Below are 57,671 nucleotides of genomic sequence, written 5' to 3'. Positions count from 1 at the left end.
CTACGTTTTGGAATACCCTCGCCCCTGAGGAGTATGGATTTGAGGCCAATGTGGATCCTAGGGTGCCCCACCCCCGCTGGTCACAGGAGCAGGAAGTCTTGATCGGTTTCGGATCCCGTTCCCAGTGGCAAATCGTTCCCACCTTGCCCTACAACGGGTACGGAGAGTATGTTGCCCACTTATATGGGTAAACTACCCGACCCTGACTGCTTCGCAGTACAGGGCGGGCTTTCGGTAGCCCTGCAGTTGGCAAGCCAACCACGGACCTCTAGGCTGGTTTACAGCAGCCCCCAAAAGCGCAATCACCTTCGCACCGTTAAAATCCGCATCCCCTTCCCAGCCGCAGTGCCCGCATTTGAACTGCTTACCCTTGCGATAGGATTGAGCGGAGTCGGGATGAATATGCAGGCACTTGTGGCAGATCTGCGAGGTATAGGCCGCAGGGACAGCTACCACTTTGACACCCGCCCTCACAGCCTTGTATTCGATAAACCGCCGCAGCTGGTAGAACGCCCAGCTATTGCTACGCCGCCGCTCCTCACGACTGCGGGGGTGTTGATTGGTGCGTTCTCGAATGCCGCTTAAGTCCTCAATGGCAATGCAGGCAGAAAGAGATTGAGCTGCTTTAACGATGCGCTTAGCGATACTGTGGTTCACCCAAGCTTGAAAGCGTCTCTCTTTGCCAGACAGCCGTTGCAACAGTTCTCTGCATCTGCGCCGCGAACTGCGTGTGCCCTTACTGGCTTTGCGTTGGAGTACCGCCCTCAATCGGGAGTAGTGGTCTCGGACTCGGTTCAACTGCTGTCCATTCCAGTTGTCCCCCTCTGACGTATGAGCAATATCCGTCCTTCCCAAGTCCACCCCGATCACCTTGTCGGTATCTTGTTGCTTGGGTGTTTTTTCCTCTACGCAAATCTGGATGTAGTAGGAGCCATCTTTGCGCTTGACCAGCGTGGCAGCTTTTGGGTTGGAACCAGCCAGCATTCCCCTCTGGTAGTTGCCAATGGCTAGCTCAAAGCGTTCTCTTCCATCAACCGTGGCAAGCGACACCGTCCAGTCTTTCTCGCGAAACGAGAAGATACGTGCATCGTAGGTAACGAACCTACGCTTGAACTCTTTAACTGGACGGCTGCGCTGTCTCGCCACTTTGCGAGCGCCTGCCACCCGTCTGCAGACCTGCTGGGCCAAGTTACTGGATAAGCCGAACCGGGCACGGATTTCGCGGTAGCACAGAGACTGGAGCTTAACGGCGTTGGCGACTTTCTCGGGTGTGTTTTGGTTGACCCAGTTCAAGGCTTGGCCAAAAGCCTCCAAAGTCGCGTCCAATTTGGCGGCCTGCGACTGGGACACCTTGAGCTTGCAGGAGACGGTCAGGACTTGGGTCATGGTTCTATCATAACTTCCGCATTCCTCCCGACACTGACCCTACGGGTACAGTGCGGGGCTCCTGCGATTTCTAGCTGAACTTATATGCCTGAAGACGCCCACGAAAGGATTCGAACCTCCGACACCTGGGACCGGAACCCAGTGCTCTAGTCCACTGAGCTACGTGGGCAATGCAACTGCATTAACCATCATATCTGCTGACTTTCAGTTCTGCCAAGGGGGCAAAGCTGCGGCGGTGCTGCGGGGTGGGCCCCAAGTTCTGCAACGCCAGTCGGTGCTCCCGCGTGCCATAGCCAACGTTGGTGCGCCAGCCGTAGCCGGGGTACTGCCGATCCCAGCTCTGCATCAAGGCATCTCGCCAGACTTTGGCCACAACTGAAGCAGCGGCAATGGAGAGGCTGATGTGATCCCCCTTGACCAGGGCCGTTTGCCGGGATCCCAGCTCGGCCAGCGGCAATCCATCCAGCAAAATGTGTTCGATTGGATCCAACTTGGCCAAAGCCCGCTGCATGGCTAGCACCGTGGCCTGGCGAATGTTGAGCCGGTCGATCTCAGCAGCAGAGGCACTGCCAACGCCCACAGCCAAAGCCACCTGCCGAATCCGTTCCGCCCATTGAGCGCGTTGCTGCGGACGCAGTTGTTTGGAATCCCTCACTCCCTCCAGTTCTTTGGGATCCATCTGGGCCGGCAAAATTACCGCCGCCGCCACTACCGGCCCGGCCAGGGCCCCCCGCCCCACCTCATCCACCCCCGCCACCCGCAGGATCCCCTGCTGCCAAAGGGATCCCTCCCAGATCAAACTCGGCCTTGCCCGCTCCACCATACTCCCATGCCTGCCCCTGGGCTTGAGAGCAGCGCCTAACTGCTGCGGGAGCGCCGTCGCCTGGAGGCTGCTGGAGATTGCTGGGCAGGGCTGATCCCCAGTTCCGCGGCTGGCTCGGCCAAGCTGCTCTGCACGGCTGACGGGAACGATTCAGCAGAGGAGATTTCGGGTTCCGAGGGTTCGGGTGGAGAAACGGTATCCAGCGGCTCCTTCTCCTGCAAGGCATCCGGTTCGGGCGCCAATTCCTCCGCCTGAGAAGTTGCCTCAGTCTCCACCTCTGGGCTACTTTCCACCTCGACAGTTCCCGGCAGAACCACCCTAACCGCCGTGTCTCGGCCCCAAGGCGGCGGCTGGTCAAGCAGCAACAGCGGCGACAGCCCCAGCTCCGAGTAGACCCGTTGTTGTAACGGGGTCATCTCCACGGTGACGGTTTGCCGTACCGGAGCCGGACGGCCTTCTGAGGACTCCGTCCCGCTGGCGCGAACGGTGCGGGCTGGGGAAGTGTGATCTTTGCGTGCGGTGGATTCTGCCTCTTCCCCAGGGCCAGAACGGCGGGGTTCTTGACGCTTTAGGTCTGCTCCGCCCCCTGGCAGTTGCATCGGCTCTGGGGCTTCCTCTTCTACAGGAGTATCCAGGCTCCGGGCAACGAGGCGCTGGCCAGTGCGGGGATCCCCCCAGTCTTCGCGGGGACGCTTGCGTCCCGTTTCAACCCGTGGCTCTTCCTCCAGATCGTCTGAAGTCGTAAAGGGATCCGGGCTGGGGCGTCGTTGTCCGGGGGCAGATCGCGACCGCCGCAGCAGCGCACGGCTATCGCCTCGAGACAGCCCATCGCTTCCCACTCGCAGGCGCGCCCGTTGGGAGTTGCCATCGCGGGGCAGGATCGGGCCGGCGTCTTCCTCATCCCCTTCTTCCACCTCGGTGGGCAGCGTTACCGTCAGGCCGCTTTCTATCGTCAAGAGATGTCCCGGCTCGGCCCCCGGCAAGCGGGCCAGGATCCCCAGCCCCTCACAGGTGGGGCAAGAATAGCCGAAGATCTCGTAAAGGCTTTGCCCCTGCCGTTTGCGGGTGAGCTCCACCAGCCCCAATTCCGACAGTTGGACCACCTGTGGGCGAGCTTTGTCGCTGGAGAGGGCCTTGTTAAAATGCTCCAAAACCAGCAACTGGTCGCGGCGGGAATCCATATCGATGAAGTCCACCACAATCACACCGGCAATGTTGCGCAGCCTCAATTGGCGGGCGATCTCGGTAGCCGCCTCACAGTTTGTCCACAGCACTGTCTCCCGAGAAGTGGCCGATTGGGTGAAGGAGCCCGAGTTAACATCAATTACCGTCAGGGCCTCGGTGGGCTCGATGATGATGTAGCCGCCAGAGGGCAAATCCACCCGTGGCCGCAGCGCCTGCCGAATAACCGCGTTGACCCGAAAATACTCCAGAATGGGGGTGGGCTCGCGGTGGGCATCGACAACGACACCAGGGGGCATTTGGCCCTTGTTCCAGCCCTGCAGATAGCTACGGACTCGCTTCGCTCCTGCCGCAGAGTCGGTCACAATACGGTTCACATCGTCGGAGTAAACATCCCGCAGCACCCGCTGAATAAAGTCGTCATCCCGGTTGAGTAGCCCCGGCCCCCGTGCCGCCTGATACTGCTGTTGAATATCTTCCCAGAGTTTCTTCAATTGCTCCAGGTCGTCGATCATCGCTTCTTCGGACACACCTTCCGCTTCGGTGCGCACCAACAGGCCCATCTGCGGGGGTTTAATCAAAATGGCCAGCGACTTCAAACGGTTGCGTTCTTCTCGATCCTCGATGCGGCGGGACAGATGAACGCCTTTTCCGTAGGGTCGCAACACCAAATACCGCCCTGGAAAGGCCAAATCTCCGGTAAGCCTTGGCCCTTTGTTGCCGGTAGGCTCTTTCATCACCTGTACCAGCACCTTTTGCTGCGGCAAGACCAGCTCAGAAATCGAGGCATGACTTCGCTTGAGGCGCAGCGGGCCCAGGTCGCTGACGTGGATAAACCCATTGCGCTCTGCAGGGCCGATGTTGACGAAAGCGGCATCGATGCTGGGCAGAACGTTCTCGATGATTCCGACGTAAACGTCTCCCACTTGGTGAGCGCCGCTGGCGACGATCAGCTCCTGCACTTGATCTTCGGCGAAGACGGCTGCCACTCGATGTTGCTCGGCAATGACAATCTGCCTGGGCATTAACTTCCCTCCCCGCCCCAAGGGCACGCGGTTACGGGTTGAACCCTCATTCTGGCGAGGTGTTGTCCTTTTGCCGGGATCCGCTTAAGTTTCTTTGACCAGGATTGACTCATCATGGGGGTGTCCATTACCCTCAGCTCTGCTTTGACGCTTGGCTTTGTTTGCTCTCCAATGGGTGAGGCGAGTTATGTAAACTGCCCAATGCTGGCCTTGGTGGGTACAGCGGGGGGCTTCTGCTGATTGGAAGGAAAACTCATCGGATGGGATGAATGGATTCGGTGAGGTTTGCATGGAGATTCATGGATGGGCTCAATCGATAGGCTCAGGGAGCAAGACGGCTCCGCCTCGGGAGATCGAACGCTGGCCCATTGCAGAACCCCAGTTGTGCGGCCCAGCCTGTTCGCGAAAGCGTCGCGTAGCGATAGTCCACAACAAGACAGGGTTTGCGCGCGGAAAGAAGCACCTTCTCAGGGTAAAATTTTCTGGTCAGATCTGGGCTAGGTCGAAGAGGCACACTTTTCTGTTGCACCTATCGACTCGACCCCATCACGCCTGTTACCTGCCCTGGGTACTGAGTTAAGAGTGTCTCCATTCCAGAATCCGGCCCAGCTTTTGCCTGCTGCTCACCCCGCCCTTGGTCAAGTTGATGCTTGGCGAGCCCCACAGCGGCAGGAGCCAGCAATAGCAGCATTATAGCGCTTGTGGGATCCCTCAGCCCAGACAGACCCTTAGCCCTTGGGTTGCTCCCAGAGGAAGTGCTCAATCTGGATCGGCTAGGGGGTTCTCCCACAACAGGCGCAGCCGCTTTGCCGTCTGTAGTGTCCAGTGGGGCAACCCCAATGACTCGGCCATTTGAACCAGATGGGTGGGCCGCAGGTAGGCACCGTCGTTGCGGCAACTGCCCCGGTAAAGGAGGCAAGCGCTGCCCTCGGGGGTCAGGCCCTGAAACTCTAGGTAGTAAAGCAGGGCGCGGGCATTGAAGGGAGAGGACTTGCCAGACTTGGAGGTTTTTTCAATCCAGATTTCCTGCGCGTCTAGGATCTGGGTGACCCAGGCAGGCCAAGAGGACTCCGTCCCGCTGCCGTGAACGGCTTTGGGCAACTCGCAGCTCACCGTGAGCTGATATTCGGCGGCGTAAACGGCTGCGGTGGCCGAGGGATCCCGAAGGCTAATTTCTTGGACGGCTTGGATGGGGATCTCCGGGGGCAGCTGTTCGCTCAGAAGGGCGCGCAGTTTCTCAGGCGTCAGAGGACCTTCAGGCCGATCCAGCAGCTCCAGATCCAGGATTTCGCCATAGCCTTCCTGGCCAATGGGCAGAGCGTTGGCGTTGGCCAGGCGGGGCATGGGGTGGTAGCCGCCGCTGAAGGCCAGAGGTAACCCCGCTCGCCGACAGGCCCGTTCCCACAGGCGCATGAGATCCAGGTGGCCCAGCCAGCGCAGATCCCCGGTTTTGCCGTAGGTGATGCGGAAACGCTGGGCAGGTGGCTCCGGCTCCAGGGGATCCGGGGTGGGGGTGGGTTTGCTCTGCAGGGGCGGGACGGGCGGAGGGGGAATGACGATGTTGTGGCCGAAGCCGGGGCCGCAGATGCCGCAGGCGGAGCAGCCCTCGAAGGAGCAGTCTTCCACGGTGAGGGCTTCCAGGGCGCGGCGGTAGTCTTTTTGCAGCCATTTTTTGTCGATGCCGGTATCGATGTGATCCCAGGGCAAGGGATCCTCCAGGCCCAATTCCCGGATGGGGAGATGGGCGCAGAGGGCGACCGGATCGGCGGCAGGATCCACCTCTTCGCCGCAGTAGGCCCTCACCCAGGCAGCGTAGGCGGCGTCGATGTTTTCCCACCAGGCGTCCATGCCGGCCCCAGCCCGCCAGGCCCGCTCGATCATCTGTCCCAGGGAGCGATCCCCTTTGCCAATAAAGTCTTCCAGGATGCTGAAGCGGATATCGGTGAAGTGGGCCTTGACTCCCCGTAGCCGGCGCAGCTCCTTCTGCAGCAGGGCCTGCTTCCGCTGCACGTCGGCATAGTCCACCCGGTGCCACTGGAAGGGGGTGTGGGGCTTGGGGGTGAAGTTGGAGAGGGTGAGGGTAAACTCCACCCGCTTGCGACCCAGGGCTGCACATTCTCGCTGCAGCATCTCGACGGTGCGGGCGATCCCAATCACGTCGGCGTCGGTCTCGCCGGGCAGGCCAATCATGAAATAGAGCTTGATTTTGTCCCAGCCCTCTTGGACGGCGGTGCGAATGCCGCGAATCAAGTCGGCATCGGTGAGGCCCTTGTTGATGATGTCCCGCAGCCTTTGGGTGCCAGCTTCGGGGGCAAAGGTGAGGCCGGAGCGGCGGGATCCCTTCATGATGGCGGCAATTTGCTCATCAAAGCGATCCACCCGCTGGCTGGGCAGGGAGAGGGCGACGTGCTCCCCGAGCAGACGGTTGTGCAGCTCCGCTCCCACCGCCGGCAGGGAAAGGTAGTCGGAGCAACTGAGAGAAGAGAGGGAAAATTCGTTGTAGCCGGTCTTGCGCAAGCCCTGCACCACAGCCTCCACCACTGCTTCCGGATCCACATCCCGCGCTGGGCGGGTAAGCATTCCCGGCTGGCAAAATCGGCAGCCCCGTGTGCAGCCCCGCCGCACTTCCATCACCAGGCGGTCGTGGACGGTTTCCACCAAAGGCACCAGGCCGACGGAGTATTGGGGTTGAGGCAGGGCCACCCGACGGCGGACGCGCTCCGGCACCCCAGGCACAATGGGTCGAGGCGGGATCCCCTCGTAAAACTGGGGCACGTACACCCCCGGCACCTGGGCCAGCTCCAGCAAGACCTCTCGGCGGGGCTTGGACAGGGATCCGGCCAGCACTTGGCCAATTTCCGGCAGCACCTCTTCCCCATCTCCGAAGACGAAGAAATCGAAAAAGTCGGCAAAAGGCTCTGGGTTGGAGGTGGCGGTTGGCCCGCCGGCAAAGATCAGAGGGCACTCTTCCGGGGTGAAGGGCTGCCGCTCCCACCACTTGAGCGGGATCCCGGCCAGATCCAGCATCTCCAGAATGTTGGTGCCCCCCAGCTCGTAAGCCAGGCTGAAGCCAATGATGTGAAAGGCGCGCAGAGGGCGGCGGGATTCCACGGCAAACAGCGGGATCCCCAACTGCCGCAGGCGGGCCGCCAGATCCGGGCCTGGCAAGTAGGTGCGGTCACACAGTTGATCCGGCTGGGCGTTGAGGATGTTGTAAAGGATGAGGTGGCCTAGGTTGGAAGCTCCCACCTCGTACAGCTCTGGATAGCTCAGCACCCAACGCACCCGCGCCGAATCCCAAGGACGGTGGACGGCACCGAACTCTTTGCCCAAGTAGCGGGCTGGCCGCTGAATCTCAGGGGTAAGCAGGCGATCCAGATCGATGGGACTCAGATGCGGTTCAGTTGCAGCCAGAGAGAGCATGGGGATCCGCCGAGACGTTGACACAGTCACTGATCTGACTCTAGCCGAACTTTTCCAGCAACCCAAACGAAGGGAGAAGCACTTTGCCCCTCTGAGCCCCTAGGTTACAGCCACATCCATTTTGAATGAGCCCGAGGAATGCTCCTCAACCCCTATTCTCGCAGCCAACGGGTGGTGCCATCTTTTTGATCGATGAGGGTGATGCCGAAGGCTTTCAACTGATCCCGAATGCGATCGGCTTCGGCAAAGTTTTTGGCCTTGCGGGCTGCCGAGCGCTGCGCGATCAGCTCCTCGATTTTTTTAAAGTTAAGTTCCCCATTTGTAGCTGCTTCTTTGGATCCCTCGAATTCAGAGAATGAGGGCCAACAGAATCCCAAAGTAGCCAAAATCTCCAGCAAGGCAGCGCTTTTTTGTTTGAGGGCCTGGGGCTCCAGATGGGTTTGGCCTTGATGGGTGAACAGGTTGTGTTCGCGGGTGAGTTCTTTGGCCAATTCAAAAGCGATAGCCAGCGCTTCAGGGGTGCCAAAATCATCGTCCATAGCAGCTTGAAAGGCTTGCATGGCCTCAGCATCAGGGGATCCCTTTTCTTCTTTGCAGAAGTGCTGGGCACAGTGGATCCCTTTCTGGAGGGTTTCCCAGCCACGGCTAGCCGCCTGCATGGCTGCCTCGGTGAGATCTATGGGGCTACGGTAGTGGGTCTGCAACAGAAACAGCCGCAAGGCCATGGGGTGATAGACGGCGAGGGCCTGTCGCAGGGTGGTGAAGTTGCCCAAAGATTTGGACATTTTCTCGCCGTTGATGTTGAGAAAACCGTTGTGCATCCAGTACTTGGCCATCGGCTTGCCGGTGATTGGCTCCGATTGGGCCAGCTCATTTTCGTGGTGGGGGAAAATCAAATCTGCCCCGCCGGCGTGAATGTCGATGTGATCTCCCAGGGTCTCCCGCACCATGGCGGAACATTCGATGTGCCAGCCCGGTCGCCCCCAACCCCAAGGGGAGGCAAACCCCGGCTCAGAAGGGGGGGCCGCTTTCCAAAGGGCAAAGTCGAAGGGATCCTGTTTGTCGGCTCCTTCTTCTCCTACCCGGCCACTGGCTCCCGCCTCCATCTCCTCCAGTTTTCGACCGGATAGCTGGCCGTAATCCGGGAACTTGCGGACAGAGTAGTAAACAGAGTACTGAACAGAGGCGGTGGTCTCTGGCTGGTGTCCCGCTTGCAAGAGGGAAGACGGGTCGGTCTGGTGTCGAATCGGATCCCGTACCCGGTAGGCAAAGCCTTTGAGTTCCAGAGATTGGATCAACTGGAACATGGCTTGCAGCGATTGCGTTGCCCTCGGGTAGAGATCGGCCCGCTTGATGTTCAGGCGATCCATGTCCTGGAAATATTCGGCGATGAAGCGCTCCGCCACCGCTTGCATGGATTCGCCACGTTCCAACGCCCGCTTGAGGATCTTGTCGTCCACATCGGTAAAATTCTGCACATACTTCACTCGGTAGCCGCGCCACTCCAAGTAGCGACGCACCGTGTCCCAAACCACGTAGGTACGCGCATGGCCGAGGTGGCAGAGGTCGTAAACCGTTACACCACAGACATACATCCGCACCAGGGGCTTCTCCTCCGCAACTGGAGCTGCAGATCCCTGGGAATTGCCGACGGAAACGGATTGAGATCCACCTGCTGCCAGCGGCTGAAACACTTCCTTGCGGCGAGTCAATGTGTTATAGACAACCAAATCCATGGGTATCCCTAGTTTGTAGTTTCAGCTACAGCAAAACAGGCTTTGTCTTCCAAAAAAAGACGATGGCGCACTTTGTCTTGAATCGGATGAGGCTCGACAAAATCTCAACGAGCCAAGGGCTGGAACCATTGTGAGGCAAGCATTGTGGCTGAAATTACCTGCCAAGACTTGTCTAGATTTGTTAACTACGGTACTCTAACCTGAGTGCGAGCCAGCCTGTTCATTAGCGAGCTCCACCCCGGCTTGAGTCACCCCTGGGGTGCTCGGTGCCAAGGGGCTTATGCCCCTCATTTTGACATCTTCTTCTCTTGCACTCTAGTGTCAGCCTGTTGGTGTGAGGATGCCTTTAAAACCCACTTTCCCCAATCCCCAAAACGGGGAGCTGGATTTCCGCGGTGCTGCCGTGAGCACCCTTTCCCCCCCACCCCCAAAGGGCTCGGCAGGGATCCCTTCAGAACAGTCCTGGACTTCTGCGGATTCATCTGCCGAGGAAGCCTATCTTCTGGAGTGGGCTCCAGCCCCTCTCTCTGGGCGGTCGAAGCCAAGATGGGTTGGTTTGGCCCTCTCTCTCAGCTTAACGGGCCTGGTATGGCTTCTGAAGCTGGAGGCGGATCCCTGCGCAGAAGCTGGGGAAGAGCAGCTGCCGGCCACCCCCAGGTGCCCAACCGAGCCTGAGACAGCCCATCCAGAGCCGGGGGATTCTGCTCCTGCGCGTCGGGGATATCCGGCTTGGGCCACTGGTCTTTTGCTGATGCTGGGCTTGGCCGGAGTCGCTACCCTACAGCAGCGACAGTTGAATCGCCCCCTGTCTCCGGCGGTAGAGCCGATCCCACCCTCTGTGCATACGCTATCTGGCGCTCTGCAGCAAAACTACGAGCGGAAAAAGGAGCAGCTGCGCCAAGCCTTCGCAGAAGGGCGAATCCCGACAGGAGAAGGGCCCAGAGGCATTCTGGAGCATGAAATTCAGCCGGGGGAAACCCTCTGGCAACTGACCCAGATGTATCAGCTCGACGCGGCTGCCATCACCGTCTCCAATGGTATTCAGGCCAGTACTGAGCTGAAGCCGGGGCAAGTTCTCCTCATCCCCAGCCAGCCGGGATTGATCTACACCGTCAAGCAGGGAGACACACTGGAGGACATTGCCAACCGCTACCGAGTTCCCCAGCAGCGGATTATCGAAGCGACTCCTCTGGATCGCCCGGAATATCTGCGCATTGGCCAACGCCTGCTCATCCCCGGCGATGTGGGCGAGTTGATCCAGCGTCAGAAGGAGATGATCGCTGCCCAGAAAGCTCGCGAAGAGGAAGAGCGCCGCCAGCAAGAGGAGGAAGCCCAACGCCAAGCCGAAGCCCAAGCTCGATTACAGGCGGAGCAGCAACGCCGGGCCCAGCAAATGGAACAAGAACGGCAGGCCCTCTTGGCCGGTGGATCCCTGACCCACACAGTTGGAGCCGGTGACACCATCGAACGGATCGCCGCCCGCTATGGGGTAACTCAGCGATCCATTATTCAAGCCAACAACTTGCGCAATCCCCACTGGCTGCGCATTGGCCAACGCCTTACGATTCCGGCGCCGGGTACGCAGCCCACCCCAGCTCCTGCCCGACGAGCTCAGAGCCAGCCACAAGCTCGGCCAGCGCCGCCAGCGCCCCCTCCAGCTCCTCCTCAGGCCCGCAGCAGTGGGTTTATCTGGCCGGTCTCCGGGCAAATCACCTCTGGCTTTGGCTACCGTCGCGGTCGCCTTCATGCAGGGGTAGATATTCCTGGCCCCGTGGGATCCCCCATTGTAGCCGTTCAGGAGGGAGTGGTGATCTTCGCGGGGAATGGCGGGGATGGCTACGGCAATCGGGTGGATATCCGCCATCCCAACGGAATTGTTACTCGCTATGCCCACGGCCATCAGATTTACGTTTCCACAGGCCAGTACGTGCAGCAGGGGCAGACAATCATGAGCCGCGGCAGCACTGGCTGGAGCACAGGGCCGCATCTGCACTTTGAAGTCCGCCCCGGCGGGGGCGCGCCTGTGGATCCCCGGCCCTATCTGCCCTGATCCTGTCCCAAAGCGAGACTACACAGAACAGCCAGCCTGGCCATAAATTGCTAGCCTAAAAACAGCAAACTCCAGACCGTAGGAACACGCCGATGCAGTGGGTGAACGCGCTCTCCCAGCTCCCTTCCCTAGAAGCGGCTCTGCGGCAGGTGGTGGAGGAAGCCAAGGCCAAGCTTCAGGCGGCCCAGCTGAAAAGTGCCTTGAGTCGGCAGGTGCAGACGGTGGGATCCGGCAGCTTGCCGGGGCTGCTGACAGGGTATGTTCCCTCTCAGCCTCTGCGGCCCAACCTGGGGGTTTTGTTTGTGTCGGCGGCCTTTGCCAGCGAATACATCCGGGTGTTGCCATTGCTGTCGGGGCTGCTGGAGGTGGACGTTTTGATCGGCTGCTCCGGGGGTGGCATTGTGGGTGGCGGGCATGAAATTGAGGATGGCCCGGCTCTCTCCTTGTCTTTGGCGGTCATGCCGGAGGTGGTGCTGCATCCTTTTCATCTGCGGGGGAACCAATTGCCAGACTTGGATGCGGCTCCTTCTGCCTGGGTCGATTGTGTTGGGGTTTCGCCGCAGAGCAAGCCTCATTTTCTGCTCTTGGCCGATGGATTTTCCTCTGGCATCTCAGAGTTGCTGCAGGGGTTGGATTTCGCCTATCCGGGATCCGTCAAAGTGGGGGGATTGGCCAGTGGGGGCCGCGGCCCTCGGGGCAATGCTCTGTTTTTGCTGGATGCGCGTACCTCCACACCTCGGCGGGAGCTGTATCGAGAGGGCACAGTGGGGCTAGCGCTCTACGGCAATGTGGTGCTGGATGCAGTGGTGGCCCAGGGGTGTCGCCCCATTGGGGATCCCTTGCGGGTGACGGAAGCAGAGGGGAATGTGATTCTTGGCTTGGAGGGTCGCCCTCCTCTAGCGGTTTTGCAGGACTTGGCAGAGCGGCTCAGTCCCGTGGATCAGCGATTGGCCCGCCACTCTCTCTTCATCGGCCTGCTGATGGATGAGTTCAAGTCGGAGCCGACGCCGGGAGATTTCCTCATTCGCGTAATCTTGGGCGTTGATCCGCGCGTGGGGGCGCTGGCCATCGGGGATCAGGTGCGCCCTGGCCAGACGGTGCAATTTCATCTGCGGGATGCCCAGACTTCGGCAGAAGATCTGCGTTGGGCCCTCAGCCGCTATTGTGCCGAGCGCAACTTGAGGCAAAGCCCCTCTCAACCGAGGCCGGAGCCTTGTGGGGCGTTGATGTTCTCCTGTTTGGGGCGAGGCAAGGGCCTGTACGGCACTCCCGATTTTGACTCGCAACGGTTTCGGGAATTGCTTGGAGAGCTGCCCTTGGGGGGGTTCTTTTGCAATGGTGAGATCGGCCCCGTTGGGGGATCCACCTTTTTACACGGCTACACTTCCTGCTTCGGGATCTTCCGGCCCGCCCACTAGAGGGGGGATCCCTTGCCCTAAGAGCCGGCAAAATTAGATAAACTGAGGATCTGCTGTCAACAGCTTGGTCAAGGATTTCTCATGCAGCTTCATCTTAGCGAGCCGCCACTCACTCAAGGGGAATGTGCCCTGGTCTATTGCTTTGCCGCTTCCGGCGGGAATGGCCGCTTTCCTCTGCCCCCTGAGATCGCCTCTTGGGATGAAAAGGCGTGGTCAGGGCTGGTGGCGGAAACCGTTCAGGAGCAGGGGTTTCAGGGGAAGCCGAATAGCAGTGTTGCCCTGCGCCTGACAGGAGAGATCCGCAAACTGGTGTTGGTGGGGCTAGGGGATCCCGCGGCCCTAACGCTAGAAGCCCTACGACGGGCCACAGCCAACGGCCTGCGCCAGGCTCACAGCTTAAAAGCCAAGCAGGTGATGCTGTCTTTGCCGGAGACGGGGTTGGATCGGGTGCGTGGGGTTCAGGCGGTGGCCGAAGCCTGCCTACTGGTGGCGCACCGGGACAATCGGTTTAAATCTTCAGCCAAAGGGGAAGAGGAAAACAGCTTTTCTGTGCAGGAAGTAACTCTCTTGGTGCCGGGGTTGGCCCAGGCTCGCCCCGATTACGAAGTCGCGCTGCAGCGGGCCATTGAGATGGCGGCAGGAACCATCTTGGCTCGGGAATTGGTGGCTGCCCCCGCCAACATTGTGACTCCTCTTGCCCTGGCCGATACCGCCCGCCAACTGGCCCAGGAATATGGTCTAGAGGTGGAGATTCTGGGACAGGAAGAATGCGAAGCTCTGGGGATGGGGGCTTTTTTGGGTGTGGCCAAAGCCTCTGATCTGCCGCCCCAGTTCATTCACCTCACCTACAAGCCGCCACAAGGGGATCCCGTTACCAAATTGGCCCTGGTGGGCAAGGGGCTGACCTTCGATTCCGGTGGGTTGAACATCAAAACCGACTCCCGCAGCATCGCCATGATGAAAACCGACATGGGGGGAGCAGCGGCAGTTTTGGGAGCTGCACGGGCCCTAGCCGCCCTCAAGCCGCAAGTGGAGCTGCACTTCATCGTTGCTGCCACGGAAAACATGATCAGCGGCCATGCCATCCACCCAGGGGATATCCTCACCGCTTCTAACCAGAAGACCATTGAGGTCAACAACACCGATGCAGAAGGCCGCCTCACCTTGGCAGATGCCCTGGTGTTTGCGGAAAAGCTGGGCGTTGATGCCATCCTCGATCTGGCTACCCTGACCGGTGCTTGTGTGATTGCTCTGGGGGAAGAAATTGCCGGCTTGTTCACCCCAGATGAGACGCTGGCCCAGGAGCTACAGCAGGCTGCCAATCTTTCCGGCGAAAAAATCTGGCGCCTGCCGCTGGAAGAAGGCTACTTCGAGGGTCTCAGCTCCATTGTGGCCGACATGAAAAACACCGGCCCCCGCTCAGGGGGATCCATCACCGCTGCCCTGTTCCTGAAGCAGTTTGTGGAGAAAACCCCTTGGGCCCACCTGGATATAGCAGGCCCCGTTTGGACAGAGAAGGATGCAGGCTACAACAACAAAGGGGCCACCGGTTATGGGGTGCGCACCCTGGTGGAGTGGGTCTTGGCGCGGCAAGCCGCAGCAGCTTGCTCATAACCCCGCCTTTCTGGACGTTGGGCCTTGAAAAAGCATCTACTGAGGGAGGAGCCAAGGGCTGCTTGGCTGGAGCTGTCCGATCCCTAAAATAGGCTTAAAAAAGAGTCTAGGTATTGAGTAGCACTTTGCAAGGCTTCCCCTCTGAGAATAGGATCCCTGCATTAAAGTAGCCGGCACAAGGCCCCCTGCGCGGGATCCTCCCATGAAAGACCTTTACCGCGAGCTGGAATTACAGCCCAATGCAACTTTAGAAGAAATTAAAGAGAGCTATAGGCGGCTTGCCAAAGAATACCATCCCGATAAACTTCACCCAGATACGCCTGTTAAAGCGCGGCAGTACATTGAGGAAAAGTTTAAGTCTATTCAGGAGGCGTACTCGATACTGAGCGATCCTGTGAAGCGAAAAGCCTATGACTCCCAAAGACTTTCCCAGACTTCGTCCACGAAAGGGAGCGGGCATGGCCAAGACTTGAAAGCGGAACGCAGCTACAGCACCCAAGACGGCAACCCTTGGCCCTTTGACTTCGACAAGATAAAGGAAGCTGCAGAAGAGATAGAACGTCGCAAGAAAAATATCGAGGCTAACTATAACCAGAAAATAGAGCAAGTTAAGTCTGAACTCAAGAAGAACTTAATCGCTATTGGAGTAAGGGAGGAAGATGCCAGAATTGACTACAGATTTATTACGAAGGACGACAACATACAATCTTGTTTAACCTTTCTCTTGCTCGGTGTTTTGGCTCTCTCGATTGGCTGGGAGCTTGTTGGTGTCATACTTATTCTCTTTTCATTTCTTGCTGGCTGGTCAGCAGTCCTTGACTCCAAATACAGTAAGGATCAAGTAGAAAGGGCTAAAAAGCTCCAAGGAGAGGCAACATCAGCAATAGCCCAGATGGAGAAAGACAGAGACTCGGAGCTTTCCCAGCTTGAGCTTCACTGTAGAAGTAGGATCGATCGTTTTAAAGCTGTCCCTATCGAATCTATATCCCCATTTTATAAGTGGGCTGAGTGGGGAGGATCAGCTATTTTTGCTAACTGCAATGAAGGAAAAGGCAGATGCTAAAAGCCTAGAAGAAAACTTGAAGATAGCGGCTGGAGTTGCTGTGGGTATTGGCATACTAGCCGCCTTATTTGGGCTGGGAGGTGGATTTCACCCATTCTGAATCTCAAGAAGAGGCAAAACACTGCTTCATCTCCTGCAGCACCTGGGCATCTTGAGAGGCCGTTCTCGCGCCCGCTTGAGCAGCCCAGCACTTAAGACTCTCGATTTGGTCGCGGGCAATCGAGGCCAAAGGCACGGTTTCGCGGATGGCCTGCAGGATATCTTCTTGGGTAAAGTCCCGCCGGGCGCCGCTGCCACTGCCCCCAAAGGCGTTGTACATGGCATCTACAATGGCTTGCTCGATCTCGGCACCACTGAAATCCTGAGCTGCGGCTGCCAAAGCTTCCAGGTCAAATTCTCGCAGGCGGCTGGGGCGCAACCGCTGCAAATGCACCCGGAAGATCTCTTTGCGCTCAGCGTGGGTGGGCAGGTTCAAGAAGAAAATCTCGTCAAAGCGGCCCTTGCGCAACAGCTCTGGCGGCAGCAGCGGCACGTTGTTGGCAGTGGCCACAATGAAAACGGGGCTGGTCTTCTCCTGCATCCAGGTAATCAGGCTGCCAAACACCCGGCGGCTGGTACCAGAATCTCCATCGGCACTGCTGGTGATGTTGCCAAAGGCTTTGTCGATCTCGTCGATCCAAAGCACGCAGGGGGCCATCGCCTCCGCCAGTTGGATCATCTGCCGCACCCGGCTTTCCGACTCGCCAACGATGCCGGCAAACAGCCGCCCAGCATCCAACCTCAGCAGGGGCAGCCGCCACTCATTGGCGATGGTCTTGGCGGAGAGGGATTTGCCGGTGCCCTGGATCCCGACCAGCAGCACGCCTTTGGGGTTGGGCAGGCCATAGCGCCGCGCCTCTTCGGTAAAGGCTTCCTGGCGCACCCGCACCCAGGCCTTGAGATTATCTAGGCCCCCCACGCTTTTGAGGGTCTCGCGGGCGGTGAAAAACTCCAGGATGCCGGTTTGGCGGATGGCCTGCTTTTTTTCCTCTAGCACCAGGTCGATATCGGCTTCATTGACCTCCTGCTTGGCGGCCAAAGCGCGGGCCAAAACGCGGCGAATACGTTCTCGGCTCAGCCCTTGACAGGCTTTGACCAGTTGCTCGCGGGCTAGAGGGGTAAGCTTGAGCTTATCTGGAGCCACATAGAGCTGGATGAGGCGGCTGATCTCTTCGCTGTTGGGCAGGGGAATATCGACGACGGTGATCTCCTCCGTCAGGTCGCTGGGCACTTCCAGGGTGTGGCTGAGCAGGATCAGCATCTTGCGGGTGCGCTTGAGCTCGCGGCTGAGGTTTTTCAGCTCCCGGATGATGGGAGCGTTTTTGTCGCTGCTGGCGTTGCGCAACACAAAGTGCAGATCCCGCAGCACAAACAGGGTGTCCTCGTTGGGGGCAGAGCGCCACACCCGCCCCAGAGCTGCCATGATGGAGCCCCGATCCTCGCCTGTATCTTGCCAGCCCCGCACCAAGTCCCAGAACAACAATTGCCGCGGTGGGTCTGTCCGTCTGGCTACTTGGGTTAGCACGGCATCGGCAGGCTCTTCTTCTGGAGAGACCAAGTAAACCAGGGGGTAGCGGGCCCGGATCATCAAATCCAGCTCTGTCACCAGCCCTGCTTGCAGCTCCGCCGGGATCTCGACCAGGGCAGGATCCCTGCTGTCTGGATTTGTTTTTCTTGCGGCTTCTGTCATCGCCTCTGGAGTTTAGAACATCCTTACTTCATCTTCCTCTCACTTGTTCAGAAACCATTTGGATTGGAACAGCCAATAAGCAGCAAAATGCTCACGGTTGAGCTTCACGGTTGATCTTTAGGATAGGGCAGGGATCCCTTGCAGTTCGGCCAGCATGGTGCGGGCTGTCTGGGTGGGATCGGCAGCTTCCATCAAAGCCCGCACCACAGCTACACGGGTGGCCCCAGCTCGACGCACCTCGGGTAGGTTGTGGGGATCGATGCCGCCGATGGCAAACCAGGGCAGGTAGGCTTTCTCGGCAGCCAGGCGCACGTACTCCAGGCCGGCAGGGGGTTTCTCCGCTTTGGTGGGGGTGGGGTAAACGGGGCCGACGCCGATGTAGTCCACGTCGCTGTTCAGGGCTTGGGCCAACTCCTCGGCATTGGTGGTGGACAGGCCAATGAGCCGCTGGGATCCCAGGAGGTGCCGAGCTTGGGCGACCGGCAGATCCGTCTGGCCCAGGTGTACCCCATCAGCCTGGCTGACCAGAGCCAAGTCCACCCGGTCGTTGACGATCATCAGCGCCTGGTAGCGGTCGCACAGCTGCCGCAGCTGTTTGAGATCCCGCAGCATCTCGCCGTCGGGGAGGTTTTTGCGGCGATATTGCACCAGGGTCACCCCGCCCCGCAGGGATTTTTCCACCACCTCTAGCCAGTGGGGCACAGGGCTGGTCACCAAATAAAGATGGGCTGCCAGGAGACGCTGCCGCAGGGATCCGCCCAGCAGTTCACTTTCCAGGACGTAGAGCCGATAGCGCATGTCTTTGGCCAGCTTGGCCAGGCCAGGGGCCACCCAGTGGTGGGATTCGGCCAACTTGCCGTATTCTTCTAACACCCGCAGGGCTTCTTGCACACGGCTGCAATTGGCTTGCAAGAGGTGGCGGAGATCCCGCCGTTGCTCCTCTTGGGGGTGGGAGATCTGGGTGCCTGGATCGGCGGGGGTATCGCGGGCCAAACGCAGGGGATCGCTGTGCCAGCGGGCTAGGGCTTGGCGCATGGCCTTGCATTCGGCAGAGAGCTCTCCCTCTTCCAGGCCGAAACGAAACCATTCTTCCAATACCCGTAGTCCTTCACGAGCTCGATCGAGGTTGGCATCCAGAATACGGGCGACGGCCTGGGGTTTCATGTTCCCTATACGTGGGAAGAGAGTTGCTTAATTTTTACCAAAAAAATGCGCCTAAAGCCCCGTCCTACCCTTAGCCGGAAGCAAGTCAGTAGGGTGGAGAGTAGTCAATTCACTGTAAATCGGAATGGTTTCCCTGAGGCTGTCCTTGGCCCTGAGGAGAAAGAGGGTGATGCCATAAGGCGTTAAGAAAGGCTTGCTGCGGCGTGTGTCCCCAGGCGAAGGCCCGTGGGCCGGCCCCTTCCGGCAAGTAGGCCCAAGCATAGCGCTCGCAGGCGGGAAAGTAGCGGATCTCCCACCAAGTTCCCCCTACAGGCACATCTTTCACTGCCCGCAAGAAAGGGCCGCGATGGCGGGCGAGGCGCTCTTCTATAAAGTAGGGGCCTTCCAGCTGAAGGGCTTCTACCGCTGCAATAAGCTCGGCTCGTTGTCGCTCATTTCGGATCATCTCCCGGGTTCCCCTCTTGGATTGGCTCTATTCTATGAGGAGATTTCTGGTGAGCTGGGGGATCCCTCTTGATTCAGCCCAGATTGCGCCTACGGCAAGCTATGGGAACCCAATGGAATCCGACAAACCCACCGCAGGTGCTGTGTCTGAGCAATGGACACGGGGAAGATGAGGTGGGCAGTCGCCTTGCTGTTGCCCTAGTCCAACTGGGGATCCCGGTGCAAGCCTTGCCGATTGTGGGAGAAGGGACAGCCTACCAACGCCAAGGGATCCCCCTGCTGCCCATTGCCCAGGTGATGCCGTCGGGGGGGTTTATTTATCAGGATTGGCGGCAGTTGTGGCGGGATTTGCGGGCCGGTTTGCTGGGGCTGACGGGGCGGCAATTGGCGTTGGTTCGGCGGGCAGCAGCCCAGAGGAACCTGGTGCTGGCCGTGGGGGATATTGTGCCCTTGCTGATGGCATGGTGGAGCGGGATCCCCTACGTCTTTGTGGGCACGGCCAAGTCGGACTATTACTGGCGGGATGAAGGGGGTCCCTACCGACGCCCCTGGATCCCTTTTGGGCAGCCGATTTCCGATTACCTGCCCTGGGAGCGCTGGCTGATGGCCCACCGACGCTGCCTGGGTTCTTTTTTGCGGGATGAGCTGACGGCTACAGCTTTGCAAAAACGGGGCCTGAGGGCCTTCTACCTGGGCAACCCGATGATGGATGGCCTAGAGCCACGCGGGGCATTGCCTTTGGATCCCCACCGGCCGGCCTTGCTGCTCTTGCCCGGATCCCGTCCGCCGGAAGCCTATCGCAACTGGGCCCTGATGATGCAGGTGGTGGAGCGGCTCCCAACGGAGCTGCAAGTCTATGCTGCCCTCAGCCCCAACCTGGAGCGAGACCCGCTTCAGGCTTGGATCCCATCTCAGCGCAGCGATGTACTTCTGGTTTGGGGGGACTTCGGGGCCTGTGCCCAACGAGCAACAGTGGTGCTGGCCATGGCGGGAACGGCTACCGAGCAATGTGTAGGCTTGGGAAAACCGGTGGTGACCCTGCCGGGAGAGGGACCGCAGTTTACCCCGCGCTTTGCCGAAGCACAGACTCGTCTTTTGGGATCCGCCGTCCACCTGACCTCAGTGGAGCAGGCTCCCGCCGTGGTTGGCCGGATTCTGGAACGCCTGGCCGCCGATCCCAACTACGCGGCTGAGTTGCGGGCCCATGGACGCCGCCGCATGGGATCCCCAGGGGCCGCCCGGCGCATTGCCGCTCAACTTCGAGATTGGCTCAAGCCATCCGGCCCGGTTTTGGAACCGTTCGAGCCAGACACATTGTGAAATATATTGTGAAATGGGGAGCAGGTCGTTAACAGGCCCGACTTATTGCTGTTAAGTTTAGTTTTCCGTTTTTAAGTATTTGATGGCCTTGAACCTTCTTTTGGGGTTGGAGAGCAGTTGGTGGATCCCTTGCTATGGGTGGGCGGGAACAGCTTTGGCCATTCCCTGGGCAACGGGGTGGGTCAAGCGCAGTGGCCCGCGCCCGGCAGCTTACCTCAACATCCTTCTGACTTTTGCCGCCTTTGCCCATGGCCTTTGGCTGTTGCGGCAGGTTTGGGGTCGGGATCCCCAGATCCTGAACTACCTCTGGTTTCGGGTGGCCGATCTGGATTTGACCCTGTCTTTGGAGATCTCGCCCCTGACAATGGGGGCCGTCGTCTGGATCAGCGGTTTGAGCTTGCTGGCCCAGATCTATGCGCTGGGGTATTTGGATAGGGACTGGGGCCTGGGTCGCTTTGCCGCTCTGATGGGCTTTTTCGAGGGGGGAATGACAGGGATCGCCCTCAGTGACTCGCTGTTTTTCAGCTATGCCCTGCTGGAGATGCTCACCCTTTCCACCTATTTGCTGGTGGGCTTTTGGTACGCCCAGCCTCTGGTGGTGACGGCGGCGCGGGATGCGTTTTTAACCAAGCGGGTAGGGGATCTGTTGCTGCTGATGGGGGTGGTGGCGGTTTCCAACTTTTCCGGGGCCTTGACGTTTTCCGACCTGCGGGACTGGGCGGCTACGACTAGCTTGGATCCGGCTTGGGCGGCTTTGATGGGGTTGGCTTTGATTGCAGGGCCTTTGGGGAAATGCGCCCAGTTTCCGCTGCACCTGTGGCTGGACGAGGCGATGGAAGCGCCTAACCCGGCCTCGATCCTGCGCAATTCGGCGGTGGTGGCCTGCGGGGCTTTTGTGCTGATTAAGCTGCAACCGCTACTGGCCCTATCGCCGATTACAAATGGGGTCTTGGTGGCCATCGGCACGATCACAGCCCTGGGCGGATCCCTGGTGGCCTTGGCGCAAATTGACCTCAAGCGCACCTTTTCCTATTCCACCAGCGCCTACTTGGGGTTGGTGTTTATGGCAGTGGGGATGCAGCAGCCGGATTTGGCCCTGGAGTTGCTGCTCATGCACGGCTTGGCTAAGGCGCTGCTGTTTATGGGGGTGGGATCCCTCATCTACACCACTGCTACCCAAAACCTGACGGAATTGGGAGGGTTGCGCAGCCGCATGCCGGCCACAGTTGCCGCCTTTGCGGTGGGATCCCTGGGGATGGTGGCTCTGCTGCCGCTGGGGTGCTTTTGGACGCTGACCCGCCTGGCGCTGGTCTACAGCGGGGTGCAGCCGGCCCTGGTGGGGGTGCTGCTGCTGGTGAATGGGCTGACGGCTCTCAACCTGGCGCGGGTGTTTGGCCTGGTCTTTTTGGGATCCCCTCAACCCAAAACCCGCCGGGCCCCTGAGGTGGGCTGGCTGATGGCTCTGCCCATGGGCATCCTGACGGTGCAAACCTTGCTCATGCCCTGGCTGTTGGGGCGCTGGGGGCTCTATCCCGACTGGAACCCGCAGCTGAGGTGGATGGCGGCTCTGCTGACGGCTGCTGGGCTGGTGGGGGCAGCCATTGGCGGCTGGCTGTACTGGGGGGACCAACGGAGGGTATATCTGCCCTGGCCGGAGTTGCAGGATCTGCTGGCCCACGACTTTTACACGGGGCACCTCTACCAAGCCCTGGTGGTGCAACCGGTCAGCGCCCTCTCCCGCGGATTGGAGTGGCTGGATCGCAACGGAGTGGACGGCTTGGTGAACGGGGTGAGCCTGGCCTTTTTCTTCAGCGGCGAAGCCCTCAAGTACACCCTGTCGGGGCGGATGCAACTCTATGTGCTGGTGATTGTCATCGGGATGGTGTTGGTTACAGCTTGGCTACTGCGTTCGCCCCATTTGGGGTTGGCCTATTGATGGGAGAGAGCCATGTTGAGCCTTTTGATTGGGATCCCGTTGTTGGGGAGCATCTTGATTGGGTTGATTCCCGAGCAGGCGGGGAAGGGCTTGCACCGGGCTTTGGCCTTGGGGTTTGGGTGGGTTTTGTTTGGCCTGAGCGCGGGGCTGTTGCTGATCTTTGACCCCCACCTTGGATCCCTGCAATTGGCGGAAAGGATGGCCTGGATCCCCCAGTTGGGCTTGGTTTATGAGGTGGGAGTGGATGGGATCTCTCTGCCTTTGGTGGTGATGACCGGGCTACTGGTGTTGATGGCTATTTGGGCCAGCGGCCAGGTGGAGCGGCCCCGCCTCTACTACAGCTTGGTGCTCATGCTGGCGGCAGCGGTGGCCGGAGCTTTTTTGGCTCGGAATTTGCTGCTGTTTTTCCTGTTCTATGAAGTGGAGCTGATCCCCCTGTATTTGCTCATCGCCATCTGGGGAGGGCCGCGCCGCACCTATGCCGCCACCAAGTTTTTGGTTTACACCGCTCTGTCGGGGATCCTCCTCTTGATTGGCTTTTTCGGCCTCAGTTGGCTGAGCGATGCCCACAGCTTTACCTATACCGTCCTGCAGGCTCACCCCTTGCCCCTGGTGCAACAAACCCTGTTGCTTATTCCCATTCTGCTGGGGCTGGCCATCAAGATCCCCTTGGTTCCCTTCCACACTTGGCTGCCAGATGCGCATGTGGAGGCTTCCACTCCCATTTCCGTGTTGCTGGCGGGTCTGCTTTTGAAGTTGGGCACCTACGGCCTGGTGCGCTTTGGCCTGCAGCTCTTGCCGGATGCCTGGGATCAAGCCGGGCCTTGGCTGGCCGGTTGGGCGGTGGTTAACGTGCTCTATGGATCCCTGAACGCCTTGGTGCAGCAGGATATGAAAAAGCTGGTGGCCTACAGCTCCATTGCCCACATGGGCTACATCCTCTTGGCTGTAGCAGCAGCCACTCCCCTCTCCCTGGTGGGATCCATCTTTCAGATGGTCAGCCATGGCCTCATCTCCTCGCTGCTGTTTCTTCTGGTGGGAGCCGTCTATGCCAACACCGGCACACGGGATCTCAAGCTGCTGCGGGGATTGCTCAACCCGGAGCGGGGCTTACCGCTTATTGGCAGCTTGATGGTGCTAGGGGTGATGGCCAGTGGCGGCACACCGGGCATGGTGGGCTTTATAGCTGAGTTCACCCTCTTTCGGGGCAGCTTTGCCGTCTTTCCCCTGCAAACGCTCCTGTGCATGGTGGGGACGGGATTGACGGCGGCCTATTTTCTGCTGATGGTGAACCGTGTCTTTTTTGGGCGCCTCTCGCAAGTGGCCATAGCCATGCAACGCCACGCCACTGAAGAGCGCCTGCCTGCTGTTGTTTTGGCAACGCTGGTGGTGTTACTGGGCCTGCAGCCTAGCTGGGCAACCCGCTGGGTGGAGTCCACCACCTTGGCCTTGGCCAAGGCTAACCTAGCTGGTGTTGCAGGACTGGTCACTGCCTTTCAGCTAGAAATCGCAGGAGCCCCGCACTGTACCCGTAGGGTCAGTGTCGGGAGGAATGCGGAAGTTATGATAGAACCATGACCCAAGTCCTGACCGTCTCCTGCAAGCTCAAGGTGTCCCAGTCCCAGGCCGCCAAATTGGACGCGACAATGGATGCCTTTGTGCAGGCGTTGAACTGGGTCAACCAAAACACACCAGAAAAAGTAGTCAACGCAGTCAAACTCCAATCCCTTTGCTATTACCAGATTCGCGCTCGGTTTGGCTTGTCCAGTAATCTGGCCCAGCAGGTCTGCAGACGGGTGGCAGGCGCTCGCAAAGCGGCGAGACAGCGCAACCGTCCAGTTAAAGAGTTCAAGCGTAGGTTCGTTACCTACGATGCACGTATCTTCTCGTTTCGCGAGAAAGACTGGACAGTGTCGCTTGCCACGGTTGATGGAAGAGAACGCTTTGAGCTAGCCATTGGCAACTACCAGAGGGGAATGCTGGCTGGCTCTAACCCCAAATCGGCCACCCTAGTCCAGCGGAAGGACGGCTCCTACTCCATCCAGATTTGTGTCGAGGCAGAGCCCCCCAAGCAACAGAACACCGACAAGGTGATTGGTGTTGACCTGGGACGGCGAGACATTGCACATACCTCTGAAGGAGACAACTGGAATGGACAGCAGCTGAACAAAGTCCGAGATCACTACTGTCGGTTAAGAGCGTCTCTTCAGGGCAAGGCCAGTAAGGGCACCCGCAGTTGCAGGCGGCGATGCCGTCAACTGCTGCAACGGCTGTCTGGCAAAGAGAGACGCTTTCAAGCTTGGGTGAACCACAGTATCGCTAAGCGCATCGTTAAAGCAGCTCAATCTCTTTCTGCCTGCATTGGGATTGAGGACTTGAGCGGCATTCGAGAACGCACCAATCAACACCCCCGCAGTCGTGAGGAGCGGCGGCGTAGCAATAGCTGGGCGTTCTACCAGCTGCGGCGGTTTATCGAATACAAGGCTGTGAGGGCGGGTGTCAAAGTGGTAGCTGTCCCTGCGGCCTATACCTCGCAGATCTGCCACAAGTGCCTGCATATTCATCCCGACTCCGCTCAATCCTATCGCAAGGGTAAGCAGTTCAAATGCGGGCACTGCGGTTGGGAAGGGGATGCGGATTTTAACGGTGCGAAGGTGATTGCGCTTTTGGGGGCTGCCGTAAACCAGCCTAGAGGTTCGGGCCTGTTTTGTTCTCTGGTAGAGCAGAGCAGGCTCAGGGCTACTGAAAGCCTGCTCCGTACCGCTTAGCGGTCGGAGCCGGGTAGTTTACAGATCAGAGCTTTGCGGGATACTGCCATTCTGTTTGGCAACGAGCAGGATGCAATCGCTGCAGCCCTGGGCAACAGTGTATGGCTTCGCCATGCAAGCCATAGCCATTCCAAACTGGATTGGGACACTCCCCAAGCGTTCCGCGCTGCTTCCGCGACCACTCCCAGGGGAAGAGGGAAGTTAGGAAGCGATGCAACTTAAAGCTGTTCGTCAGCTGCTGCTGGAGAGGCTGCTGGGGCCGGCCATAATGGGAAAACGCCATCCTGGCTGTGGCGGAATCCTTTGCGAGAGCTTGCCTGCATCCATGCTGGAACACGACATTGTCATCATTGGGGGAGGGCTGGCCGGTTGCCGAGCGGCTTTGGAGGTTATGCGACGGGATCCCAGCCTCGACCTGGCCTTGGTGTCCAAAACCCATCCCATTCGCAGCCACTCGGTAGCAGCCCAAGGGGGCATTGCCGCCGCCTTACAAAATGTCGATCCGCAAGATTCCTGGGAGGCTCATGCCTTCGATACCGTCAAGGGATCCGACTACCTAGCGGATCAAGATGCGGTGGAGATTCTGGCCCGGGAAGCCCCTGAGGTGATCATTGACCTGGAACACCTGGGGGTCTTGTTCTCCCGCCTGCCGGATGGCCGCATTGCCCAGCGGGCCTTTGGGGGACACAGCCACCCGCGCACCTGCTATGCCGCCGACAAAACTGGGCAGGCCATTCTACACGAGTTGGTGAGCAACCTCAAGCGCTTTGGGGTCAAACTCTACAGCGAATGGTATGTGCTGGATCTGATCCTGGCAGAAAACCAAGCCCAGGGCGTGGTGATGTTGGAGCAGGCCAGCGGGCGGCTGGAAGTGCTGCGGGCCAAGGCGGTTATGTTGGCTACAGGCGGCTATGGGCGCATCTACAACTCCACTTCCAACGACTTTGCTTCCACCGGCGATGGCATGGCAATGGTGGCGCGGGCCGGCCTGCCTCTGCAGGATATGGAGTTTGTGCAGTTTCATCCCACGGGCCTGTATCCGGTGGGGGTGTTGATCTCAGAGGCAGTGCGCGGAGAGGGGGCCTATCTGATCAATGGGAAGGGGGAGCGCTTCATGGCCGCCTATGCCCCCAGCCAGATGGAATTGGCCCCACGGGACATCACCTCGCGGGCGATTGTTACGGAGGTGCGGGCCGGGCGCGGTATTGACGGCAAAGATTTTGTCTACTTAGACCTGCGGCATCTGGGGGCAGAAAAGATCCACACTCGGCTGCCCTTCTGTTGGGAGGAGGCCCATCGCCACTTGGGCATCGATGCGGTTGTCGATCCCATTCCGGTGCGACCGACGGTGCACTACTGCATGGGCGGGATCCCGGTGACGGTGGAGGGGCAGGTACTGCGGGATGCCCAAACCCGTGTGGAAGGGCTGTTCGCTGCCGGTGAAACGGCCTGTGTTTCGGTGCATGGGGCCAACCGGCTGGGCAGCAACTCTCTCCTGGAGTGCGTTGTTTTCGGGCGGCGCACAGGGGCAGCCATGGTAGAAGCCGTCAGAGGTCGAGCCTTGCCGAAAGTGGACGAGGGATCCCTACTCAAACAGGCCGCCAGCCGGATTGCCGGGCTCCTGGAACGATCAGGGAAGAGCCGCATTGATCAGGTGCGGAGGCAATTTCAAGATTGCATGACCGAGCATTGTGGGGTCTACCGCACCGAATCGGTTCTCCAAGAGGGGATCCAAAAATGGCAGCAGATCCGCCAGCGTTACGAGCGGGATTTGCGCTTGGACGATCGGGGCAAGGTGTGGAACACCGAGCTGATCGAAGCGCTGGAGCTGGACAACCTCATGACGGTGGGGGCCTTGATCCTCGCCAGCGCCCTGGAACGGCGGGAAAGCCGTGGCTCCCACGCGCGGGAAGATTACCCCCAACGGGATGATCAACGGTTTTTACAACACACCTTGGCTGCCTTTCGCGAGGGATCCCCTCAGATCAGCTATCGCCCCGTGGTGATCACCCGGTTTCCCCCTCAGGAGCGAAAATACTAACTTTCCAGAGGCCTCCCAGGCCGATTAGGATTGCTCTATCGTTCCCGTTAGCAGGATGGAGCCCCTTTCAAAATTATCCAATATCTAGGGATTCTATCTTCGCCAGCTTGAAATCTCGTCTACTGCCGGAGGGCCAGCCATGCAAGAAACCCTGGAGAAAGCAGCCGTCGCCCTGCAAGCGGAGCTGAATCTGGAGCCTTTTTGGATGCCCTTTACGGCCAATCGGCAATTTAAGGCCAACCCGCGCCTGTTGGTTGCCGCCCGAGACATGTATTACACCAGCCACGATGGCCGCCAAATCCTAGATGGGACTGCCGGGCTGTGGTGTGTGAATGCCGGCCACTGCCGCCCCCCAATTGTGGAAGCGATCCAACAGCAGGTGGCCCAACTGGACTACGCCCCAGCTTTTCAAATGGGCCATCCCAAAGCCTTTCAACTGGCAGAGCAGCTCATCCAGCTCACTCCTGCCGGACTGGATCACGTTTTTTTCACCAACTCTGGCTCTGAGGCGGTGGATACGGCCCTGAAAATGGCCATCGCCTACCATCGCTTACGCGGACAGGGATCCCGGCAGCGGCTGATTGGCCGGGAACGGGGCTACCACGGCGTTGGCTTTGGGGGCATCTCGGTCGGGGGCATCTCCAACAACCGCAAGTTTTTTGGCAGCCTCATTCCCGGAGTGGATCACCTGCCCCACACCCACAACCTGGAGCAAAACGCCTTTAGCCGCGGCCTGCCTCGCTGGGGATCCCACTTGGCAGAAGACTTGGAGCGGATCGTCGCTCTCCACGATGCCAGCACGATTGCAGCGGTGATCGTAGAGCCGGTTGCCGGTTCAACGGGGGTGTTGCTGCCGCCGGTGGGCTATTTGGAAAAGCTGCGGGCCATTTGCGACAAATACGGCATTCTGCTCATCTTCGACGAGGTGATCACCGGCTTTGGGCGTCTGGGATCCCCTTTTGCGGCCAATTACTTTGGGGTGGTGCCGGATCTGATTTGCTGTGCCAAGGGCCTCACCAATGGCACCATCCCGATGGGCGCAGTGATCGTCAAGCAAGAGATCTACAGCGCCTTCATGGAGGCTGCTGGTTCCGCTGATGACCTGCACCGTCCAGGGGACAACAGCAGGACGCTGTCCTGGAGCCCCATCGAGTTTTTCCACGGCTACACCTACTCCGGCCACCCAGTTGCCAGTGCCGCCGGCTTGGCTACCCTGAACCTGTATCGAGAAGAAGGCTTGTTCGAGCGGGCTGCCAACCTTGCCCCCCTCTGGGAAGAGGCTCTCCATTCCCTGCGCGGCTTGCCTCATGTCATCGATGTGCGCAACCTCGGCTTGGTGGGGGCAATTGAATTGGAAGGGATCCCTGGCCGACCGACAGCGCGGGCTTTTGAAGCTTTTTTGCGCTGCTACGAACGTGGGGTATTGATTCGCACTACAGGTGATACCATTGCCCTTTCCCCGCCTTTGATCATCGAGGAAGCCCATATTGAACACCTGATCGCCACCCTGAAGCGAGTTCTTCAAGAGCTACCTTAGTCCTGAATCGACAAGAGAGACTGCCTGAGGGAGTTAGAAGCTTCTGGGGCTGGGCGTCGGCGAAGGACTGGGAGAGGGACTGGGTCTGGGCGAAGGAGATACCGAGGGAAAGGGATTGGGGGTGCCGGTCGGCGTTGGCGAAGGGGAGGGACTGGGCGCGGGCAACACCCGCAAGGGAGCTTTGGCCGAAGCGATTCGGCCCTGGGTATCCGCCACCATTGCCGTCACTTCATAATCCCCGGTGGGAGCAGAAGCAGGAATGGTAATGGGGATGGTGCCGATGCAGGTTTTGCTGTTGGGCTGACAGCCGACGGCAGCGGCAGTGAAATCAAAGGTGAGGGTGAGGGGGCTTTGCCGGATTTCCACCCGGAAGCTGATGCCGGCCCCCAAACCTGCAGGAGTCGTCACGGCCACCAGCACGTTGAAGGGTACCGTCTGTCGCGCGTCCGTCAGGGCCACCACGGCAATCGAAGGCGGCTCTGCTGCAAAGGAAGCAGTGGGAGAGGGGCTGGGAGTGGGGAAAGGATTAAAGAGGGGAGTGGAAGTGGGGGTTGGGGTGAGCAGCGGCGTAGGGACAGGACTGGGGATGACGAAAGGAGTGGGCGTTGGGGCCACCACCGAGATCGGCGTGATGGTAACCGCAGGCTGTTCGCGGGCATCTTCCTGGCAGGCCACCAGTGACAACGACAGAAGAGCGGCCACACTGGTTTTGATCACAGGGGCTGCTAACGTCCAGCTCTGACGGAACCTATGGGGCTGCTGTCTCATGGGCTTTGACTCCTCACAACGCAAAGCTATGGGATCCTGCCGGTTCTGGGAGAGCCGAGCCTTGGTGGTGTCCAACTCAAAAACTCGGCCAGGCTGCTTCTCAGCCACAGCAGCGCTTACACGCTGCTAACACTATAGATAGAGTCTTAGCTTTTTGCAAACCCCACCTGTGGACTCCCCCTTTGGGAGTGAAGCCAGATAGAGGGGAATGACCTGGGCCGAGTTAGACTGGTAAGCGTGACAGCAAGACGAGGATCCATGGCAGCAAGGGCGGGAGCAGAACCATCTTCTGGCTGTGGAGAAGCAGAGGGGCAGACTGCCGTTGGCGTTGATGCCCTGTACCCCTCAGAAAACATCAGCGGGGCGGGGTATGCCCGGGAAGAGCTGCAAGAGGCTTGCGGGGTCTTTGGCATCCTGGCTCCAGGAGAGGAGGTGGCCAAGCTGGCCTACTTTGGCCTATTTGCCTTGCAGCATCGCGGCCAAGAATCGGCAGGGATCGCCACTTTTGAGGGATCCTTTTGCCGGGTTCACAAGGCGATGGGCTTGGTCTCCCAGGTCTTCGACGAGGTGAACTTGGCCCAACTGACCGGGGATCTGGCGGTTGGTCACACCCGCTACTCCACCACTGGATCCAGCCGCGTGGCCAATGCTCAGCCGGTGATCGTGGAGACTCGCCTGGGGCCGCTGGCTCTGGCCCACAACGGCAATTTGGTCAATGCGGAAGAGCTGCGGAAGGAACTGGAGGCCGCCGACCGGCACCTAACCAGCAGCACCGACTCCGAGTGTATTGCCCACGCCATTGCCCAGGCGGTGAACCAAGGTCAAGATTGGATCGCGGCCACTTGCCAAGCTTTGCGCCGCTGTCAGGGGGCTTTTAGTCTGGTGATCGGCACGCCAGAGGGCCTGATCGGGGCACGGGATCCCTATGGGGTGCGTCCGCTGGTGTTGGGGCTTTTGAGCAGCAACCCCGCTCTGGATGAGCTGCTGCAGTCAGAGATGCTGGAGATCATCTGCAGCGACGGCACCCTCAGCCACCCCGAGGCCGAGCCGCTGCATTACGTGTTGGCTTCAGAAACCTGTGCTTTGGATATCATTGGGGCCGACCCTCTGCGGCAGGTGGAGCCGGGAGAGTTGGTGTGGATCAGCCGTCAGGGGCTGCAATCGGTGCGTTGGGCGGAGGCCACCCCCAAGTTGTGCATCTTCGAGATGATCTACTTCGCCCGCCCCGACAGTTGGATGCATGAGGAAAGCCTCTACTCCTACCGGGTGCGTTTGGGAGAACAACTGGCCAAGGAGGCCCCGGCAGAGGCCGACTGGGTGATCTCCGTTCCCGATTCCGGCACGCCGGCAGCCATTGGCTATGCTCGCCAGTCGGGGATCCCTTACACCGAAGGGCTGATCAAAAATCGCTACGTGGGCCGCACCTTTATCCAGCCCACCCAATCCATGCGGGAGCGGGGCATTCGCATGAAGCTCAACCCCCTGGAGGACGTGCTGCGGGGGAAGCGGATTGTTATTGTGGACGACTCAATTGTGCGGGGCACCACCAGCCAGAAAATCGTCAAGGCCCTGCGCCAGGCGGGGGCTACCCAGGTCCACATGCGCATTTCCAGCCCCCCGGTCACCCATCCCTGCTTCTACGGCATCGATACCGATAGCCAGGATCAGTTGATTGCTGCCCAGCATTCCGTAGAGGAAATCGCCGAGAAGATTGGAGTGGATTCTTTGGCCTACCTGAGCTGGGAAGGCATGCTGGCTGCCACGGGCCGGGATCCCAACTCGTTCTGCTCCGCTTGCTTTACCGGCCACTACCCCATCCCCATCCCAGAAGGGCTGAAGCGCTCCAAGCTGGCCCTGGAACTGGTGGCTACTGGCAAGAGCCGCTAGGCTGCTCATGGATCCCCGCTAGACTGAGAAGAAGAATTGCTTGGGGCAAGCCATGACTTTTCGCCTACGCCAATTGGGGGATCCCATCCTGACGCAAGTGGCCGAGCCGGTGACGGAGTTCAAAACGCCGGCCTTGCAGGATCTTATAGAAGGTATGCTGGCTACCCTGAAAGAGGCGCAGGGGGTGGGCTTGGCTGCTCCTCAGGTGGGATCCCTGCTCCAAGTGCTGATCGTGGCCTCTCGTCCCAATCCCCGCTACCCGGAAGCGCCGCAAATGCAGCCTCTGGTGATGGTTAACCCCCGTCTGCTGGCTTGCAGTTCTGACCAGGTGCTGGGTTGGGAAGGCTGCTTGAGTGTGCCCAATTGCCGTGGTCTGGTGGCCCGCGCCCGCGAAGTGGAGGTGGAGTATTACACTCCAGAAGGCGTTCAGCAAAGGGTGGTCTGGCAGGATTTTCCGGCGCGGATCTTTCAGCACGAATACGATCACCTGATGGGTCGGGTGTTCCTGCAGCGGCAGCCTCGGCAACTGCTTACCGAAGCCCAGTACCAAGCCCAGATTTTGGGTCAGCCCGCCTGAGGGATCCCACCATGCCCTACATGGTTATCTACGACGGCCTCTGCAACCTCTGTGCCACCGGCGTTCAGCTCTTGGAGCAACTGGATCGCGGACGGCAGTTTTGCTATGCCCCCATGCAAGATGCTTCTACCCTGGCCCAATGGGGGATCCCACCGGAGCAGGTGGAGCTGGGGATGATTCTCATCGATCTGGAGCACTCAGAGCGCCGCTGGCAGGGATCCGCTGCCATTGAACAAATTGCCGCCCTTTTGCCGAGCGGGGAGGTGTGGCTGGCTCTGTACCGCAACTTTCCTGGCTTGAAGGTTCTGGGGGATCGAGGCTACGAACAGATCCGGGATCACCGCTACGAGTGGTTTGGCCGCCGCAACACCTTGTATTTGTCTGCCTACCCTGCTTGTGTTGCCTGCCGGGATCCCTTGGCTGACAACCCATAATGCTTGGTAATGCTTGCCCTTATCCAGCTACCTGAACTGAAGGAGGCCGATAGGAGAGGGGCTGTACTTAAGGGATCCCTTGACGAGGGATACATTACTCCTGAGTGTTTAATAATTTTTAACTCACCTCATTGGTAAACAGGATGTGTTTGTGTGTCAGGAACACCTTTTCGGCCCTGAGAAAGCTGGCCTAGGATGGGGCTGTACCTCTTTGCCGAGGGATCCCTGCTGTGTCTCACTTTACTAGCATCAAAGTTCAGTTCAAAAACAAGGAAATCCTCAAAGATGTTTTGGTTGCCCAAGGCCACGAAGTCCTAGAGAACACCTACGTCCGGGGCTATCAAGGGAATCGCACCCGGGCAGACCTTGTGGTCAGGCGCAGCAACGGCTATGACATCGGCTTTCGCCAGCAAGGGGACAGCCTGGAAATGGTTGCTGACTTCTGGGGGCTAGGGATAAGCGCTGAGTCCTTCCTAGCACCGATCCGCCAAGAGTACACCCGTAGACAGCTCCTGGCAACGGCAGCAGAGAAAGGATTCACCGTAGAGTCGGAATCTGTGGATGAACAGGGTCAGATCAAGATCGTACTGGGGCGCTGGGCATAGGGAGGCATTATGGCTGAGTATCAACAGGTGGAATATACGATTGACAAGGAAGGCAATCTGATTGAGCGAGTGCTGAATGTCAGAGGGAAAGGTTGTCTTGAATTAACCGAAGAAATAGAGAAGGCTTTGGGTAGGGTCGAAAAAAGAGAGCTTCTGCCCGAATACAACCAGGTGCCCAATGTTGAGGAAATTGAAGAGCGCCAAAAGGAGTGGTTATGACCTTCTGGAACTCCTTTTTGCACTTTCGGAGTTTACTTACAAAGCTCAGCAGCCCTAGCATGAAGAGTCACGATGCTTTGTTGCGCAATCTAATGCAGAATGCTGGCATTACTGCCTGGAAAGAACTCCGAAAGAGGGCAAAGCTAGGTCAGGGTGCTCTTAATGCTTTACGCAACGGCCAAGCCGAAAAGCTAAAGCTGGCCGATCTGGATCGAGTGGCCACTGTCTTGGGTGTGCCGCTCTTGAGTCTAATTCAGGACTTTGGCACGACTGATACTCCATTCCCAGAATTTCAGGAAACCCTCCAGGAAGTACAGCGGCTGCGTAAACAGCTAGAGACGCAGGAAAAACATCTGCGCCATCAAATGCAGACTGAGCTTGTCGAGAAGCTTAAGCCCTTGCTGATACAATACCCCACCTTACAACAGGTTGTTGAGCGGCGACCAGATTATCCTGCTCAGCAAGTTTTGGCTTTGCTAGCCTCTCTTGGCAATTTGTTAGAAGATTGGCAGCTAGAACCCATTGGCCAGGTGTGGCAGCAGGTGGCCTACGATCCCGAAAGCCATCAAGCTGATGAAGATGATATTCAAGTGGGCGAGCCAGTTTATGTTCGATTTGTAGGATATCGGGCTAGGGATCAAGTTTTAGTTCGAGCCAAAGTCAGTCGCACTCTACCTTCCTTGGCAGCATGACGACGTTGGCTATTGATTTTGGCACTTCCAATACGGTGGTCTGTGCCTACCAAAACCAAAAACCCCTTGCAATCGATATACCAGGGATCACCCACCGCTACGACGGCAGCCCCCCTCTAATTCCCTCGGTTCTCTTTGTCGGCCAAAATCAGCAATTTTTGATTGGGGCACCTGCCCAGGCCAAACGGGATCCCAAGCGCCTATTCAAAGGCTTTAAGCGGGATCTCTCTCAACAATTCCAGCCGGCTCCAACCTATGTGGATGGACAGGCCTACACAGCCCAAGAGGCCACGCGGATCTTTCTGCAGCAGCTTCTTGCCAAACTCCAGGCAGAGGGCTGGCAGCCCGATAAGGTGATCTTGACCGTGCCGGTGGGAGCCTACGAGGGCTATTTGCACAACCTGCAAGAGGTGTTTGGCTCCCTAGGGATCCAACAGGTCGTGTTCCTCGACGAGTCCACCGCGGCTGCTTTGGGCTACGGGATCCAGGAGCCGGGATCCCTGATTTTGGTGATCGATTTGGGGGGCGGAACTCTCGACCTCTCTTTGGTCAAAATCTTGAAGCCAGAGCAGGGCACTGCTTACCGAGCTGAGGTCATTGCCAAAACTGACCGGGCCTATGGCTGTGGCGGCGTCGATATCGATATCTGGATTGCCGAATGGGTGCTGGAGCAGTTGGGCCGCAAGCGACAGCAGGTCCCGGCCAGCAGCTTCCAGGTTCTGTGCGAGGTTGCCGAGCGGCTCAAGATCCGCCTCTCCAGCCATTCTCAGGCCAGCGAGGCCTGGCTGGATGAAGACTCCTTTGAGACCCACACTTTAACGCTTCAGCGCGAGCAACTCCAGGAGCTGTTGGAAGAGCGCGGCCTGCTGACGCGGCTGAGAGAAGCCATCGATGAGGTCATCGAGAAAGCCCACAATAAAGGGATCTCTAAACGAGATATCCACCAGGTGGTGTTGGTGGGTGGCACCAGCCTCATCCCAGGAGTGCAGCATCAGGTCATTAGCCTCTTTGGCCGCGACAAGGTCAAGTACCACAAGCCGTTTGAGGCAGTGGCCCACGGCGCTCTGGCCTTCACCCAGTTTGCCCGCCTTCAAGATCATCTCCGCCATACCTATGCCCTGCGGCTCTGGAATCCCTATTTGCAGGCGCCCGACTTTTTCCCTCTCTTTAAGAGCGGCACGGCTTATCCTGCCACGGTGGAACTGCCTCCCTTGCAGGCCAACGCCAATGGGCAAAGCCACATCAACCTGGTGGTTGGTGAGATGGCCGAGGAAGGGGCAACTGAGGTTGTTTACGATCCCAACGGTCGGATGCAGATCCGCAACAGCACCGCAGCTTCTAGCTTTCGTCCCCTTGGGATCCACAACCAGCTTTCCATTCCCCTCAAGCCGCTAGGGCGGGTGGGAGTGGATCGTTTGCAGGTCACCTTTGCCGTCGATGCCGGGCGAACTTTGCGGGTAACGGTAGTAGATTTGCAAACTCAAAAGACCCTTATGCAGCAGCAGGTGGTTGGAAGGTTAACTTGAGGTTAGGGATGGAGGTTAGGGATGGCGGAAAACTTTGATCCTGTTCTGGGTGGACAGCAACCAGCCGGATCCGATCCGGTCATGGGAGGCTTGGTGGGCATTGAGCAAGCCCTGGGCAGTCCGAATCCCAAGGTGAGAATCCAAGCAATCAAGGGTGCTCTGAGGTACGGATCCAGAGGGGCCGAGCTTGTTATCCAAGCCCTGCGAAATGATCCCAACTGGGAAGTGCAGTTTGCGGCTTGGGAGACGCTGCTGGAATCGAAGGATCCGCAGCAGGTGCAGGTGGCAAAGTCCCATCGACTTCCCCTCCGACAGGTTGGAGATGTCCGAGCAAGGTATAAAGCGGGAGAGCGGGATTTCCGCTGGGCCGACCTGAGCTGGGCCGACCTGATTGAGGCCAACCTGAGCCAGGCCAACCTGAGCTGGGCCGACCTGAGCGGGGCCGACCTGAGCGGGGCCAACCTGAGCTGGGCCGACCTGAGCCAGGCCAACCTGATTGGGGCCGACCTGAGCAGGGCCAACCTGAGCGAGGCCAACCTGAGCCAGGCCAACCTGAGCCAGGCCAACCTGAGCGAGGCCAACCTGAGCGAGGCCAACCTGAGCCAGGCCAACCTGAGCGAGGCCGACCTGAGCTGGGCCAACCTGAGCGAGGCCAACCTGTGCTGGGCCAACCTGAGCGAGGCCAACCTGAGCGGGGCCAACCTGAGCTGGGCCGACCTGATTGAGGCCAACCTGAGCTGGGCCGACCTGAGCGAGGCCAACCTGAGCAGGGCCAACCTGAGCAGGGCCAACCTGAGCCAGGCCAACCTGAGCGAGGCTGACCTGAGCGGGGCCAACCTGAGCGGGGCCGACCTGAGCGGGGCCAACCTGAGCAGGGCCAACCTGAGCCAGGCCTACCTGAGCGGGGCCAACCTGAGCAGGGCCGACCTGAGCGGGGCCGACCTGATTGAGGCCAACCTGAGCCAGGCCAACCTGAGCTGGGCCAACCTGAGCAAGGCCAACCTGAGCTGGGCTGACCTGAGCGGGGCCAACCTGAGCGGGGCCAACCTGAGCAGGGCCAAGCTGCTGGGTACTCAACTAAGGGAAGCGAACCTAACAGGCGCCAAGCTTGACTTGGGATGGGAATCGTCCAAAGATTTGACGGGCACAATTCTTCCCGATGGGACACGCCATCCTTAGACTTTGTGGCCCCAAGGTTTGTGGGGAGTCGCTTGGAAGAACTGAGGGAGGCAAGCAGTGAGCGAGAATTTAGATCCTGTTTTGAGCGAATGGGGGCCGGGTGGATTTGATCCGGTCATGGGTGGCCTAGTGGCTCTTCAACAAGCTCTGGCTAGTCCGGATCCCAAGGTGAGAATCCGAGCAATTAAGAGGGCTCTCCAATATGGCGCAAAAGGAGCGGATCTTGTCATCCAAGCCCTGCGAAATGATCCCAACTGGGAAGTGCAGTTTGCGGCTTGGGAGACGCTGCTGGAATCGAAGGATCCGCAGCAGGTGCAGGTGGCAAAGTCCCATCGACTTCCCCTCCGACAGGTTGGAGATGTCCGAGCAAGGTATAAAGCGGGAGAGCGGGATTTCCGCTGGGCCAACCTGAGCTGGGCCTACCTGAGCGGGGCCGACCTGAGCGGGGCCGACCTGAGCCAGGCCGACCTGAGCTGGGCCTACCTGAGCGGGGCCAACCTGAGCGGGGCCGACCTGAGCCAGGCCGACCTGAGCTGGGCCTACCTGAGCGGGGCCGACCTGAGCTGGGCCTACCTGAGCGGGGCCAACCTGAGCGGGGCCAACCTGAGCGAGGCTGACCTGAGCAGGGCTGACCTGAGGGGAGCCAACTTGAGGGGAGCAAAGCTGGGTGGCACGAACCTAAAGGGGGCAAACCTATGGGGCGCAAAACTAAGTCCCGGCTGGGATCAATTCGCCGACTTGAAAGGGGCCATCCTCCCCGACGGAGCCATCCATCCCTAGCCTGATCCCTTGGCTACACTACCTACAGCCGCTCTCAGTGGATCCATGAGTCCCTCAGATCTCGCCTTTGCCAGCAATCACCAAGACATCCTCACACTGCTGGACTTAGTGGTTCGCGCCCGCTACCCTTTGATCTACCTGGTTACTCCCGAAGAAGCCCCGGCAGAGGAGCTCCTGCAAGTTCTAGCCGATTCCCTCAAGCCCAAGCGCAAACTCCTAATCTGGGATATCGTCTCCGGCTGGTCAGATAACGGCCAAAACAAAGGCCAATTGATGCCTGCTCTGGGCCGCATCGGCGCCATCAAAGAGGACGAGGCGGTTATTTGTGTTCTCAAAGACCTAAACCCCACCCTGAGAAATCCGGAACGCTCGGACAATTACCCCGTCATCCGCTACCTGAAAACCCTGGCCAGAGAGAGCCGCCACAGCCGCAAGTCCATCATCCTCTTGGGCCAAGAAGCCGTTGTCCCTGCCGAGCTGCGCGAGGAAATTGTGGTCTATGATTTTCCCCTGCCCAGCATCGCCGAAATTGAGCGGATCATTACCCGCGCGATCCCTGCCCGTCAACTGGAGCTAAGCGGCCCGGCGCGGGAACAACTGGTTCGAGCCTGCCAAGGACTGACCCGGCAGCGCATTGAGCGGATCCTGGCCCGCGCCCTAGCCGCCAAGGGCAAGGTCAGCGAGGGCGATATTGACCTTGTTCTGGAAGAGAAAAAACAATACATCCGCCAGACGGAAATCCTGGAGTTTTACAACCCCTCCGAGACCTTGCAAAATGTCGGCGGCCTGGAAAACCTCAAAGCCTGGATTCGGCAGCGCCGCAACAGTTTTAGTGCCCAGGCCCGTGCCTATGGCTTGCCTAGTCCTAAGGGCATTTTGCTGGCCGGGATCCAGGGCACCGGCAAGTCTCTATGTGCCAAAACCATAGCCCGCGAGTGGCGCATGCCCTTGCTCAGGCTGGATGTGGGGCGACTCTTCGGCGGGATCGTCGGCGAAAGCGAAAGCCGCGTGCGCCAGATGATCCAAATTGCCGAAGCCATGGCCCCTTGTGTGTTGTGGATTGATGAGTTGGATAAAGCCTTTGGCGGCGTCAACAGCGAGTTTTCAGGGGATTCGGGCACCAGCAAGCGGGTCTTCGGCAACCTGATCACCTGGATGCAGGAAAAAACCAAACCCGTTTTTATTGTTGCCACCGCCAACAATGTCCGCATCTTGCCGGCCGAGCTGCTGCGCAAAGGCCGGTTTGACGAAATTTTCTTCGTCAATTTGCCCAACCAACGGGAGCGGGAAGAGATTTTTCGAGTCCATGTCCAACGGCTACGGTCCAACCGAGTACGAGACTTCTCCTATACTGAGCTGGCCATGGCTGCAGAAGATTTCAGCGGGGCGGAAATTGAACAGACCATTTACGATGCCATGCACATGGCCTTTAATCAGGATCCACCCCGCGAGTTCACCCAAGAAGATATCCTGACCGCCATTCGCCAAACGGTTCCTCTAGCTGCCATCGCTCGTGACCAAATTCAAAGCTTGAAAGAATGGGCTGCCGAGTCAGGAGCACGTACCGCTTCCCAAGATCAAAAGTTGATTCAGGAGCTACGGACCATCGTCCAGAAGAGAGGGTTAGGCTACATTGAAGTTGATAGCCCCCCATCCTTTTCCTCTCCACCTCCTGCCTAAGCTGTTTTGGTCGGCTCGTTCCGAGTTGTGGCAGCTCCGTGGAAGTAGGCTTGCAAGCATTTTTTCCTGCAAGACGCGGAAAAACTCCGGTTGCCGCTCCGCTTGAATTTGCTGCCTGTGGATTAGCCCCTGTTAAATCCGTCCGGGGAAGCCGCCGATTGATCTGAGCTGCTCAGGTGGCCCCTTGTTGGATTAACTTCCGGCAGCTCCCAGGCAGGGCACTGGGATCGGATCCCGCACGTTAGCGTGCAGGACCGATGGTTTTGCACTTTTCGTATCCTTGACTACAGATTTTTTGGTAGGATTGATCGTGTAGAGGTACTGGTATGTAGAGCAGCCTTATGAGTGCAATCGCTGAAATGAGGGGGACAAGTCTCCTGGCCCGCCATCGCCAAAACATAGCAGCCTCCCTGGCCCGTCGTTTGGAAGCAGCTAGGGCGGCCAACAACACCCGCTTGATGGAGCTGCTGAAACAAGAAGAGCGGCAGCTGGCAGCCGAGTACGGCGGCAGGGATCCCTTCTCTTCAGCGCTCTTCAGAGGACTGCGCCACCTTTGGCAGAGCCTGAAGGCAGTCTTGGCGGCCTGCGATGAACTGCGGGTGCGGCAGTGGGTAGATGGCAGCGGCATGGTCTGGTGGTCTGTCCAAGACCCAATCACGGGAGAGCGCCTGTGTACCCATTCCGAGGGGGAGCTCATGGAGTGGATCGAGAAGCACCAGCGAGAGAATTAGTCTTCGCGGCTAGGACTTGCCTGAGCACCAATAGCCAGTGTTTCCCCTGGCGCTTCGTGCGTGTCCCAGTCTTTCCAGCTTGGGGAGGAAGGGAACAAAAAGTTTCACGGCTAGGCCGGGGCAATGGCCACCTGAGAATCCAAATTGATAGGATTACGAAGACTCATCATCTGCTTTAGGGGCCCTGGGATGGTTTGGCAATTGTTGACTTGGCCGGCCCAAAGTTTGCTTTGGCTAGCAGAGCAGATCCAAGAACGCGCCGAAGCACAGCTGGATAGCAAAGAAAACCTGCAAAAAGAACTTACGGCCCTGCAAATTCAGCTAGATTTGGGAGAAATTGACGAAGAAACCTACGCCCGCCGAGAAGAGGAGATTTTATTGGCTCTGGAAGCCTTAACCCAAGCAGAAGGAGAAGCCGAAGCATAGAGTTCTGCCGGTGGGCCTGGAAGGGATCCCTCAGCATTGCAGGGGGGCAGAACATGGGAGAATGAGCTTCTGTACACCCCCGTCTTTCCTACCCTGGGCTGTTTTCAATGACTGAATCCCATGAAACCTTGGTGCTCCGCGACGAGCAAAACCAGCCTCTCAAGTGCGAGATCCTGCGTCAGGTGGTCATCGACGAGCAGACCTATGCTCTGGTGACTCCCGTTGATGCTGTGATCAAAGTGCTGGTTTGGGAAGGGGAAGAAGAACCCAGCCAAGCGGTGAACGGCGATGCCAACATGGAAGGGATCCTGGACGAGCCGGATCCCGAAGAGCTACAGGCTACCCTGCCCACCATCCAGGCTGTCTTGGGGGAGTTGAACCTCACCTTGCAGCAAAATGGCTTCGACATCCTCACGGTTCAGGGGGAATTGCCCCCAGTCGAAGAGGAAGATGTGTTCGAGCTGGGCGAGAGCGAGGAAGATGCCCAGGAGTTTCAACTGCTAGCTACCTTTTTCTACCAAGAGAAGAAATACGGCATCTTTACCCCCCTCGATCCCGTTTTGCTCTACGCCGCTCTGCCTGACGAAGGGGATCCCTACCTGCTCACCCCCGATGAGCCGCCAGAGCTTTTTGATCAGCTCTATGCCCTGCTGCTGGATCTCGATGAGGAATGGGAAGACGGAGATGACGAAGAAGATGAAGACGAAGATTAGGCGGTCAACCCCTTCTGTTCTGCCGAGTTGGATACTCCTGCCCAGCCAGTCGCCTCGGCGGTGCGGAGCACCATAGGGATAGAGGTGGTGAAACTACCCGGTAAAACTTGCCCAGAGTTTTTCACCAGCCACTCCAGACCCGTCTCAACATCTGTCGGGGGCGTCGGATCTGCGGGCCAAGGGTCAGAATAAGCCAGCCTCAGACCAGCCGCCTGAGCATTGCGTAGCGAAGGAGCATGACTCTAGTCAATAATAAGCTCAACTATACTGAAAATAATGTATAATATGTTCAGTACGGATTACTACCAGTTGACCTTTCTGTTTACTTTCGAGTCTGCCAACATGGTAGCCAAAGCAAAGCAGAAAATTGGTAGTAAGACGACACGGAAACTGCGCTTTGGGTATTCTACTCAAAGCTTTGCGGGATACCGCCATTCTGTTTGGAAACAAACAGAATGCTATCGCTGCATAGTTGAACAGTGATGTTCAGCAGTGTTCAGCGTAAATGTATCAGCAACAGGGATGCAGCCGGTTGATTTAACCACCCTGCGCGCTGTGCTCGCCGATCTAACCCAGGCTAAGACAGGTCGGGATCCATTGTTGCCTGCCCGCGTGGAATGGATCCAACAGACCGATCTGTGGACGGTGGTCATTGGCTTGCGCACCCTCACTGCCCGCCCCTGCTTGCTGTTGTGCTGGCATCCTCAGGCGGCCCGTCTCCACCTCTGTCAGCCTCCTCCCAAAGAGCCGGATGGCTTTCAATTTAGCCAGTTCCTCCAACGGCACCTGAAGGGTTTGGCTCTGACGGAGCTGGCTCTGCTGGAGGATTGGGAACGGGTGATTGACTTGCGCTTTGCCCCTCGGCCCGGGGATCCCCCTCATCGCCATCTCTACCTAGAGGTGATGGGCAAGTACAGCAACGCCATTTTGGTGGACGAGGCGGGCATGATCTTGGCCAGTGGTCATGGGGTGAGCGAGCGCCAATCGCGGATCCGTCCGGTACAACCGGGCCTGCCCTATGAAGCCCCCCCGGCCCTAACCGACCCGATCCCGCAGCGATCCGAGCCCTTTTCCTGGTGGCAAGAGCGCGTCGCCCTGATCCCTGGCCCCATCGGCCAACGGCTGTTGCGCTGTTATCGCGGCCTCAGTCGGCATTTGGTGGAAGCGATGTGCCATCAGGCTGGGATCCCGCCGCAAACCTCCACCGATCACCTCTCTGCCCGCGATTGGCAGGCACTGTTTGCCAGGTGGCAAGACTGGTTAACCCGTCTGGAAACAGGCCAGTTTGACCCAGCTCCCACTCCCCAGGGATACACCGTTCTCGGCTGGGCAAGCGGTGCCGTTCCCGTTAGCGGGACGGAGTCCCTGCAACAACCTTCTCGACTCAATCTGCACCAACTTCTGGAAGGCTACTACCAGGCTCAGCTTAACCGCGAACAGTTTGAGCGAGAGCGCCACCGTCTGCTGCAAAGGGTATCCACCCTGCTGAAAAAGCTCTATCAGCGGCGAGAGCAATTTGAGGCAATGCTGGCCGACTCCACCCAAGCGGAAGCCTCCAAGCAGGCTGCCGACTTGTTGATGGCGCACCTCCACCTTTGGCGGCCAGGGCTGCACCACATCGAGCTGCCGGATTTTGCCAGCGGCCAGACGGTCAAGATCCCTCTCGACCCCGAAAAAAATGCCATTCTCAATGCCCAAGCCTACTACCGCAAGCACCGCAAACAAAAACGGGCCCAGGATGCCCTCCGACCTTTACAAGAGGCGCTCGGCCAAGAGATCCTCTACCTCGAGCAGGTGGAAGCCTCTCTACAGCAGCTGGAAACCTATCGGGATCCCCAAGACTTAACCACCCTCAAGGAAATTGAGACCGAGCTGATTGAACAGCGCTACTTGGAGAGTCCCACTCGCAACAGCGGGACAGAGTCTCTGCGGGCGAGCTCAAAACATGCCTCACCGGCAACCTTCAACCCCCACCGCTTTACCAGCCCCAGTGGCTTCTCCATTTGGGTGGGGCGCAACAACCTGCAAAATGATCAGCTCACCTTTCGCGTGGCTCAGGAACACGATTGGTGGTTTCATGCCCAAGAGATCCCCGGCAGTCATGTGCTGCTGCGCTTGCCCCCCGGCGCTGTGGCAGAAAGCGAAGATCTGCAGGCGGCTGCTGATTTGGCGGCCCATTTCAGCCGCGGTCGCCTCAGCGAACAGGTGCCGGTAGTCTACACTCGCCCGAAACTGGTGTTCAAACCCAAGGGATCCCCGCCCGGCATGGTCGTTTACAAACAGGAGCAGGTGCTTTGGGGGCGGCCCAGCCATGCGCAGCTGCTCATTGCGTCAGCCCTTGGGCCACACTGACGCAACTGGTTACTTTGTTTCTGGCCAAGTGGGCAGGTTCGAGGCATTCAAGGGAGAACTTCGAGGGAGTAAGCGGCGCTGCGGCCATAGCGGCTGGGGTCGTACATTTCTTCTGCCAAAGCAGGAGCCACCTGGAATTGGCCGGGGATCTCCGGACGGAAGAGATAGACAAACTCATGGCGACCCTGCTTGAGCTCGGTGCTGAAAAAGGCCACGCGGTCATCCCGATTCTCTTGGCGGGTCCAAAACCAGTCCCACCAGTAGTCTGGGGCCAAGCCGGTGAACTCTCGCGGATCCTGGGAGGTGATCTCGGCGCCGCTGGGCAGGGGATCCTCGACCACCACGTAGTGGCTGTCCCGCTCGGCTTCCACCGTCAACCGGGCCAGGAGGATTTCTCCGGCCCTTACTGTGTCGCCAGGGCGCAGCGGCTGCTCTCGGTAGCGGATCTCCCCGTTGGGTTGGAGCTGGGGCTGTAGGCGGAAGTAGCTGCGGCTCACCGCAAAGCCTTGGGCTTGAGAGGGCAGAGGGTTGGGGACGAAGGCTTCTCCCCTCAAGCTGTAGTAAAGGGGGCCGGGGCCGGACTTTTCCAGGCGCAGGCTGCTCAGGTTCCCCACTTCTGCGTCAGCCCAATCCAGCCCATAGCGGGGATCCGCAGGGCCGGCCTGCCAGCGACCGAGAAGGGATCCGGTTGTCCCATCCAACACCCGCACCTCGCCGGGGCCGGGAAGCTGCTGCTGCTGGGCCTGGTAGTAGGCAGATAGGCCGAGGAGAGCATCGGCGGTGGCTTTGGTGGTGCGCCAGCGGTTGTTTTGCCGCTGCTGGAGAAGGGCCTCGGCAATCTGGGCAGCCCGGTCATCCTGCAAGCGAACGGCCAATTGCAAAAGCGGGCCGGCCACCTCCATGTCGTCGTAGGTGGAGCGCTCTTGGGTCGCACGAGTTGGAGCAGCCGGGATAAACCAGCGCCCTTGGGGATCCTGTTGCCGCCGCTCCAGAACCTCATCCAGGGCTGCCTGGGCAAGATCCCTCTGGCCCAGTTGCAGGGCAGCCAGGCCATGGTAGGCCAGGCCAAAGGTGGAGAGCCGCTCCGGCGGCGGCAGGTCGGCAGTCACCAAGGCGGGATCCCAGAGGGCCAGGCTGTAGGCGACAAAAGCCTGTAGATCCGGGGAGAGGGCTTGGGGCTGGGCCAGTTGAGCGGCCAGATAGTCCTGAGCAGCCAGATAGTCCAAGGCCTGCCGCACCCGCCACTCTTTGAGGGCATAGCCAGCAGCTTGGGCAAGGTGATACCCCTGCAGGATGTATCCGGTCAGATAGGGGTTGCTCCGGTCATAGGCCCACCAGCCCCAGCCCCCATCGAAGTTCTGGGATCCCTCCAGTCGCTGCAAGCCGGATCGAAGCACTCGAGGCAGCCGCTCCAGGGTTTGAGAGCGCAGGTTCAAGCCCAACTGCTCGCTGACTTGGGTGACGGCTAGGGCGGGCAAGAAGCGACTCAGGGTTTGCTCGGTGCAGCCGTAGGGGAACTTCACCAGGTAATCCAGCGGCCCCAGCAGGGTTGCTGCCGGGCTAGCGGCCAGTTCCAGGTGAAGCTGCCGGGATCCCGGCACCCAGGTGGCGGGCCAATCCAGCGGCAACTCCAGACTGCCAGACTCCCCTTCACGCAAGCCAGACGGGGTTCCCAGTTGGCCCACTTGGGAGAAGCGATGCGCCGCCCCAAAGGGCTGGCTGGGGATCCGCAGTTGCAACGCATCTTTCAGCCCATTCCCTTCCGCCCAGACCCGCAGAGAGGTATCTCCGGCCCCCAGAACCTGGAGAGGCCATTCCACCCGCCCTGCTCCTTGGGCCGGCACGGTGAGGCGTTGTCGTTCCGGGCCTTGCAATTTCAAGATCCCACCGGCAGGAACAGGAACTTCCAGCCGCACCTCCACCGCTTGGGCTTGACCCGTGCGGTTTTGCACAATGGCCGCCAAGGTGAGCTGATCCCCCACCCGGAAAAAGCGGGGAGCGGCCAAGCGCACCAACAGGTCTTTGCTAACCGAGACTGTGGCAAGAGCGGATCCCACCTGGGTGTCGGCAGTGGCGGCGCGGGCGGTCAAGCGCCAGGTGGTGAGGTTGTCGGGCCAGCGCACCTGCACCTGAGCCAGGCCATCGGCATCGGTGACCAGATCCGGAAACCAGGCGGCGGTATCGCGAAAGTCTTCCCGCACTTGGCCGGCCAGCTTGTCGGCACCGCCGGGATATTGCTGAGGGAAAGAGGTAGTGGTGGTAACTTGGTTGTACTGGCGCCCATAGAAGAAGCGGCGAATATCCGGGGTGAAGTCGGGTCGCAATAGGTAGAGGGCATTGTCTACAATCCCTAGGCCCACCTCGGCGCTCACCGGCTGCCCTTGGGCATCGCGGGTGCGGATTTGGATTTGGGCGGTCTCGCCCGGTCGATAGTTGGGCTTATCGGTCTGCAGCTCCACCTGCAAAAAGCGATCCAAGGGGGAGACCCGCAGCAGAGCCTCGCTTCGGTACAGCCGCCGCTCTGGGCCGATGGCAGTGGCAGTGACGTAGAGATTGGGACGATAGTCGCCGCGGATGGGCAGCCGCAGCGTGGCCGTATGCCCCTGGAGACGCAGCACCTGCACCTGGTGCAGCCGGGATCCCTCAATGCCCACCAGCACCGCCACATCCGGCAGCGGCGAGACTATCAGGATCTGGGCCTCTTCCCCCACCTGGTAGATCTGCCGATCCGCCACCACTTCCAGGCTGGGCAGGGATCCCCAACTTTGTAGGGGGCTGCCCGGCTCCACCACCCAGAGATAGTCCACCTCCTGCACCCGTTCGCGCCAGCGGTGCGGAGCACTTTGACGGCGGGGATCCCATGCCGTCAACCGCACCCGGTAGTCTCCCGGCTCCAGGTCGGCGGGCAGGTGGAGGTCGAGGCTGCCTTCCCCGTTGACAATCTGAAAAGGCTGCCGCAGCAGGGTACCTTGCCGTTGGTAGGTGTTGCTCTTGGGATCCCAGCGCCAGCGCTCCAGGCTCAGCTCTCCGGTGGCGCTGACGGGGCGGCCATCGTAATCGCGGGCTTGCAGCCGGTAGGTGAGGGTATTCCCCGGAGCCGGCAGATGGCGGTTCACTTCCGCAAACAGAGCAAATTCGCCAGCCGTGACCCAGGCCCGCGCCGATCCTGTTACCGTCCGGCGGCTGATATCGGTCACCTCCACCTCGATGCGCAGTTGCTGCACCTCTTGGGGGCCCCAGTAGCTGTCTTCTTCCCAGTCCAGATCGGCCAACAGGCGGGGTAGGTGAAAGACGGCACGCCCCTGGGCATCCGTCACCCCTTCTCCTTCCGCCACCAACTGGCCGTAGCCGCCGTAGTAGCCCTGCTCCTCTCCCAGGTCGTCGGCGAAATAGTCTTCCTCGGCAGAACGGGGCAACAGCCCATAGCGCAGGCTCCAGTCGGGGCTGCTGTAAACTCGGTAGCGGAGCTGGGCAGCGGCCACCGGCGCGCCGAAAAGATACTCGGCCTCCACCTGCACCTTCAGGGATCCCCCCCGCACCAGCCAAGGTCGGTCGGGCACCACCGCCACCTCAAACTCCGGCTTGCGGTAGGCTTCCACCTGAAAAGAGGTGTATTCGCGGCTGGATCCCTGCGGCCCTGACACCTGCCACTCCAGGCCGTAGCTGCCCAGGGACGCTTCTTCTGGCAGTTGAAACTCCCCATGGACACTGCCAAAAGCATTGGTGGCCAGGGTTTGTTCGCTCAACACATCCCCGTTGGGGGCCGTAAGGGTCAGTTGCACTGCTTGTCCTGGGGGGGGCGGCGTGAGGCGGGTTTGCTCTCGCACCAGGGCGCGGAAATAGACGGTTTGGCCAGGGCGGTAGAGGGGACGATCGGTGTAGGCGTAGATCCGGTGGGGCTGGTTCCAGCCATAGGCATAGCTGCGGGACAAAGCCTGCAGGGTGTTGTCGGCACTGCGGCCATAGACCACCAGGGAAGAACCCTCTCTCGCCGGCAGGCCAAAGCGGGCCAGCCCCTCTGCATCGGTGGTGGCCGTCAGGGGATCCCCCCACTCCCCGAAAACTTGGATCTGGATCCCCGACAGGGGGCGCAGCTCCCGCAGGTGCACCGCCTGCACCACCAACTGGCTGGCATCCTGCTTCTGGATGAGGCCGAGATCGCTCACCAAAAACCAATGGTCGAAACGGGGCAAAGGTGCAGCCGTTTGCGCCAGCGGCTCCCGGCCCTCCGCCTCCACCCAATAGGCCCCCGGCGGCAGGATCCCCAGCTCCACAGTTTGGGCTGCCCACCCCTCTCCTGGCCGTCGCGGTACCGGCTGCTGCCAACTGCGCACAAGCTCCCGCCGCAGGGTGGGATACAGAGCCGGATCCAGGGAGCCATAGCCAGCATCCGCCAAATCCCGCAAGAGAGGGGATCCCTGCAGCTCTGTCAGGGAAAAGCGATAGAGGCTAAGCTGCACCGAGCCCAGGCTGGTGGCCCGCCACTGCAGCCGCGCCGGTTCTGCGGTCGTAAACACCTGGCTGGTGCTGTAGAGATGGAGGCCGGGGGGGACAAGCTGAGGGCGCAAGGTGGGGATCCGAACCGTTGCCCCCTCCCGCACCAGAACGGATCCCTGGCTGCCCACCGTTTCCAGGCCGGATCCCTGCACCGTCACCTGGTATTCCCCAACAGGCAATCGATCCAAGCGATATTCGCCATCTGCGGTCAAGCTGGCGCTGCGCGTGGCCGGGCCGGCGGCGATCACCCGGACGCTCTCCAGAGCTACCCCTGCCGGCAGCTCCACCCGTCCCGCCAGGGATCCCGTCGGCTGTTCGGAAAGCAGAACCGCCAGCCCTACCCCCAAAAACAGCACCAGGGCCGCTAACCATCGCCTCAGCATGGGATCCCTCTCCTTTGTTGCTCCTACCCTGTGCCCTGGCCGCCCTGGGGGTTCAAGGGTCAGCCCAATCCACTACTTCACCAGCTCGAACACGTTGAACATGGGCAGGTACATGGCCACGATAATGCAGCCCACCATACCGCCCAGGATCACGATCATCAACGGCTCCAGCAGGCTGGTGAGGGCGCGTACCGCCTCCTCCACCTCCAGCTCGTAGAAATCCGCCGTCTTCATCAGCATCGCGTCCAGCTCCCCTGTCTCTTCCCCCACGCTGATCATCTGAATGGCCATGACTGGGAAGACCTTGGCCTTGTCCAGAGCAGGGGCAATCTGCCCTCCCTCTGAGATGGATTGGCGGGCGGCGTCAATGGCGTTGGCCACCACCTGGTTGCCGGAAGTGTCGCGCACGATCTCCAGAGAAGTCAGCACCGGCACCCCAGAGCGGGTCAAGGCCCCAAACGTGCGGCAAAAACGGGCCACCGCCGACTTCTGAATCAGATCTCCAAAAATGGGGAGCTTGAGGGCCAGAGCGTCGATGGTTTCTTTGCCGGCGGGGGTGCGGTAAAAGCGCCGGAAAGCAAAATAGACGGCCCCTAGAAAGCCCACCAGCCCCAAGCTGTACTGGGGCGTGCGCAGGAACTTGCTGATGTTGATGAAAAACTGGGTAAAGGCGGGCAGCTCCCCACCCAAGTCGTTGTAGATGCTCTCAAACGTGGGCAAGATGAACAGCACCATGCCCAAGAAAATCAAGACAGCCAAGATCGTCACCACCACCGGGTAGGTCATGGCTGACTTGATCTGCTTCTGCAGGCGATCCATGTCCTCCAGCAGCTTGGCCAGGCGGTTGAGCACTTCGTCCAGCACGCCGCCCACCTCCCCCGCCTGCACCATGCTGCAGTAGAGGCCGTCGAAGGCGTCGGGATAAGGGCGGATGGAGTCGGAGAGGTTTTTCCCCGCCTCCACCTCCGCTCGGATAGCCCGCAGGTACTTTTTGAGTTTGGGGTTGCCGGTTTGCTCCTCCATGATGGTGAGAGAGCGCACCATCGACACGCCGGCGTTGATCAAGGCAGCAAATTGCCGGGAGAACACTGCCTTGTCGCGAATGTCGATGGATCCCAGCATTGAGAAATCGAAAGACGTATCCAAGGAGAAAAAGGGCTTTTCTTCCTGAATGTCCTCCTGTTTGGCGAAAATCCCATCTCGGCGCAGCCGTGCGCGGGCCTCGGTCAAGTTGTTGGCCACCACCGTCAGGCGTACCGGCTGACCGGCCTTTAACCCCCGAACCTTGTAGCGCGGCATGGCTGTACCCCCGGCTAGATCGCTCTAAATAACGAAATGGCTTTAAATGTTTCGCAGGTGCAAAAGAGAAGTCAGCCCAAACCTTGGGCCGATCAACGATCTCTCAGCTAGAGCTTAGCCACAAATTGAGGCAGCGGCTAGAGATCGGCAATGAACCCTCACCCCGGGATCCCAGCACTGCCTGGTGGCAACGAGGTTTAGCGACGGGCGGCAACTGCTGGTGGCCGCTGTTGCTGGGCAGCCGCGGCTGGCGAGGGCCCGGTAACGTTGCCCAAAAGCCGTTGCAACTCCTCGGGGCGAGAGGTCTTAGACATGGCCGTATCGAAGTCGATCTTGCCCTGTAGGTAAAGGTTAGCCAGATCTTGCTCCAGCGTTTTCATGCCCTGCTTGCCCCCCGTCTGGATAGCCGAGTAGATCTGGGCAGTTTTGCCCTCCCGAATCAGGTTGGCAATGGCCGGCGTCACCACCATGATTTCCTGCACCAGCACCCGTCCAGGCTCTCCTGGCTTGGGATTGAGGCGGCGGGCCAGAGTTTGGGAGAAGACGGCCTTGAGGGAGTTGGAGAGCTGCACGCGAATCTGCTGCTGCTGCTCGGGCGGAAACACATCCACCAAGCGATCCACCGTCTGGGCGGCAGAACTGGTGTGTACCGTGGCAAAGCAGAGGTGGCCCGTCTCGGCGGCGGTAATGGCCAACTGGATGGTCTCCAGATCCCGCATCTCCCCGATCAGGATCACATCCGGATCCTCCCGCATCGCTGCCCGCAGGGCATTGGCAAAACTCTTGGTGTCTTCCCCCAGTTGCCGCTGGTGGATGATGCTGCGAATGGGGGTGTAGATATACTCAATGGGATCCTCGATGGTGAGGATGTGCTCGGCCCGTTCGCGGTTGATCATGTCGATCATGGAAGCCAGCGTAGTCGATTTGCCAGATCCCGTTGGGCCGGTTACCAGCACCAAGCCCCGCGGCAGGCGAGCTGCTTCCTTACACACATCCGGCAGGCCCAGCTTGTCGATGTTGGGGATCTCAGAAGCCAGGGCCCGCATGGCGCAAGCATAGGTGCCGCGATCGCGGTAGACGTTCACGCGGAAGCGCCCGATCCCGCGCACCCCATAGGAGCAGTCCAATTCCCAGTTTTGCTCCAGCTGCTTGCGCTGGTTGTTGTTCAGCATGCTGAAGATCAACCGCTGCACCTCCTCTGCCGAGAGAGGCTCATGCTCTGTCGGCTCAAGGTGACCATTGATGCGGAAGTAGGGGGGCAAACCCGCCGAGATATGAATGTCGGAACCGCCCTTTTGGACGATTGCTTCCATGAGGTCTTCGATCATCAGTTGGGGCATAGGGTTGGGTTCTCCAAAGGCGAGTAGAACTGTCTATCAAAAGAGCCGCCGGCCAAAGCCATGTGAGAAAGGCAACTGTATAGGACTGTTATAGTCGGCACCCCAACATCGTCAAGTGCCAAGCCGACTTCCTAAAACTTCGGGGTCAGGCAATAGGGGCAGTCCATCCAGTCCACATGCAAGGCCGCGCCACAGTTGCGGCAGGTGCTGAGAGCCTTGGCACGGGCCTTCAGCTCGCTTTCCAGACCCTTGTCGGTGAGGGTCACCCGATCCACCTCCTCCAGCGTGGTGAGGCCCTGCTTCACCAGCATCAAACTGTAGGCCAGCAGGGTTTTCATGCCACTTTCCACCGCCGCTTCTTTGATCACCTCCGTGGGGGCCTCTTTGTTGATCAAGTCCGCAAGGCGGTCGTTCATGCGCATGAACTCGTATACCCCTACCCGACCTTTGTAGCCCACACCCCCACACTTCTCGCAGATGGGCTTGCCGGTGGCCTTGCGCTGCTCCACTTCTTTGGGGGAGAGCTTGTTGGCTTTGTAGAAGGTGAGCTGCTCGCCGTCGCCACTGAGGGTAAGGCCATAGCGGGCCAGCTCCTCCGGCGTGGGGTGGTAGGGGATCCGACATTCGGTACACACTCGGCGCATCAAGCGCTGAGCCAGCACCCCCAGCAACGAGCTGGAGATCATAAATGGCTCGATCCCCATCTCCGTCAGACGGGCAATGGCGCCAGGGGCATCGTTGGTGTGCAGCGTGGTCAACACCAAGTGGCCCGTGAGGGAGGCTTCGATGGCGGTTTTGGCCGTCTCGTGGTCGCGGGTTTCCCCCACCAGGATGACATCCGGGTCTTGCCGCAAGAAGGCCCGCAGGATCATGGCAAAGTCCATGCCCTTTTCTCGGATCACCTGCACCTGAGTGATCCCCGGCAGCGAGTATTCAATGGGATCCTCGGCGGTGCTGATGTTGATGCCCGGGTCGTTCACCTCCGCCAGAGCTGAGTAGAGGGTGGTGGTTTTCCCGGATCCCGTTGGCCCGGTCACCAAGATTAGGCCAAAGGGTCGCCTGACAATCTCCTTGAAGCTTTCCAAGGTCTCTGGGTCGGTGATCAGCTTATCCAGCCCCAGTTGGGTGGCGGAGTTGTCCAGGATCCGCAGCACGATCTTCTCCCCGTAGCGGGAGGGCAGGGTGCTAACCCGGAAGTCTACCTTGCGTCCCTTGAAGACCCGCCGAATCCGCCCATCCTGGGGCAGGCGCCGCTCGGCAATATTCAGGTTGGAGATGATTTTAAAGCGGGCAGTGAGGGCGGGGACGATCTTCTTGGGAAAGTTTTCAAAAGCCTGCCGCAACACCCCATCTTTGCGGAAGCGGATGCGCAAGTATTCTTCTTGCGGCTCGATGTGGATGTCGGACGCCCCATCCTGCAGGGCTTTGATCAGGATCTGGTTGGCCAGTTTAATAATCGGGGCATCATCTGCCGATTTGAGCTGCTGCTCCAGGGATCCCTCGCTGGCCTCATCGGCAGCCACATCCTCAATAGCATCCAGATCGATTTCGGCAGTGTTGACCACCACCTCTTCTTCCTGTTGGGCAGCAGCCGCCTGTTGGGCAGCAGCCGCGTCGTTGATCCCCTTGATGGCCAGCAGCTCCGCCTGCGCATCCATGTAGCGGTTGATCAGGGTCTCGAAATCCCGCTGGGTGAAGACCCGCCGCTGCAGCTTCAGCCCCTGGATGCGGAAGCGCCGTTGAATGTCGTCCAGTGCCTGCAGGTTGTCTGGCTTGACCATCGCCACCGTCACTTGGTTATCCTGGCGGCGAATGGGCAAGAACTTGTAGCGGTTGCAGATGTCGAGGGGCAAGATCGAGTCGATCAGCCCAATCATCTCGGAGATCTCCACTGGCTCCAGGTCGACATCCAGGGAGGGGATCCCGTAGATGATTTTCAGTTCAAAGAGCTGCTGCCGTTTGTAAGCCCGCTCCAGGTCAGGGGTGATCTCTTTGCCCACGATATCCTTGACCACCAGAGCCAGGGCCTTGCTGTTGCCCTCTCGATCCGCTTTGAGGGCGTTTTGGATGTCCTGGATTTGCTTATCATCGGCAAAGCCCAGCTCCTTTAACTTGCGGCCAAAGGGGGTAATGCTGACGTTGGCGATGGCCAGAGCTTTGCTGGCAGCGCCGGCGCGGCGCGAGGTAAAGGGAGGGGAAGGAAGATCGCTCATGCTGGCGGGTCACCCACAATGCCTCTATTTCACTGCACTTGGCTGCTAAGGGTCAACGGTAAAGATACATAAGTCTGGACTTCCCAGAGGCCGCCAATCCTGAGCTTACTATGCCCCAACTCGGCTCAAATCTCGCATTCCTATCCACCTCACCCCCTAAGTCTCGCAGACCAGCGCTTGCGACCGCTGGGTCAAGTAAAGATTTTCGCCGTAATCGACAGGGCAGTCGATGAGGGTGGGCACCGGCTGCTCGAGGGCCTGCTTCAGGATGGGGATCAGCTCGGCAGCCTTTTCGACGCGGTAGCCCTTGAGGCCCATGCTCTCCGCCAGCTTAACGAAGTCTGGATTGCCGAACTTGACGAAAGCAGCCTCGCCATACTGGTTGTGTTGCTTCCACTCGATCAGCCCATAGCCGCCATCGTTGAAGATGAGGGTGACAAAGGGAGTGCCCACCCTGAGGGCAGTTTCCAGCTCTTGGCAGTTCATCATGAACCCTCCATCTCCGGTTACGGCCACGATGCGCCGGTCGGGATGCACCAATTTGGCGGCCAAGGCCCCCGGAATGGCGATGCCCATGGCGGCAAAGCCGTTGGAGATGAGACAGGTGTTGGGTTTGTCACAGTGGTAGAGGCGGGCCATCCACATCTTGTGGGCGCCGACATCGGAGATGACGATGTCTTCCGGTTGCAGGACTTGGCGCAGGTCGTAGATCAGCTTTTGGGGCTTGATCGGGTAGCTCTGATCCTGGGCATAGCAGGTGTACTCGCGGACGATGTTCTGCCGCAGGCTGAGGCCATAGGGATCCGGCTTGCCCGTGCGATCGCAGCGGCGCAGGATCTCCATCAGGGAGTCGGAAATGTCTCCCACCACCTCTACTTGCGGGATGTAGCTGCTGTCGATTTCTGCGGGCAGGGCAGCGATGTGAACGATGGGGATGGTGCCGTCGGGGTTCCATTTCTTGGGAGAGTACTCGATGAGGTCGTAGCCGACGGCGATCAACAGATCGGTGCGGTCGAAGCCACAACTGACCAGATCCCGCTGCTGTAGGCCAACGGCCCACAGGGACAAGGGGTGGGTGTAGGGGATCACCCCTTTGCCCATGAAGGTGTTGACCACGGGGATGTTCAAGCGGGTGGCAAATTCCGTGAGGGCGCTGCTGGCTTGGGCGCGAATGGCCCCATTGCCGGCCAAAATCAAGGGGTTGCGGGCGCGGGAGATCAGGGACGCCGCTTCGTTCAGGCTTTGACAGGAGGCGTAGGTTTTGTCCAGGCGATCTCTCCTCAAGGGAGTGCCGCTGGCTTCCATGGCGGCGATGTTTTCCGGCAAGTCGATGTGGACGGCCCCGGGCTTCTCGGTTTGGGCCAATTTGAAAGCCTTGCGCACGATCTCCGGGGTGATGCTGGGGCGGACGATCTGGGCATTCCACTTGGTGACGGGGGCAAACATGGCCACCAAATCCAGGTATTGATGGGATTCGATGTGCATGCGGTCGGTGCCCACTTGGCCGGTGATGGCCACTAGGGGTGCTCCATCCAGGTTGGCATCGGCAACTCCGGTCATCAGGTTGGTGGCGCCCGGCCCCAAGGTGGAGAGACACACCCCCGCTCTGCCCGTCAGCCGGCCATAGACATCGGCCATGAAGGCGGCCCCCTGTTCGTGGCGGGTGGTGATAAACCGAATCGAGGAGCGGCGCAGGGCTTGCAGGACTTCCAGGTTTTCTTCGCCAGGAACGCCGAAGATGTACTGCACCCCCTCATTTTCCAGGCAGCGAACCAGCAGTTCGGCGGTATTCATGGTGGCAAGGGTATGGAGAACGGTGGATCTGGATCCCACCATAGACGGCGGACGGGGCAAGGGATAACTTGTTTTCTGGGCTTGGGGACGGGGGCAGGCTGGGCTGGGAACCAAGCTAAGCTCAAAGGGGCGGCCCAGGCCCAATTGCCCCTCCAAGCTTCCTCTTCTGGAGATGCCCATGCGGCTCTACGTCGAACCTTTCACCGTTCACAAGCGCTACGCCTTGACCATCAGCCGAGGTACCCACAGCGATACAACCTTGGCTTGGGTGCGAATTGAGGAGGAGGGAGTTGAAGGGTGGGGAGAGGCTTGCCCTTTTTCGGTGAGCGACGACTACCACCAGTCTCTGGACGACATCCTGATGGGCTTGGACGTGGCCAAAGGGATCCTGCGCCGCCATTCCCCCTGGGAGCGACAGCCAATCGAGGCAGAACTGCTGCGGGCCGGGATCCCTTCGGCAGCGCGGGCAGCGGTGGATATGGCCCTGCACGATTGGATGGGCAAACGGCTGGGGAGGCCCCTGTGGCAGTTGTGGGGGCTGGATCGCTCCCGCATTCCGCCCACGACGATGACGATCGGCATCTCCACCCCGCAGGCGGCCCGCCAGCGCGCCTTGGCCTGGATGGAACAGACCCAAGCGCGGGCCTTTAAGATCAAGCTGGGCAGCGGCTCAGGACTGATGGCGGATCAAAACATGCTGATTGCTGTACAAGAGGTGATCCCGCTGGGATCCCTGATTACAGTGGATGCCAACGGCGCTTGGACGGTGGAGCAAACCCTGAGCATGAGCAACTGGCTGGCGGGGCAAGGGGTGAGCTACCTGGAGCAGCCTTTGGAGAGGGGGCAGGAAGCGAAGCTGATCACCCTCTGGCACGAGTCGAAGCTGCCCATTTTTGTGGATGAGAGCTGTATGGACAGCCGCGATATCCCCCCTCTGGTGGATCGCGTCCACGGGATCAACATTAAGCTGATGAAGTGCGGAGGCCTCAGCGAAGCCTGGCGCATGATCCACACCGCCAAAGCCCACGGCCTGCAGGTGATGTTGGGCTGCTACAGCAACACAGCTCTGGGGAATACAGCGGCAGCCCACTTGGCTCCCCTGGTGGATTACCTGGACTTGGATAGCCACCTCAACCTCATCGACGATCCCTTTGCCGGGGCCATCCTGCAGGACGGCTGCCTGCTCCCCACCGACCGACCGGGTTTGGGGGTAGAGCTGCGGGAGGAATAATGGGAAGGCCGGAATCCCTGTCCAGCGAAAGTCGCGTGGCCATCCTGCTCCACGGGGGGTTGCTGGGGGAGCATGGGAAAACGGGGCTGGGGCTGCTGCGCTACGGCTCTTTCCCGGTGGTGGCGGTGATCGACCGGGAGCAGGCGGGGGGATCCCTGGCCCATCTGACCGGAATTGCCAAAGACATTCCCATCGTGGCCTCGGTGGAGGAGGCGCTGGCCCACCGGCCTGAAGTTCTGGTGATTGGGATTGCCCCTTCAGGGGGGCAGTTGCCGCCAGCCTGGCGGGAGGAGTTGGGCCTGGCCCTGCGAGCTGGCCTATCTCTGGTGAATGGGCTGCACACGCCTTTGGCCGAGGATCCCCAGTTTCGGCAGTGGTTGCAGCCGGGGGCCTGGATCTGGGATATTCGCCGCGAGCCCCCCAACCTGTCGGTGGGGAAAGCCCTGGCCCGCACCTTGCCCTGTAAACGGGTGTTGACGGTGGGCACCGACATGAGCGTGGGCAAAATGTCCACCAGCCTAGAGCTGCACCGGGCCAGCCTGAGACGGGGCCTGCGCTCCCGCTTTTTGGCCACCGGGCAAACTGGGATCCTGATCGGCGGCGAGGGGATCCCTTTGGATGCGGTGCGAGTGGACTATGCCAGTGGGGCGGTGGAGCAACTGATCTTACGCTATGGCTCTGACCACGACATTCTGCACCTGGAAGGTCAGGGATCCCTGCTCAACCCCGCCTCTACGGCCACCTTGCCTCTGTTGCGTGGATCCCAGCCCACCCACCTTATCCTGGTACACCGCGCCGGCCAGACCCACATCAAGGGGATAGACTACGTGCCCATCCCGCCCTTACCCAAGGTGATTGAGCTGTATGAACAGGTGGCGGCAGCTGCCGGGGCTTTTGCCCCCGCGCCCGTGGTGGGGGTTGCCCTCAATACCTTCGGCTGGGAGGAAGAAGCAGCCCTAGAGCAGATCCGCCGGGTGGAAGCCGAGACCGGACGGCCCTGTACGGATGTGGTGCGTTTTGGGGCGGATCCCTTGTTGGAGGCAATTCTGGCGGCAGGATAACTCAGTTTGCAGACAGCGGATCCACTCCCATTGTCCATCTGGGAAAAACTCATCATCTTCAACAGGTGAGCGATTCAGATGGTTCCCGGTGCCGTTGTCTTCTCTGAGATGCGATCTCTTCAGCCAGGTATTCTCGATCCAAGTCGCTCCCATTAGCCGGGGGCCAGGAACTGGGCTTGCTCCGTGTTCAGAGAAGAGCATGACTCTAGTCAATAATAAGCTCAACTATACTGAAAATAATGTATAATATGTTCAGTACGGATTACTACCAGTTGATCTTTCTGTTTACTTTCGAGTCTGCCAACATGGTAGCCAAAGCAAAGCAGAAAATTGGTAGTAAGACGACACGGAAACTGCGCTTTGGGTATTCTACTCAAAGCTTTGCGGGATACCGCCATTCTGTTTGGAAACAAACAGAATGCTATCGCTGCATAGTTGAACAGTGATGTTCAGCAGTGTTCAGCGTAAATGTATCAGGCCTTCAATCTTCGGAAAGTAAGCCGATGGGTACACCTGCACAGCCAAGATGGGATCCTAGATTCACAGTCTTCCCCAGAACTCCAGATGACAACTCCCCCCGAAAAGCCTGATCCCAAAATGAAATCGGGATCCCTGCCCTCTGCCC

General features: G+C 59.4%; 42 protein-coding genes and 1 tRNA gene (2 of these 43 only partly in view). 28 read left to right on the top strand and 15 right to left on the bottom strand.

The features are described from left to right. Positions 1-191, top strand: partial view of a protein-methionine-sulfoxide reductase catalytic subunit MsrP gene (msrP, locus tag ACVWYY_RS01385; protein WP_457439352.1) — the final stretch only. Its footprint begins 766 nt before the window's first position; 191 of the gene's 957 nt are visible here — the last part of the coding sequence; its start codon lies off the left edge, out of view; it ends in the stop codon at positions 189-191. 1 nt (position 192) lies between these two features. On the opposite strand, the gene ACVWYY_RS01380 is transcribed toward msrP, so the two are convergent. The 6 genes from ACVWYY_RS01380 to cysS form a co-directional block, all read right to left on the bottom strand. Further along, entirely contained in the window at positions 193-1,386 is a 1,194-nt protein-coding gene (locus tag ACVWYY_RS01380) for an RNA-guided endonuclease InsQ/TnpB family protein (RefSeq protein WP_457439350.1), read from the bottom strand. Positions 1,387-1,481: 95 nt separating this feature from the next. Next, positions 1,482-1,555, bottom strand: a tRNA-Arg gene (locus ACVWYY_RS01375). Positions 1,556-1,567: 12 nt separating this feature from the next. Then, a complete protein-coding gene (locus tag ACVWYY_RS01370; protein WP_457387788.1) occupies positions 1,568-2,209 on the bottom strand; it encodes a ribonuclease HII in 642 nt (213 codons plus the stop codon). Positions 2,210-2,244: 35 nt separating this feature from the next. Beyond that, positions 2,245-4,416 carry an Rne/Rng family ribonuclease gene (locus ACVWYY_RS01365; protein ID WP_457404019.1) on the bottom strand — a complete coding sequence of 724 codons (2,172 nt, stop codon included), beginning with the start codon at positions 4,414-4,416 and terminating at the stop codon, positions 2,245-2,247. A gap of 759 nt (positions 4,417-5,175) precedes the next feature. Then, complete coding sequence (locus ACVWYY_RS01360) at positions 5,176-7,839, bottom strand: TIGR03960 family B12-binding radical SAM protein (RefSeq protein WP_457439347.1); 2,664 nt, start codon at positions 7,837-7,839, stop codon at positions 5,176-5,178. 152 nt (positions 7,840-7,991) lie between these two features. Continuing rightward, positions 7,992-9,575, bottom strand: coding sequence for a cysteine--tRNA ligase (cysS, locus tag ACVWYY_RS01355; RefSeq protein ID WP_457439345.1), 1,584 nt, complete (start codon positions 9,573-9,575; stop codon positions 7,992-7,994). A 340-nt stretch (positions 9,576-9,915) separates the two neighbouring features. Here cysS and ACVWYY_RS01350 point away from each other — a divergent pair, with 340 nt between their 5' ends. The 4 genes from ACVWYY_RS01350 (at position 9,916) to ACVWYY_RS01335 (ending at position 15,720) form a co-directional block, all read left to right on the top strand. Beyond that, positions 9,916-11,625, top strand: coding sequence for a LysM peptidoglycan-binding domain-containing protein (locus ACVWYY_RS01350; protein ID WP_457385734.1), 1,710 nt, complete (start codon positions 9,916-9,918; stop codon positions 11,623-11,625). Positions 11,626-11,717: 92 nt separating this feature from the next. Further along, positions 11,718-13,043, top strand: coding sequence for an FIST signal transduction protein (locus tag ACVWYY_RS01345; RefSeq protein ID WP_457385735.1), 1,326 nt, complete (start codon positions 11,718-11,720; stop codon positions 13,041-13,043). A gap of 81 nt (positions 13,044-13,124) precedes the next feature. Beyond that, positions 13,125-14,657, top strand: a complete 1,533-nt coding sequence (locus ACVWYY_RS01340; protein ID WP_414356823.1) for a leucyl aminopeptidase — start codon at positions 13,125-13,127, stop codon at positions 14,655-14,657. 202 nt (positions 14,658-14,859) lie between these two features. After that, positions 14,860-15,720, top strand: coding sequence for a J domain-containing protein (locus ACVWYY_RS01335; RefSeq protein WP_457439342.1), 861 nt, complete (start codon positions 14,860-14,862; stop codon positions 15,718-15,720). A 103-nt stretch (positions 15,721-15,823) separates the two neighbouring features. On the opposite strand, the gene ACVWYY_RS01330 is transcribed toward ACVWYY_RS01335, so the two are convergent. The 3 genes from ACVWYY_RS01330 to ACVWYY_RS01320 all read right to left on the bottom strand — a co-directional run bounded on the left by ACVWYY_RS01330 (position 15,824) and on the right by ACVWYY_RS01320 (position 19,058). Then, positions 15,824-17,347 (bottom strand): AAA family ATPase, encoded by a 1,524-nt coding sequence (locus ACVWYY_RS01330; RefSeq protein ID WP_238376975.1) that lies wholly within the window; start codon positions 17,345-17,347, stop codon positions 15,824-15,826. Positions 17,348-17,566: 219 nt separating this feature from the next. Further along, positions 17,567-18,613 carry a thiamine phosphate synthase gene (locus tag ACVWYY_RS01325; protein WP_457439340.1) on the bottom strand — a complete coding sequence of 349 codons (1,047 nt, stop codon included), beginning with the start codon at positions 18,611-18,613 and terminating at the stop codon, positions 17,567-17,569. A gap of 109 nt (positions 18,614-18,722) precedes the next feature. Then, complete coding sequence (locus tag ACVWYY_RS01320; protein ID WP_011433411.1) at positions 18,723-19,058, bottom strand: hypothetical protein; 336 nt, start codon at positions 19,056-19,058, stop codon at positions 18,723-18,725. Between the two features lie 101 nt (positions 19,059-19,159). Here ACVWYY_RS01320 and ACVWYY_RS01315 point away from each other — a divergent pair, with 101 nt between their 5' ends. The 6 genes from ACVWYY_RS01315 (at position 19,160) to ACVWYY_RS01290 (ending at position 28,659) form a co-directional block, all read left to right on the top strand. Further along, complete coding sequence (locus ACVWYY_RS01315) at positions 19,160-20,377, top strand: lipid-A-disaccharide synthase-related protein (protein ID WP_457439380.1); 1,218 nt, start codon at positions 19,160-19,162, stop codon at positions 20,375-20,377. Positions 20,378-20,465: 88 nt separating this feature from the next. Next, positions 20,466-22,313: an NAD(P)H-quinone oxidoreductase subunit F gene (locus ACVWYY_RS01310; RefSeq protein ID WP_457439338.1), complete on the top strand. Its 1,848-nt coding sequence runs from the start codon at positions 20,466-20,468 to the stop codon at positions 22,311-22,313. Positions 22,314-22,325: 12 nt separating this feature from the next. Further along, positions 22,326-23,891, top strand: coding sequence for an NADH-quinone oxidoreductase subunit M (locus ACVWYY_RS01305; protein WP_457404013.1), 1,566 nt, complete (start codon positions 22,326-22,328; stop codon positions 23,889-23,891). Further along, a complete protein-coding gene (locus tag ACVWYY_RS01300) occupies positions 23,888-25,081 on the top strand; it encodes an RNA-guided endonuclease InsQ/TnpB family protein (protein WP_457439336.1) in 1,194 nt (397 codons plus the stop codon). Before ACVWYY_RS01305 ends, ACVWYY_RS01300 begins: the two co-directional genes overlap by 4 nt. A gap of 325 nt (positions 25,082-25,406) precedes the next feature. Then, complete coding sequence (locus ACVWYY_RS01295; protein WP_457439334.1) at positions 25,407-27,122, top strand: succinate dehydrogenase/fumarate reductase flavoprotein subunit; 1,716 nt, start codon at positions 25,407-25,409, stop codon at positions 27,120-27,122. A 139-nt stretch (positions 27,123-27,261) separates the two neighbouring features. Then, complete coding sequence (locus tag ACVWYY_RS01290; protein WP_011429583.1) at positions 27,262-28,659, top strand: aspartate aminotransferase family protein; 1,398 nt, start codon at positions 27,262-27,264, stop codon at positions 28,657-28,659. Between the two features lie 33 nt (positions 28,660-28,692). On the opposite strand, the gene ACVWYY_RS01285 is transcribed toward ACVWYY_RS01290, so the two are convergent. After that, positions 28,693-29,376 (bottom strand): hypothetical protein, encoded by a 684-nt coding sequence (locus ACVWYY_RS01285; protein ID WP_457439332.1) that lies wholly within the window; start codon positions 29,374-29,376, stop codon positions 28,693-28,695. Between the two features lie 309 nt (positions 29,377-29,685). Between ACVWYY_RS01285 and purF the strand changes: the two genes are divergently transcribed. The 14 genes from purF (at position 29,686) to ACVWYY_RS01215 (ending at position 43,228) form a co-directional block, all read left to right on the top strand. Further along, the gene (purF, locus tag ACVWYY_RS01280) at positions 29,686-31,314 is read left to right on the top strand and encodes an amidophosphoribosyltransferase (protein ID WP_457404326.1); all 1,629 of its coding nucleotides are present in this window, start codon (positions 29,686-29,688) and stop codon (positions 31,312-31,314) included. Between the two features lie 52 nt (positions 31,315-31,366). Next, a complete protein-coding gene (gene def, locus ACVWYY_RS01275; protein ID WP_414330398.1) occupies positions 31,367-31,891 on the top strand; it encodes a peptide deformylase in 525 nt (174 codons plus the stop codon). Between the two features lie 11 nt (positions 31,892-31,902). Beyond that, positions 31,903-32,325, top strand: coding sequence for a thiol-disulfide oxidoreductase DCC family protein (locus ACVWYY_RS01270; protein WP_457439330.1), 423 nt, complete (start codon positions 31,903-31,905; stop codon positions 32,323-32,325). Between the two features lie 230 nt (positions 32,326-32,555). Continuing rightward, positions 32,556-32,930 (top strand): DUF1257 domain-containing protein, encoded by a 375-nt coding sequence (locus ACVWYY_RS01265; protein WP_457439328.1) that lies wholly within the window; start codon positions 32,556-32,558, stop codon positions 32,928-32,930. 9 nt (positions 32,931-32,939) lie between these two features. After that, entirely contained in the window at positions 32,940-33,149 is a 210-nt protein-coding gene (locus tag ACVWYY_RS01260; RefSeq protein WP_457439326.1) for a DUF2997 domain-containing protein, read from the top strand. After that, positions 33,146-33,841 (top strand): helix-turn-helix domain-containing protein, encoded by a 696-nt coding sequence (locus ACVWYY_RS01255; RefSeq protein WP_457439324.1) that lies wholly within the window; start codon positions 33,146-33,148, stop codon positions 33,839-33,841. The genes ACVWYY_RS01260 and ACVWYY_RS01255 overlap by 4 nt, the downstream gene beginning before the upstream one ends. Beyond that, positions 33,838-35,367: an Hsp70 family protein gene (locus ACVWYY_RS01250; RefSeq protein WP_457439322.1), complete on the top strand. Its 1,530-nt coding sequence runs from the start codon at positions 33,838-33,840 to the stop codon at positions 35,365-35,367. Before ACVWYY_RS01255 ends, ACVWYY_RS01250 begins: the two co-directional genes overlap by 4 nt. 21 nt (positions 35,368-35,388) lie before the next feature. Beyond that, entirely contained in the window at positions 35,389-36,546 is a 1,158-nt protein-coding gene (locus ACVWYY_RS01245; protein WP_457439320.1) for a pentapeptide repeat-containing protein, read from the top strand. A 57-nt stretch (positions 36,547-36,603) separates the two neighbouring features. Further along, positions 36,604-37,326 (top strand): pentapeptide repeat-containing protein, encoded by a 723-nt coding sequence (locus tag ACVWYY_RS01240; RefSeq protein ID WP_457439318.1) that lies wholly within the window; start codon positions 36,604-36,606, stop codon positions 37,324-37,326. 45 nt (positions 37,327-37,371) lie between these two features. Next, positions 37,372-39,006: an AAA family ATPase gene (locus ACVWYY_RS01235; protein ID WP_457406365.1), complete on the top strand. Its 1,635-nt coding sequence runs from the start codon at positions 37,372-37,374 to the stop codon at positions 39,004-39,006. Between the two features lie 341 nt (positions 39,007-39,347). Then, complete coding sequence (locus ACVWYY_RS01230; protein WP_457403367.1) at positions 39,348-39,737, top strand: hypothetical protein; 390 nt, start codon at positions 39,348-39,350, stop codon at positions 39,735-39,737. Between the two features lie 189 nt (positions 39,738-39,926). Continuing rightward, positions 39,927-40,163, top strand: a complete 237-nt coding sequence (locus tag ACVWYY_RS01225; RefSeq protein WP_011433717.1) for a gas vesicle protein GvpG — start codon at positions 39,927-39,929, stop codon at positions 40,161-40,163. Positions 40,164-40,270: 107 nt separating this feature from the next. Further along, positions 40,271-40,876, top strand: a complete 606-nt coding sequence (locus ACVWYY_RS01220; RefSeq protein WP_011433718.1) for a DUF3727 domain-containing protein — start codon at positions 40,271-40,273, stop codon at positions 40,874-40,876. 522 nt (positions 40,877-41,398) lie between these two features. Then, positions 41,399-43,228: an Rqc2 family fibronectin-binding protein gene (locus tag ACVWYY_RS01215; RefSeq protein WP_457403366.1), complete on the top strand. Its 1,830-nt coding sequence runs from the start codon at positions 41,399-41,401 to the stop codon at positions 43,226-43,228. Positions 43,229-43,275: 47 nt separating this feature from the next. Here ACVWYY_RS01215 and ACVWYY_RS01210 read toward each other — a convergent pair whose 3' ends face one another. From ACVWYY_RS01210 to ACVWYY_RS01190, 5 genes are all read right to left on the bottom strand, one after another. Beyond that, positions 43,276-48,108 (bottom strand): alpha-2-macroglobulin family protein, encoded by a 4,833-nt coding sequence (locus ACVWYY_RS01210; protein WP_457403365.1) that lies wholly within the window; start codon positions 48,106-48,108, stop codon positions 43,276-43,278. Positions 48,109-48,180: 72 nt separating this feature from the next. Next, a complete protein-coding gene (locus ACVWYY_RS01205; RefSeq protein ID WP_457403363.1) occupies positions 48,181-49,407 on the bottom strand; it encodes a type II secretion system F family protein in 1,227 nt (408 codons plus the stop codon). 197 nt (positions 49,408-49,604) lie between these two features. Continuing rightward, the gene (locus ACVWYY_RS01200) at positions 49,605-50,747 is read right to left on the bottom strand and encodes a type IV pilus twitching motility protein PilT (protein ID WP_414383847.1); all 1,143 of its coding nucleotides are present in this window, start codon (positions 50,745-50,747) and stop codon (positions 49,605-49,607) included. A gap of 131 nt (positions 50,748-50,878) precedes the next feature. Beyond that, positions 50,879-52,960, bottom strand: a complete 2,082-nt coding sequence (locus ACVWYY_RS01195; RefSeq protein ID WP_457403362.1) for a GspE/PulE family protein — start codon at positions 52,958-52,960, stop codon at positions 50,879-50,881. A gap of 156 nt (positions 52,961-53,116) precedes the next feature. Then, positions 53,117-54,754, bottom strand: coding sequence for an acetolactate synthase large subunit (locus ACVWYY_RS01190; RefSeq protein WP_457439378.1), 1,638 nt, complete (start codon positions 54,752-54,754; stop codon positions 53,117-53,119). Positions 54,755-54,932: 178 nt separating this feature from the next. On the opposite strand from ACVWYY_RS01190, the gene ACVWYY_RS01185 reads away from it, so the two are divergent. The 3 genes from ACVWYY_RS01185 to ACVWYY_RS01175 all read left to right on the top strand — a co-directional run. After that, entirely contained in the window at positions 54,933-55,985 is a 1,053-nt protein-coding gene (locus ACVWYY_RS01185) for a dipeptide epimerase (RefSeq protein WP_414342327.1), read from the top strand. Beyond that, the gene (locus ACVWYY_RS01180) at positions 55,985-57,046 is read left to right on the top strand and encodes a DUF1611 domain-containing protein (protein ID WP_457403360.1); all 1,062 of its coding nucleotides are present in this window, start codon (positions 55,985-55,987) and stop codon (positions 57,044-57,046) included. The genes ACVWYY_RS01185 and ACVWYY_RS01180 overlap by 1 nt, the downstream gene beginning before the upstream one ends. Before the next feature lie 564 nt (positions 57,047-57,610). Continuing rightward, positions 57,611-57,671 carry the 5' end (the start) of a hypothetical protein gene (locus ACVWYY_RS01175; RefSeq protein WP_414352050.1) on the top strand. It continues 101 nt past the right edge of the window, so 61 of the gene's 162 nt are visible here — the first part of the coding sequence; it begins with the start codon at positions 57,611-57,613; its stop codon lies off the right edge, out of view.

It is taken from the genome of Thermostichus sp. MS-CIW-34 (genome assembly GCF_054060435.1).
Note: the sequence above shows the minus strand (reverse complement) of the source record. Positions and strands in the feature narration are given on the sequence as shown.

Bases quoted from the DNA above. Each gene is read 5' to 3' on its own strand.
- ACVWYY_RS01315 (WP_457439380.1), top strand. From the start codon at position 19,160: ATGGGAACCCAATGGAATCCGACAAACCCACCGCAGGTGCTGTGTCTG.
- ACVWYY_RS01300 (WP_457439336.1), top strand. From the start codon at position 23,888: ATGACCCAAGTCCTGACCGTCTCCTGCAAGCTCAAGGTGTCCCAGTCC.
- ACVWYY_RS01370 (WP_457387788.1), bottom strand. From the start codon at position 2,209: ATGGTGGAGCGGGCAAGGCCGAGTTTGATCTGGGAGGGATCCCTTTGG.
- ACVWYY_RS01210 (WP_457403365.1), bottom strand. From the start codon at position 48,108: ATGCTGAGGCGATGGTTAGCGGCCCTGGTGCTGTTTTTGGGGGTAGGG.
- ACVWYY_RS01195 (WP_457403362.1), bottom strand. From the start codon at position 52,960: ATGAGCGATCTTCCTTCCCCTCCCTTTACCTCGCGCCGCGCCGGCGCT.
- ACVWYY_RS01230 (WP_457403367.1), top strand. From the start codon at position 39,348: ATGAGTGCAATCGCTGAAATGAGGGGGACAAGTCTCCTGGCCCGCCAT.
- ACVWYY_RS01290 (WP_011429583.1), top strand. From the start codon at position 27,262: ATGCAAGAAACCCTGGAGAAAGCAGCCGTCGCCCTGCAAGCGGAGCTG.
- ACVWYY_RS01260 (WP_457439326.1), top strand. From the start codon at position 32,940: ATGGCTGAGTATCAACAGGTGGAATATACGATTGACAAGGAAGGCAAT.
- ACVWYY_RS01255 (WP_457439324.1), top strand. From the start codon at position 33,146: ATGACCTTCTGGAACTCCTTTTTGCACTTTCGGAGTTTACTTACAAAG.
- ACVWYY_RS01360 (WP_457439347.1), bottom strand. From the start codon at position 7,839: ATGCTCTCTCTGGCTGCAACTGAACCGCATCTGAGTCCCATCGATCTG.
- ACVWYY_RS01320 (WP_011433411.1), bottom strand. From the start codon at position 19,058: ATGATCCGAAATGAGCGACAACGAGCCGAGCTTATTGCAGCGGTAGAA.
- ACVWYY_RS01340 (WP_414356823.1), top strand. From the start codon at position 13,125: ATGCAGCTTCATCTTAGCGAGCCGCCACTCACTCAAGGGGAATGTGCC.
- ACVWYY_RS01365 (WP_457404019.1), bottom strand. From the start codon at position 4,416: ATGCCCAGGCAGATTGTCATTGCCGAGCAACATCGAGTGGCAGCCGTC.
- ACVWYY_RS01220 (WP_011433718.1), top strand. From the start codon at position 40,271: ATGACTGAATCCCATGAAACCTTGGTGCTCCGCGACGAGCAAAACCAG.
- ACVWYY_RS01180 (WP_457403360.1), top strand. From the start codon at position 55,985: ATGGGAAGGCCGGAATCCCTGTCCAGCGAAAGTCGCGTGGCCATCCTG.
- ACVWYY_RS01185 (WP_414342327.1), top strand. From the start codon at position 54,933: ATGCGGCTCTACGTCGAACCTTTCACCGTTCACAAGCGCTACGCCTTG.
- ACVWYY_RS01245 (WP_457439320.1), top strand. From the start codon at position 35,389: ATGGCGGAAAACTTTGATCCTGTTCTGGGTGGACAGCAACCAGCCGGA.
- ACVWYY_RS01190 (WP_457439378.1), bottom strand. From the start codon at position 54,754: ATGAATACCGCCGAACTGCTGGTTCGCTGCCTGGAAAATGAGGGGGTG.
- def (WP_414330398.1), top strand. From the start codon at position 31,367: ATGACTTTTCGCCTACGCCAATTGGGGGATCCCATCCTGACGCAAGTG.
- ACVWYY_RS01200 (WP_414383847.1), bottom strand. From the start codon at position 50,747: ATGCCCCAACTGATGATCGAAGACCTCATGGAAGCAATCGTCCAAAAG.
- ACVWYY_RS01380 (WP_457439350.1), bottom strand. From the start codon at position 1,386: ATGACCCAAGTCCTGACCGTCTCCTGCAAGCTCAAGGTGTCCCAGTCG.
- ACVWYY_RS01205 (WP_457403363.1), bottom strand. From the start codon at position 49,407: ATGCCGCGCTACAAGGTTCGGGGGTTAAAGGCCGGTCAGCCGGTACGC.
- ACVWYY_RS01305 (WP_457404013.1), top strand. From the start codon at position 22,326: ATGTTGAGCCTTTTGATTGGGATCCCGTTGTTGGGGAGCATCTTGATT.
- ACVWYY_RS01250 (WP_457439322.1), top strand. From the start codon at position 33,838: ATGACGACGTTGGCTATTGATTTTGGCACTTCCAATACGGTGGTCTGT.
- ACVWYY_RS01330 (WP_238376975.1), bottom strand. From the start codon at position 17,347: ATGATCCGGGCCCGCTACCCCCTGGTTTACTTGGTCTCTCCAGAAGAA.
- ACVWYY_RS01235 (WP_457406365.1), top strand. From the start codon at position 37,372: ATGAGTCCCTCAGATCTCGCCTTTGCCAGCAATCACCAAGACATCCTC.
- ACVWYY_RS01215 (WP_457403366.1), top strand. From the start codon at position 41,399: ATGCAGCCGGTTGATTTAACCACCCTGCGCGCTGTGCTCGCCGATCTA.
- ACVWYY_RS01335 (WP_457439342.1), top strand. From the start codon at position 14,860: ATGAAAGACCTTTACCGCGAGCTGGAATTACAGCCCAATGCAACTTTA.
- ACVWYY_RS01270 (WP_457439330.1), top strand. From the start codon at position 31,903: ATGCCCTACATGGTTATCTACGACGGCCTCTGCAACCTCTGTGCCACC.
- purF (WP_457404326.1), top strand. From the start codon at position 29,686: ATGGCAGCAAGGGCGGGAGCAGAACCATCTTCTGGCTGTGGAGAAGCA.
- ACVWYY_RS01225 (WP_011433717.1), top strand. From the start codon at position 39,927: ATGGTTTGGCAATTGTTGACTTGGCCGGCCCAAAGTTTGCTTTGGCTA.
- ACVWYY_RS01325 (WP_457439340.1), bottom strand. From the start codon at position 18,613: ATGAAACCCCAGGCCGTCGCCCGTATTCTGGATGCCAACCTCGATCGA.
- ACVWYY_RS01345 (WP_457385735.1), top strand. From the start codon at position 11,718: ATGCAGTGGGTGAACGCGCTCTCCCAGCTCCCTTCCCTAGAAGCGGCT.
- cysS (WP_457439345.1), bottom strand. From the start codon at position 9,575: ATGGATTTGGTTGTCTATAACACATTGACTCGCCGCAAGGAAGTGTTT.
- ACVWYY_RS01295 (WP_457439334.1), top strand. From the start codon at position 25,407: ATGCTGGAACACGACATTGTCATCATTGGGGGAGGGCTGGCCGGTTGC.
- ACVWYY_RS01350 (WP_457385734.1), top strand. From the start codon at position 9,916: ATGCCTTTAAAACCCACTTTCCCCAATCCCCAAAACGGGGAGCTGGAT.